This window comes from Paenibacillus oenotherae (assembly GCF_019443105.1).
Taxonomy (GTDB): Bacteria; Bacillota; Bacilli; order Paenibacillales; family Paenibacillaceae; genus Paenibacillus_Z; species Paenibacillus_Z oenotherae.
The window spans coordinates 57,672-115,342 of record NZ_JAHZIJ010000015.1; the positions used below are offsets into that span (position 1 = coordinate 57,672).

Annotated in this window: 39 protein-coding genes (1 of these 39 only partly in view); 23 read left to right on the plus strand and 16 right to left on the minus strand. The window is 43.5% G+C overall.

Going from position 1 to position 57,671, the window contains the following annotated elements:
* Together K0T92_RS18265 and K0T92_RS18270 are read left to right on the plus strand one after the other, a co-directional pair.
* Positions 1–2,415, plus strand: partial view of an ATP-binding protein gene (locus tag K0T92_RS18265; protein ID WP_219873912.1) — the 3' portion only. It extends 984 nt beyond the left edge of the window; only the last 2,415 of its 3,399 coding nucleotides appear in the window; its start codon lies beyond the left edge, outside the window; the stop codon is at positions 2,413–2,415.
* Positions 2,408–3,661 carry a Wadjet anti-phage system protein JetD domain-containing protein gene (locus tag K0T92_RS18270; RefSeq protein ID WP_219873913.1) on the plus strand — a complete coding sequence of 418 codons (1,254 nt, stop codon included), beginning with the start codon at positions 2,408–2,410 and terminating at the stop codon, positions 3,659–3,661. The genes K0T92_RS18265 and K0T92_RS18270 overlap by 8 nt, the downstream gene beginning before the upstream one ends.
* 261 nt (positions 3,662–3,922) lie before the next feature.
* Here the strand turns inward: K0T92_RS18270 and K0T92_RS18275 are convergent, their stop codons facing one another.
* Both K0T92_RS18275 and K0T92_RS18280 read right to left on the minus strand, forming a co-directional pair.
* Positions 3,923–5,038: a tyrosine-type recombinase/integrase gene (locus K0T92_RS18275; protein WP_219873914.1), complete on the minus strand. Its 1,116-nt coding sequence runs from the start codon at positions 5,036–5,038 to the stop codon at positions 3,923–3,925.
* Between the two features lie 145 nt (positions 5,039–5,183).
* Positions 5,184–5,402, minus strand: coding sequence for a hypothetical protein (locus K0T92_RS18280; protein ID WP_219873915.1), 219 nt, complete (start codon positions 5,400–5,402; stop codon positions 5,184–5,186).
* A gap of 499 nt (positions 5,403–5,901) precedes the next feature.
* Here K0T92_RS18280 and K0T92_RS18290 point away from each other — a divergent pair, with 499 nt between their 5' ends.
* Both K0T92_RS18290 and K0T92_RS18295 read left to right on the plus strand, forming a co-directional pair.
* The gene (locus K0T92_RS18290; protein ID WP_219873916.1) at positions 5,902–7,794 is read left to right on the plus strand and encodes a hypothetical protein; all 1,893 of its coding nucleotides are present in this window, start codon (positions 5,902–5,904) and stop codon (positions 7,792–7,794) included.
* A 154-nt stretch (positions 7,795–7,948) separates the two neighbouring features.
* Positions 7,949–9,010 carry a hypothetical protein gene (locus tag K0T92_RS18295; protein ID WP_219873917.1) on the plus strand — a complete coding sequence of 354 codons (1,062 nt, stop codon included), beginning with the start codon at positions 7,949–7,951 and terminating at the stop codon, positions 9,008–9,010.
* 54 nt (positions 9,011–9,064) lie between these two features.
* Here the strand turns inward: K0T92_RS18295 and K0T92_RS18300 are convergent, their stop codons facing one another.
* Positions 9,065–10,279 (minus strand): stalk domain-containing protein, encoded by a 1,215-nt coding sequence (locus K0T92_RS18300; RefSeq protein ID WP_219873918.1) that lies wholly within the window; start codon positions 10,277–10,279, stop codon positions 9,065–9,067.
* Between the two features lie 75 nt (positions 10,280–10,354).
* Between K0T92_RS18300 and istA the strand changes: the two genes are divergently transcribed.
* Both istA and istB read left to right on the plus strand, forming a co-directional pair.
* Complete coding sequence (istA, locus tag K0T92_RS18305; protein ID WP_219873919.1) at positions 10,355–11,902, plus strand: IS21 family transposase; 1,548 nt, start codon at positions 10,355–10,357, stop codon at positions 11,900–11,902.
* Positions 11,903–11,904: 2 nt separating this feature from the next.
* Positions 11,905–12,648, plus strand: coding sequence for an IS21-like element helper ATPase IstB (gene istB, locus K0T92_RS18310; protein WP_219873920.1), 744 nt, complete (start codon positions 11,905–11,907; stop codon positions 12,646–12,648).
* Positions 12,649–13,131: 483 nt separating this feature from the next.
* On the opposite strand, the gene K0T92_RS18315 is transcribed toward istB, so the two are convergent.
* Both K0T92_RS18315 and K0T92_RS18320 read right to left on the minus strand, forming a co-directional pair.
* On the minus strand, positions 13,132–14,109 hold the full coding sequence (locus K0T92_RS18315) for a M48 family metalloprotease (protein ID WP_219873921.1): 978 nt from the start codon (positions 14,107–14,109) through the stop codon (positions 13,132–13,134).
* 35 nt (positions 14,110–14,144) lie between these two features.
* The gene (locus K0T92_RS18320; protein WP_219873922.1) at positions 14,145–14,609 is read right to left on the minus strand and encodes a hypothetical protein; all 465 of its coding nucleotides are present in this window, start codon (positions 14,607–14,609) and stop codon (positions 14,145–14,147) included.
* Between the two features lie 255 nt (positions 14,610–14,864).
* Between K0T92_RS18320 and K0T92_RS18325 the strand changes: the two genes are divergently transcribed.
* Positions 14,865–15,203, plus strand: a complete 339-nt coding sequence (locus K0T92_RS18325; RefSeq protein ID WP_219873923.1) for a helix-turn-helix domain-containing protein — start codon at positions 14,865–14,867, stop codon at positions 15,201–15,203.
* A gap of 14 nt (positions 15,204–15,217) precedes the next feature.
* Here the strand turns inward: K0T92_RS18325 and radC are convergent, their stop codons facing one another.
* Positions 15,218–15,841, minus strand: a complete 624-nt coding sequence (gene radC, locus K0T92_RS18330) for a RadC family protein (protein ID WP_219873924.1) — start codon at positions 15,839–15,841, stop codon at positions 15,218–15,220.
* A 714-nt stretch (positions 15,842–16,555) separates the two neighbouring features.
* Between radC and K0T92_RS18335 the strand changes: the two genes are divergently transcribed.
* The 6 genes from K0T92_RS18335 (at position 16,556) to K0T92_RS18360 (ending at position 29,356) form a co-directional block, all read left to right on the plus strand.
* Positions 16,556–18,070 carry a hypothetical protein gene (locus K0T92_RS18335; RefSeq protein ID WP_219873925.1) on the plus strand — a complete coding sequence of 505 codons (1,515 nt, stop codon included), beginning with the start codon at positions 16,556–16,558 and terminating at the stop codon, positions 18,068–18,070.
* On the plus strand, positions 18,067–18,648 hold the full coding sequence (locus tag K0T92_RS18340) for an ABC-three component system middle component 1 (protein ID WP_219873926.1): 582 nt from the start codon (positions 18,067–18,069) through the stop codon (positions 18,646–18,648). The genes K0T92_RS18335 and K0T92_RS18340 overlap by 4 nt, the downstream gene beginning before the upstream one ends.
* Positions 18,649–18,665: 17 nt before the next feature.
* Positions 18,666–21,521, plus strand: coding sequence for an AAA family ATPase (locus K0T92_RS18345; RefSeq protein WP_219873927.1), 2,856 nt, complete (start codon positions 18,666–18,668; stop codon positions 21,519–21,521).
* Between the two features lie 695 nt (positions 21,522–22,216).
* Positions 22,217–25,081: a DEAD/DEAH box helicase gene (locus K0T92_RS18350; protein WP_219873928.1), complete on the plus strand. Its 2,865-nt coding sequence runs from the start codon at positions 22,217–22,219 to the stop codon at positions 25,079–25,081.
* Between the two features lie 2 nt (positions 25,082–25,083).
* Entirely contained in the window at positions 25,084–26,934 is a 1,851-nt protein-coding gene (locus K0T92_RS18355; protein ID WP_219873929.1) for a DNA methyltransferase, read from the plus strand.
* Between the two features lie 1,237 nt (positions 26,935–28,171).
* The gene (locus K0T92_RS18360; RefSeq protein WP_219873930.1) at positions 28,172–29,356 is read left to right on the plus strand and encodes a hypothetical protein; all 1,185 of its coding nucleotides are present in this window, start codon (positions 28,172–28,174) and stop codon (positions 29,354–29,356) included.
* Positions 29,357–29,595: 239 nt separating this feature from the next.
* Here K0T92_RS18360 and K0T92_RS18365 read toward each other — a convergent pair whose 3' ends face one another.
* Complete coding sequence (locus K0T92_RS18365; RefSeq protein ID WP_219873931.1) at positions 29,596–30,864, minus strand: hypothetical protein; 1,269 nt, start codon at positions 30,862–30,864, stop codon at positions 29,596–29,598.
* Entirely contained in the window at positions 30,861–32,258 is a 1,398-nt protein-coding gene (locus tag K0T92_RS18370; RefSeq protein WP_219873932.1) for a hypothetical protein, read from the minus strand. The genes K0T92_RS18365 and K0T92_RS18370 overlap by 4 nt, the downstream gene beginning before the upstream one ends.
* Positions 32,259–32,405: 147 nt before the next feature.
* On the opposite strand from K0T92_RS18370, the gene K0T92_RS25120 reads away from it, so the two are divergent.
* Positions 32,406–32,720 (plus strand): transposase, encoded by a 315-nt coding sequence (locus tag K0T92_RS25120; RefSeq protein WP_343223740.1) that lies wholly within the window; start codon positions 32,406–32,408, stop codon positions 32,718–32,720.
* Positions 32,721–32,795: 75 nt separating this feature from the next.
* Positions 32,796–35,093: a glycoside hydrolase family 113 protein gene (locus K0T92_RS18380; RefSeq protein WP_246628257.1), complete on the plus strand. Its 2,298-nt coding sequence runs from the start codon at positions 32,796–32,798 to the stop codon at positions 35,091–35,093.
* A 153-nt stretch (positions 35,094–35,246) separates the two neighbouring features.
* Here K0T92_RS18380 and K0T92_RS18385 read toward each other — a convergent pair whose 3' ends face one another.
* Genes K0T92_RS18385 through K0T92_RS18405 form a run of 5 tightly spaced genes read right to left on the minus strand, consistent with a single transcriptional unit; the run spans position 35,247 to position 42,755 of the window.
* Entirely contained in the window at positions 35,247–36,710 is a 1,464-nt protein-coding gene (locus K0T92_RS18385) for a glycosyltransferase family 2 protein (protein WP_219873933.1), read from the minus strand.
* Positions 36,691–37,794: a HEAT repeat domain-containing protein gene (locus K0T92_RS18390; RefSeq protein WP_219873934.1), complete on the minus strand. Its 1,104-nt coding sequence runs from the start codon at positions 37,792–37,794 to the stop codon at positions 36,691–36,693. The genes K0T92_RS18385 and K0T92_RS18390 overlap by 20 nt, the downstream gene beginning before the upstream one ends.
* The gene (locus tag K0T92_RS18395) at positions 37,794–39,362 is read right to left on the minus strand and encodes a response regulator (protein WP_219873935.1); all 1,569 of its coding nucleotides are present in this window, start codon (positions 39,360–39,362) and stop codon (positions 37,794–37,796) included. Before K0T92_RS18395 ends, K0T92_RS18390 begins: the two co-directional genes overlap by 1 nt.
* Before the next feature lie 17 nt (positions 39,363–39,379).
* Positions 39,380–42,370: an ATP-binding protein gene (locus K0T92_RS18400; RefSeq protein WP_219873936.1), complete on the minus strand. Its 2,991-nt coding sequence runs from the start codon at positions 42,368–42,370 to the stop codon at positions 39,380–39,382.
* Complete coding sequence (locus tag K0T92_RS18405; RefSeq protein WP_219873937.1) at positions 42,363–42,755, minus strand: response regulator; 393 nt, start codon at positions 42,753–42,755, stop codon at positions 42,363–42,365. Before K0T92_RS18405 ends, K0T92_RS18400 begins: the two co-directional genes overlap by 8 nt.
* Before the next feature lie 501 nt (positions 42,756–43,256).
* Between K0T92_RS18405 and K0T92_RS18410 the strand changes: the two genes are divergently transcribed.
* Together K0T92_RS18410 and K0T92_RS18415 are read left to right on the plus strand one after the other, a co-directional pair.
* On the plus strand, positions 43,257–43,679 hold the full coding sequence (locus K0T92_RS18410; protein WP_246628258.1) for a DoxX family protein: 423 nt from the start codon (positions 43,257–43,259) through the stop codon (positions 43,677–43,679).
* Positions 43,680–44,613: 934 nt separating this feature from the next.
* Positions 44,614–45,483 carry a YitT family protein gene (locus tag K0T92_RS18415; protein ID WP_425517667.1) on the plus strand — a complete coding sequence of 290 codons (870 nt, stop codon included), beginning with the start codon at positions 44,614–44,616 and terminating at the stop codon, positions 45,481–45,483.
* Between the two features lie 106 nt (positions 45,484–45,589).
* Here K0T92_RS18415 and K0T92_RS18420 read toward each other — a convergent pair whose 3' ends face one another.
* The 3 genes from K0T92_RS18420 to K0T92_RS18430 are packed head-to-tail and all read right to left on the minus strand — an operon-like array spanning position 45,590 to position 47,455.
* Positions 45,590–45,955 carry a GntR family transcriptional regulator gene (locus K0T92_RS18420; protein ID WP_219873939.1) on the minus strand — a complete coding sequence of 122 codons (366 nt, stop codon included), beginning with the start codon at positions 45,953–45,955 and terminating at the stop codon, positions 45,590–45,592.
* Positions 45,955–46,608 carry an ABC-2 transporter permease gene (locus tag K0T92_RS18425; RefSeq protein WP_219873940.1) on the minus strand — a complete coding sequence of 218 codons (654 nt, stop codon included), beginning with the start codon at positions 46,606–46,608 and terminating at the stop codon, positions 45,955–45,957. The genes K0T92_RS18420 and K0T92_RS18425 overlap by 1 nt, the downstream gene beginning before the upstream one ends.
* Positions 46,601–47,455 (minus strand): ABC transporter ATP-binding protein, encoded by an 855-nt coding sequence (locus K0T92_RS18430; RefSeq protein ID WP_219873941.1) that lies wholly within the window; start codon positions 47,453–47,455, stop codon positions 46,601–46,603. The genes K0T92_RS18425 and K0T92_RS18430 overlap by 8 nt, the downstream gene beginning before the upstream one ends.
* Positions 47,456–47,703: 248 nt before the next feature.
* Here K0T92_RS18430 and K0T92_RS18435 point away from each other — a divergent pair, with 248 nt between their 5' ends.
* From K0T92_RS18435 to K0T92_RS18460, 6 genes are all read left to right on the plus strand, one after another.
* On the plus strand, positions 47,704–48,483 hold the full coding sequence (locus tag K0T92_RS18435) for an alpha/beta fold hydrolase (protein WP_219873942.1): 780 nt from the start codon (positions 47,704–47,706) through the stop codon (positions 48,481–48,483).
* A gap of 192 nt (positions 48,484–48,675) precedes the next feature.
* Complete coding sequence (locus K0T92_RS18440; RefSeq protein WP_219873943.1) at positions 48,676–49,272, plus strand: TetR/AcrR family transcriptional regulator; 597 nt, start codon at positions 48,676–48,678, stop codon at positions 49,270–49,272.
* A gap of 73 nt (positions 49,273–49,345) precedes the next feature.
* Positions 49,346–53,365 (plus strand): cadherin-like beta sandwich domain-containing protein, encoded by a 4,020-nt coding sequence (locus tag K0T92_RS18445; RefSeq protein ID WP_219873944.1) that lies wholly within the window; start codon positions 49,346–49,348, stop codon positions 53,363–53,365.
* A 98-nt stretch (positions 53,366–53,463) separates the two neighbouring features.
* Positions 53,464–53,685, plus strand: coding sequence for a hypothetical protein (locus tag K0T92_RS18450; protein WP_219873945.1), 222 nt, complete (start codon positions 53,464–53,466; stop codon positions 53,683–53,685).
* Positions 53,686–54,150: 465 nt separating this feature from the next.
* A complete protein-coding gene (locus K0T92_RS18455; protein ID WP_219873946.1) occupies positions 54,151–56,391 on the plus strand; it encodes a protein kinase domain-containing protein in 2,241 nt (746 codons plus the stop codon).
* Positions 56,392–56,416: 25 nt separating this feature from the next.
* Entirely contained in the window at positions 56,417–57,616 is a 1,200-nt protein-coding gene (locus K0T92_RS18460; protein WP_219873947.1) for a macrolide family glycosyltransferase, read from the plus strand.
* The last annotated feature ends 55 nt before the right edge of the window (positions 57,617–57,671 follow it).

Sequence of the window (57,671 nt, forward strand, 5' to 3'; positions counted from 1 at the left end):
GAACAGACTCAAACCTTGAAACATCTTCAGGCGCAGATTGAAGAAAAAGAACTACGAAAAGACGAATTACAGAGGGAATATGACAGGACCTCGGGAATGCTTGCAAAAAGCGTAACGTCGTGGCGTATTAATTTGGGTGGAATGATCCGGAAGATAGATGATATCGATATTTCTTCTTTAAACCCTCTACTGACTACTCGTATTCATAATTTAGTTGCTGAGGGTCAAGAATTCTTCGTCAATTTTGACACAATCGGTAATAGTGATGCTGAAGCTATTTTGTCAGTTGGCGAGGAAGGGCTTGTCCGTATCGCAGAAACTGCGGATTCAATGCGAATAGAGTCCGGTGGACTAGCTTCCCGATTTTCCGAGGAACAGCAGAAGATTGCTGATGAACGTAAAATATTACAGACAGAACTACAATCCCTTGAGAGTGGTGTTTATCGCTTTCCACGGGATGTCTTGGATCTCAAAGAAGCGGTATCAGGTCGTTTACGTGCTAAAACGGGGACAACTGTCAAAGTCGTAATCGTGGCGGAAGCGGCGGAAATAAGGAATAATCGCTGGCGTAATGTCATCGAAGGTTATCTTCATACGCAAAAATTTTATCTTATTGTCCCTCCCGAACATTTCGATACTGCGCTACATGTGTATGACGAAATCAAACGAAAGCGTAGTATTTATGGTACTGGAATTGTAGATATTGAAAGTATTAAGAAAATAAAGCCTACTGCGGACCTCGGTAGCTTAGCAGAAGAACTCGACACTAATGATGTCAATGTGCGACTATTTTTGGATTATACTCTTGGTCGTGTGAAAAAGTGTGATCGCGTCGGTGACTTGCGTCGTCATCGAACATCAATTACTGACGAAGGCATGATTTATCAGAATTTCGTTGTAAGAGCTATGAATCCTGAAAGATGGGCGAAACCAGCTATAGGTCAAGGCGCGATTAGGCAACGATTGGAAGATGTGAGAATAGAGATAGCAGAACTAACCGATAAAATAGGCATCTGCTCTTCCATCAAGACTGCCTTTCAACTGGGTAGCAGCCTAATGTCCATAAGCATATCAGATGTAGGACAAATAGTATCGGCCGCGAAAAATGTCGGGTTGATTCCGGGGGTTGAGCGGGATATTACCCAATTGAAACACGATTTGAATTCCGTTGATAAGAGCGTTGTTGAAGCCCTACAGGAGCGTATTCGAGGCTTAGATCAAATGTTGAATAAATTGCGTGAAGAAATTGATGGATATAAAGACCATTGCAGCACCATCAAAGAACGCTTGCGAGTATGCAAAGATGAGACGATACCGAAATTGTCCGAAGAACTCTACGCCATGGAAAAGCAGTTATCCGAAAAATTCGAAATGGAATGGTTGGAAAATACAGGGGTAATGAGGTATGAACGTGAGCTGCTTAGTAGAGGCAACGCTATCGATATTGAAAGGGCTTTTCCGCGAGAGCTCAGCCGCTCAACAAACGCCAAAACTGCGACATGGGACGAGTTGCGAAACTTGCGCCGACAATATAACGATATGTATCTTATGGGTTACGATATTAATGCCTTGCATAACGAAGTTTACGATAACGCGTGGCTCGAGCTTAGTGATAATAAGCTTCCAGAGTATCTTTCACTGATCCAGGACACAAGGAACAAAGCCTTTGAGCAGTTTCAGGAAGATTTTTTAAGTCGCTTGCAAAACAACATTAATGATGCCAAAAGACAAATTGACGGACTCAATAATGCTTTAAGTGGAAGTTCCTTTGGTGAGGATACATATCGATTCCGGATTATCCCCAAGCCTGAATACAAGCGGTATTATGATATGATCGTTGATCCAATGCTACTGGAGGGTGGATACAATCTATTATCCGATCAGTTTAATACAAAATACAAGGAAGAGATAGCAGAACTATTCGCCATCATAACGAATGAAGGAACTGGATCCAAAACTCAGGAGCGCGAAGATTATGAAAAACGTGTTCAAGCCTTTACAGATTACCGTACATACTTGTCTTTCGATTTGGAGGTCATGAACAGTGAGGGCGAATCACAACGTCTTTCGAAAACGCTAGGTAAAAAGTCGGGCGGTGAAACGCAGACGCCATTTTATATAGCTGTATTGGCATCGTTCACTCAATTATATCGGGTTGGTAGGGATAAGATTGCAAACACATCTCGCATAATTCTGTTTGATGAGGCTTTTTCTAAAATGGACGGAGAGCGTATCGTGCGTAGCGTTGAACTATTGCGTCAATTCAATTTTCAAGTGGTGATTTCTGCACCACCTGATAAAATTGGAGATATTGCCACTCTCGTTGACAGTAATCTACTAGTGTTACGTGAAGGCAAACAAGCTTGTGTTCGCAAATTTGATCCTAGAAAGCTAGAGGACCTTGAGTATGAGTGAACGGTATAGGTACCAACTGATAGCAGCATTGCTAGACAAATACGAACGCAGCAGTTATTTTTCTGAGAGAAAACAGCCTTCACGCCGAATCATGTTGAATCTATACGATAGTGGGCAGACAGATTTCCCCCAATATGATATTGAACAATTTGAAAAACGTACGATGATTAATAATGCGGTACTGTCTTTGAATGAGGAGCAGCTCGTTTCCTATCAGTGGATGCGAGGAGAAGAACACCACATTATTGCAAAGGTGTGGTTAAATATTGAGAATATATCCTCAGCATATGCCCTGATCTGTAGAAAGCCTAAAGGTGATGAAATAGACGACGTGTGTCTGGAACTGTTGGCTGCCATGGAAATTGTCCAAAGTGATTGGGCCAAACAGTTCCTAGCTGATGCTTATGAGGCTATTTCTAGCAGACGCTCTATTGGAAAGAGATTGCCCGCCGACAAAAAGGAACGTACAGATCTTATTCATGCAATATGCTTTGTGGAACAATTGGGCACGGTGGAAATACTTGAACGTGTTTTTTCGATACAATGTTTCGGTGATTCAAAGAGATTTGAGAAGACGGTAAAAACTCGGCTGCTTGGCATATTGTCAAAATATTTGGATTCCGTAGATGAATCTGAAGATGGGCTTCTTAGACAGGTAGGGATTTCGAAATATCCTGAGCAAATGGAGTTTTGTGGGCACGTCAAAATCATATTTGATAATGAATCCGTAGATTTTTCACCGTTAACTTTCGGGGGGACTGTGAGTATAACTGATTTCCAAAGAGGACACCTAAACGTTTCTCCTGAAATAAAAAGTGTGATCTCTATCGAAAATCGGGCAAACTACATTGATTACATCTATAAGCAAAAAAGTGACCATGAATTGGTTGTATTTCATGGAGGACATTTCAGCCCAGCAAAGCGGAAGTTTTTACAAAGCATTGCCAATAACATACCAAACACTTGTACCTGGTATCATTGGAGCGATATCGATTACGGTGGATTTTCAATGTTAGCAAGATTGAGGCGGGAAATCAAGAATAATGTCATTTCTTACCGTATGAATAAATCGGAGTTGATAAAATATTCTTCATTGACAGCATCAGTCACGCCAAAATATCTTGAGAAACTTGGCACCTTGAGGTTACGTGAAGAGCTTGACGATTGTCAATCCTGCATCGACTACATGATTGAAAAACGTATTAAATTGGAGCAGGAGGCAATGTTGACTGACCAAAGTTCATAATAATTGCTTACGGCAGGCCGGTTATTTCCAACGTAGCATTTTGAGCCTCAAAGCTAACATGCTTCATCCAGACCAATTTTTTCTTATGAAAAGCAATCGCCCTGTCTTCTGTTGAAGGCAGGGCGATTCTATTTGTACCGCTCCGAGTGCTCTGCTGAAATGCGGTCAGTAGGTTGGGAGCGAATTATTGAAATATCGTTGACGATTCATAACAGGGATCGAACAGGCTGATTGGTGAAATGGTGAATGAGGTTTTATACCTCAACCAAAAAGCATACTGCCGAATTTTTTAGCGGTTTCTTTGTGAACGGAAGGTAAGACATGGCTGTACGTGTCCAGAGTTACACGAATGTCAGAATGTCCTAATATTTCCTTGACTACCTTAGGATTGATATTGCGACTTAACATTAACGTAGCAACGGTATGCCGTAAATCATGAAAGCGAATTTTTGGAACTTCAGCCTTCTTCATAAGTGAGTAGAAGGAACGGAGTAAATTTCGTGGATTAATAGGGGTGCCTCGTTTGGTGCAAATGACAAGATCATAATCTTGGAAGTCTGATCCGGCTGCAAGTTTTAGCTTTTTATATTTCTTGCGTTGATCTTTTAAAATATCCAACGTCCGATCAACTAAGCTTATGGTTCGTTTGCTGCTTTTTGTTTTTGTATCCTGATAAATTTTTTTGCCATCGTGACTCAAGGTTTGACGAACATGCAGGACACCTTCATCGAAGTCAATGTCTTTCCATCTTAGTCCTAATATTTCGGATTGACGCATTCCAGTCGTTAGAGCCAGTTCAAAAGCGATATATAGTTCATGCTTTTCGGATGCTTTAAGAAAACGTGTTGTTTCATTTAAGTCCCACACCATCATTTCTTTGCTGGGAACTTTTGGAGCCTGAGCCTCCTCCGCTGGACTAAAGGAAAGGTACTTTCTCTTTACTGCCGTTTTGAACGAGCTTTTTATTATTTTATGAATATCCTGAATTGAGCGCTCAGATAATCGACTGGTATTGGAGAGATGGGCATAAAACTTCTCAATCATTTGGGTAGTAATGTTCCCGATCTCATGCTTTTTAAAGTAAGGTGCAATGTGCTTTGTGATGTTATGTTTGTATGTTCCCAATGTGACGATACGTAATTTTAAAGCTTTGCTATCAAGCCATTCACCTTTAAGAAAATCAACATACTTGAGTTTGGTGTTCTTGATGTAGATATTATCGTCAACTTGTTGCAATAGCTTCCTCATTTCACGCATTGCCTCTTTTTCTGTTTTGAAACCCCTTCTTTTAATCTGCTGACGTTTCCCATTCGCATCTTTACCTGCGCTAGCGACAAACCAATAGGTTCCTTTTTTCTCATCTTTGTGAACTTTCATTTTAAGTACAACTCCTTCTCTTTGAATTAATGTGCATGACAAAAAGACAGGAAGCATGAGCGCCTGCCTTTTCATTGTTGTTAAATGAAAATTTTTTTCTATTAATAGATGGGGAATTGAGTCTAATATGATGTAGTGAACGGGATTAGAATTTATTGATTTCCCTGCTGCATATTACTCCATTGATCAATGCATCCCTATCTGCTCGCAATATCGCTATCTCACGAATAATGAATTGCTTACGTTCCATCGTGGTTCGTCGATTCGAGTGTTCGAGGGCAAGTTTGATGTGTCGTGCTGCAATAACTAAAAGCTGTTGCCTAAGATCATCGTCTTCTACCAGCATCCGCAGTTCTTTATTCATAGGAGACACTCCTTTCATTCAAAATAAATCAAGCTCCGACAAAAATCGTCGGAGCTTGTTCCTTTTATAATTACTAATCACAATCTTTCATATTCGCTTGTGAGCGCACGAAGTTTATCAAAGCAGCTTTCGGTATTCTGTACCCCTTCATCTTGAAGGATTTAATCGTTTTGTTTTTAAGTAGTCGTATACCTTGGATCGCCCAATATTCAAGGCTTCCATCACATCATCAACCGTCAATAGATCATCATACTGCTCAAACATAGGTTCACTCCTTTCGATTGAATGTGACCAATTCATAGCAATAATATATATCTCATGCTGCTCAAAATACCGTCAATTATATGTCGTTCAATGTAGTTAATTATAATTAGATGTAGTTCATTAACGTTGGTTTTCATTTAACTATTTATTAATTTGTGTTGAAAAAATCTGATTTTGTGATACATTTAAAATAGTTGATTCGGAAAATCAGATTTTTTAAAAGGAGATTAATTTTATGGGATATGTAACTGATACCTCGACAGAAGATTGGTTAAGTAGCGTCTCGCAAACGATCAGGGGAACAGGCTTTCATGTGAATGAAGAAGGAGAACTTTGCAAGTTAGAAAAAGGCGAATTGAAACCGCTGTGCAACTTTATATTCCGACCTGTAGAGAAAATAAAGAGGGTTGATAACCAAGGTATCGCCAAGGAGTATAAATATGTATTTGAAGGGGGATTGAAAAGAGAACAGAAACTGGATCGAGTGGAGATACTGATTTCTGATTTAGAGAATCATAAATGGATTAAAAAGAACTGGGATGTCTTCTGTAAAGTTTATTCTAATGAAAGACACAACTACTCTTCGATTCAAGACTATATATACCTGTCCGCAAGAAATATACCTGAAAAAATAGAGTATGACACGATAGGGTGGCATTACTTTGACAAGAACTGGTTCTTTCTACACAGCGAAGGAATTATCGGTAGCATCGAAAGAAATATTGGCACAACTAATACAGAGTTTGTGTTTAAACGTAATCTGAGTCTAACTCCGAAAGATGCTTTTCTGGAAAGTTTGAACATGCTAGATATATGCGATCACAAGCTTTCATACTCTTTATTAAGCTATCTTCTGACGTCAATCATTACGACTCCTTTGCTTGCTTCTAATGAACTAGCTCCAAACTACTTACTATGGATAGTCGGTCAAACTGGCTACGGCAAAACTACCTTTTCGACCTTTTTTACAAGCATATACGAAAAAACGAATTTAGCTCGGCCTGATGCACATAAAACCAAGACGATTATGCCAGGCATTAAAGAACACAAGGATTGCGTATTTGTTATTGACGATTTCGGGACATCTAAAACAAAGCAAAACGAGTACAGTGTTATCAACAAGATTGAGGACATAATCCGTAACATGACAGATAGACAACTTTCAAGCCTTAATATTTCAGACGGTATGGTTTTGATTACAGGGGAAAAGTTCCTTGATACGCATAATAGGAATGAATCTTCAAAGAAACGAATTATAAGAGCAAAGATGGATAATTTGTTCAATCGAGAGGATACGCAGACATATGACGCAGCAAAGTCGAAACTGTTTATGAAGTACAAAGATGAACGTCATCTTCCTACAAGCATCACTTATTACTTAGAGTGGCTTTGTGAACAGTTGAATTCGGCGTTTATCGATGAATATAAAAAGGATTTTGAAGCGCTGAGAACAGAGCTTGGTGAAAAATATGGCTCTCACGGTCGTTATACGGACAGCTTCACACATCAGATCATCGCCTTTAATTTTTATATGTCATATGGCAAAGAACGAGGATTCATTACTCCTGAAGATTTTGTCAACAAGTGCAAAAAAGCAAAACAAATATTCGGGGAACTGCTGGAAGATCAAAATAAAACCATCTTCGACCCTCAAGTTGAACTCTTCTTGCAATCACTAAGAGAATTGATAAGTACTGAAGAAATCAGAGTGGAATTAAACGGAAGAAGTTTGAATTTTGATAAGAAGGTTTTTGGCGTGGTTACTACTGAAAAAGGACAAGAAGTTCTCAAGCTTGACTGGGAGACTATATATAGGCAAGCAGTTGATAGCATTGAGAAATCTCAAGGTAGTCACAAGTTGATTGGCAATAAATTATTGGCTAAACTGCTTGATGAGTACAATTTAATCTGCTTTAACGAAAATGGCACGACAACTCAATTTTGGAATATAAGTACTAGAACCTTAATTAAAGAACGTTGCAGAGTGATCAATTTCCGAACCAATATGATCCCAGATATCATGGAGGTTATAAAGAAATTAAATAAGAAAAGCCAAACAGAGGGATTTTCGTTAACATTGTCAGGCGCGAGCAACAAATCAAAGCAAAGAAAAAAGCGAGATTGGTGAGAATTGCATATAAATATATATTATCTTTTATATTATATGATAATAATTCTAAATATACTAGGGCTTGCCATCCATCAATCATGTAAAGAATATTAAAAATAAAAATGCGTGTGAACAGAAACTAAAGTCATATTCATGATGGAGGTTTCTGTTTATGCTGCATACCATTCATTTGTTTAAAAAGATTAATACAAGTATGTATTACGCGCTACATCGTACATTTTTGAAAATGGCAAAAGCAAACAAAGTCAGGTTTTATGAAAAACATCGGCAGGCATATTGTGAGCTATTAAAAGATCGCGGCATCAATCTTATTTTAACGCGCGTTGAGTTTGAAGATGGACTAAGCTACAGTGCAATTGAAATCATTATGAATCCTATGCGGCTTTTGAATCATGATGACTTTGTTAACTTAGCTGAACTTCAACATTCGAGTGAGATCAAAAAGGAATTCACAAAAGTCTTCGAACCGATCAAAAAGATTTTTCATCAGGACAGGAAAAATAAAGATCTTAAATTTATATTTCACAAACTCGATTCGTACAAATTCAAAAGAGTTGATTTAGCAATTAATATCGAAACAGAGCATATAGAGTACTATATGAAGTTAATCAGGCGTGGCAACATTCCAGACGGGTTTATTCAGGCAAGCAATTATAATAAAACAAGTAAGCGAACCAAGCCGTTGGAAGATAGCTTCTACCTTAAGGGTATTAAGAAGAATGCCTCTGTAACGATAAATTGCTATAATAAAGGCAAGCAACTCAAAAACAAAAAGCTGCCAGGTGCTAAGGATGCAAAATGGACAATTCGATTTGAGGTACAATGCGAGTACAATAAATTATATCCGCTCACTCGAAATGAAGGAAACAATTTGTCATTTTTCTTAAGCGATGAGTTATCAGAAGATATATTGGGGTTTTATTTCAAAAAGACGGTTGGTTTTGGAGACTATTATACATTGTCAAATGCTAGAAACATAATTCAATCTCAAGAGGGATTGGGACAAAAAAAGAAAGATGCATTGTTGGATACACTAGATATGGTTAACCAAAAAAGAGGAATCTGGAAAGCAAGAAAACACGTTGATGATAAAAAATCCTTTGATACGAGGATAAAAGCTCTGCATGAACTTAACGTCAATCCTGTGACCATACCAGCTAACTGGAAAATAGATCATTTGCCCTGTCTTCTCAAACTCGGACATGAGGAATAATAAAGAGAAAGGCACTTATTTGATTAAGTGCCTTTCCCAGTGTTCAACTAAGGTCTAATTTGCCGCTGAACTGAAATAATCGAAATAGACCAGCCAATCGTTCAATATTTGCTTCTCTGTTTTGCCAAAATGTTGTTTGGCAGCGTCATCTCTTTGTGCGGTTGTAATAGTTGAAGTGTTTGAAAATTGCTGTCCGACATATGAAATATAGTCGTAAACTTTATCGTATCCAAATTGTTGCGACAAGTAACTAAATAGAGAGAGTGTAACTCCATAGTTACTATTGCTGACAAGCATTATATCGCCAAAATGATTCAATTGAATGTTTTTGATATTTGATTTTAGACCTTCTTGTTGCTTAATATATCGAAGCATTGATTCTTTATCATTCGTTATGTTGTAAGGTCTGAGCATATTCTTGGAATTGGCAGGGTAATTGTAGAAGGAGTATGCCGCATATTCTGCAGAGCCTTCCATGTACCAAAAATAGGCATCCTGTCCCCAATACTTTGTATATGTTTCCCCATTATTCAGAACCCACTGATGGTCAAAATAGTGATACAATTCATGGACTAAAATTTGTCTATGATCCCTGTGCATGTTGCTGCCATTCATCAGAATTTCCACTGGCACACCGTTTCCACGATTAAATTGTCCTGTCCCAACTTCAGCGGATGCCTGATTGTTTGCGGGTAATGGTGTATCTGACTCATTTGTGTAGAAGAAAACATCTAGCTTGGAACTTGATAACGCATAAGGCTTAAATCCTCGTTTCTTTTCAATGGAGAGTATCATCTCCTTTATTTCTTCATAAGCAAACCCATTTCCATACGTTCGTTCGTAATCGTCAGTCACATAGATGCTGATCGGTTTTCCCTCTCCCATATCCAACTCGTAATGGTTGATTTTTTTAACCAATTGTCCATTCGATCTGAGGCTTAGTACGTCGGTTTTTCCTTTATAGGTCAGTCCGACTGTAAGTTCTGTTTGTTGCTGGTTTGTCGTATCATTCGGAATTTCTACAGTAGGCGTATCTTCAACGGGCAGCTTTTTATCCCGTATGGTGGCCGTCATAGTGGCGGTATCCCAAATAACATCTTTGTCCAATATCTCGGCTGCGGCACGTATAGGGACGTATGTAGTTCCTTTATAGAGGATATTCTCAGTTTTCACTGGTGAATACTCCGGAGCAAATTGAGCCATCGTTCCGGTGAGCGAGAGCCACGTCTCCGGCGTATTTGAGCCACCCTTCCGGACGGGATGAGCCACCTGGAATGACCTCCTGTTAGAATGGATTTTATGCGTTATTGAAAGATAGCGTAAATCATTCGTGAGGAGGTCACTATGACCCCATATCGTGAAATCCTGCGGCTACACAGCCAAGGGATCAGCCAACGTAACATCGCCCTCAGTTGCACCTGCTCGCGCAACACCGTCTCCAAGATTATTCAAAGAGCAGAAGAACTAGGAATTGCTTGGCCGTTAGAGATTGAGCTCACTGACGGCGAGTTACGCCAACGTCTCTTTGCCGAGTCAACCCAAATCTCGAGCCGTAAGTATCCAGATTACGAGTACATCCACAAAGAGATGGCGAAAAGCGGCGTAACGCTTAGTTTGCTTTGGAACGAGTACTGTGAGCAATGTCGGTCGAGTCAGGAAATTCCGCTTATGTACTCGCAATTCTGCCATCACTACCAGCAGTACACTTTGAAATCGAATGCCACGATGCGAATTCAGCGCAAGCCTGGTGAACAGATTGAAGTGGACTGGGCGGGCCAAACGGCCTCCATCATCGACCGTGACACCGGCGAGATCGTTACCCTGTATGTATTTGTAGGCGTGCTTTCCTACAGCCAATACGCCTATGTGGAGGCCTTCCCCTCGCAAGATCAGGAAAGCTGGATTACCGCCCATATCCACATGTATCAAGCTTTCGGCGGCTCTACGCGGATCCTCATTCCGGATAACCTGAAGACTGGAGTAGTGAAAGCAACGCGGCATGAGCCTGTCATTAATAAGGTCTATCATGAGATGGCCGAGCATTACAACACGGCTGTCATTCCTGCGCGTGTGCGTAAGCCAAAGGACAAGCCGAATGTAGAAGGTTCCGTAGGCGTGGTCTCCACCTGGGTACTCGCCGCACTGCGTAATCTGCAATGCTTCAGCGCTGCTGAACTAAATCGGGCGATCCGGGAGAAACTCGAAATTTTGAATGTTAAACCGTTTCAGAAAAAAGAGGGGAGCAGGCGCAGCGTGTTTATGGCAGAAGAAAAGCCCTATCTGCTGGCCTTGCCGGCTACCCCTTATGAGATGGCGGTTTGGAAGACCGCCACGGTCCAATTCAATTATCATCTAAGCGTGGAGAAAATGCACTACTCTGTCCCTTATGAATATATTAAGCACCGCGTCAATGTTCGAATGACACGAGCCGTGGTTGAGGTGTTCTATCAAAATATCCGGATTTGCTCACATCCACGACTTCACGGGAAACCCGGACAGTACAGTACTGTGGAAGCTCATATGCCGGAGAATCACAAGCGCTTTATCCAGTGGAACGGGCAACGATTTATCTCTTGGGCAGAGCAAGTTGGTCCCTACACAAGCAGCACCGTACGGGCCATTCTTAGCTCTCATAAAGTTGAACAGCAAGGCTACAGAAGCTGCATGGCCCTCCTGAAGCTTGCCGACAAACACGGCGTTAGCCGCTTGGAGGCCGCTTGCGCCAGGGCGCTGTCCTACACGCCAAGACCAAACTTCCAAAGCATTAAAACGATCCTGACGACAGGACAAGATCGACTTCAAGATCCATCCATCGCAGACGAGACTTCAGCAACTTCTTCTTCCGAAAGCCACGGCTTTGTCCGCGGCGCGGATTACTACGGGAGGAGCTGATCATGGTAAATGAACCGACAGTACGCAAACTGCATGAGATGCGCCTTTCCGCGATGGCAGAATCGTTCCAAGCCCAATTGCTGGACCCCGGCTTTCAGGAACTGTCGTTTGAAGAGCGTTTCAGCATGCTAGTGGATCTGGAGTGGTCGAGACGAAAGAATAATCGGTTGGCCACGTTAATCCGCAAGGCAGACTTCCAACAAACGAAGGCCTGTATAGAAGATGTAGAATATCACGCCGATCCCAAACTGGATCGCACGCAGATCCTACGACTGGGGACGGGTGCCTACATTCATGACAAACTAAATATCATCATTATGGGTGCTTCGGGTGCAGGGAAAACCTATCTGGCCTGTGCGTTTGGAATCGCTGCTTGCCGCAACTTCCTACCCGTTAAATATATTCGCCTGCCTGAGCTGCTAAATGAACTGGCGGTTGCGCGAGGCGAAGGGATTTTCGGGCGCGTCATGAAGAGCTACAAGAAAGTGCCGTTGCTCATCCTAGATGAGTGGTTGCTTGTATCACTCAAGGAAAGTGAGGCTCGGGACTTGCTTGAGATCGTAGAGGCGCGCCATCAAAGCGGCTCCACAATCTTCTGCTCCCAGTTCGCTCCTGGTGGCTGGCATAGCAAAATCGGTGAAAGCACTCTTGCAGATGCCATTCTTGACCGCATTGTGCATTCCTCTTACACGATAACGATTGAAGGCACGGATTCCATGCGAAAACGCAAAGGACTAATCAATTAATCGCTTGGGAGCTACCTCCAAACAGGTGGCTCCCCTTACCAGAGAGGTGGCTCATTTTTGCCGGAGGCCTGGCTCACTCACGACCGGAATGGCGGCTCTATTTCATCGAAATATTCAACTGGGGCATCGTTAACAAACAAATTTATCTTGTTGAAGTAAACAGAGATCGTTTCCGAAACGTCTTTTGCAATGGCTTGGTTAGATGCAAACAACGTCACCATCACAATAATGCCTAGAATAAAGCCTCGTATTTCGTGCCTCATTTTTTTCCTCTTTTCTGTTTTTAAGTTTGTAAAAAATAACCGCATGATGACTCACGCCTTCTTCATTTTCCAGATGACTGCTGTCTTTTGGAGTGCGTGAAAAAAAGGGAAGAAAGGCACTCACGCGATTAAAGTGCCTTTCTAAATAATAATCATAAAGTTCGTCTGTCTTTTTTTTAAGAATTTTTCATTTTCGCCAATATCGACGATTGCACCATGTTCATTCCCCTTGCTTATTGGCTTTCATCTTCTTATTGACATAATTAAGGCGTCTTTTGATTGATGGATGTGTCGAGAAAATATCAAGAAACCTTTCAGGGCCGATGAAGTTCATTGTCGCTGTCTGTGGATGAATTGTCGGTTGAATATTTCCTCTCAGGAACTCTAAACAATGAATCATTGAATCTTTACCCACAAGTTTTGCGGATAATAAATCGGCTCTAAATTCCCGTCTTCTGGAATGTGCAAGAACAATAAGCTTTGTGGTACTGAAAATTATGAAATCCAAAATAACCGTCATAATAAATGAAAGAATGGCACCAATCCATGCATAGTCAACATTTCTAAGAAACCAATTTGCGAACCAGATAAGAACACGAAGAGGGATTGAAAGTACAAACAAAAGAGAAGATACGAATCCATGAATCAGAATGGATGCGGTCATATCGCCATTGGCTATATGGGCAAGTTCGTGTCCGATTGTTGCAACTATTGACTCATCACTTTCTTCTTCCATTGATCTCGATGTAAATGAAATCAAGCCTTTATTTCTGGATGGACCTGTAGCAAATGCATTCATACATTCATCATAATGTACGCCAAGCTGCGGAACCTTCTTGATCTTTAATTTCTTGCACAATAAAACGGTGATCGTATATATTTTTTCTTCTCTTTCGCTTTTCGATAGATTTACGCCATCAGCTACTCCGAACAAACGAATTCTCAATTGTTTCTTGATTCGAATCCTCGAAGTCCACAGGAATATGATGGAGCAAATAAGTTGAAATGCAATAATTGCTGGAAGAACTGCCACAGCAGCTCCTACAGTAATAGCAGAAATCGTTGCAAGCATGAAGATTGCTATCCACATCAAAGTATGAATAAACCGAATCCGGCCTTTTCCATGCTTCACAGTTATGCCATCAGCAACTTCCTGCTCTAGTTTGCTTATGAAATAGTCGAAATTTCTAATGATCATCTTCTCCCTTCATAAATTATGAATAACGATCTTTCTTACGTTTCGATCATCCGCTTGCACACGATATAACACTCATCAATGTGTGAATTGCCCAAGTATTTCATAGCCCCAAAACTTACTCCGGCAGAAAGGGCTTGTCCAATGAGTGGAATGTACTTAGCGACTTGCTTAACCGACACGCGAACCCCTATCTTTTTAAGCAATTTTATAATCAGTTCCTTTGTTATTACCTTGCCGATTAGTTCGCTTCCGATGGAGGTGATTATGACGAAAAATTTTGCTTTTGTGGCTGAATCCAGATGTTCAATCTGCTCTGGACTTAATCCGAATTTCCGATTAATTGCTGGGACAAGTTCCAGCATTATTGCAATGTCTGCTGCTGTATCGACTCCCGGTAGCGGAACAACTGCTGTTGCGGCAGATACACTTGCCCGCCGATTCACCATGGATTTACATTCCTCACGAATCTTATCTAATTCATCAATCGTTTTCGGAATCATTGGTTAACTCTCTTTCCTGGCATTAGCCGAACTGAACACATCGTACATTAATCCACGACTACAGAATGTAGTTCACTCCCTTCGCTCTTAGAGGCAACTGTTGGATTTAATCCATGATGCCTATCGTTCCTATGACATTTGAACTAAACGTAATAAGTATAGCTCAATTGAAACTATTGGTAAATATTTTGAAACTATTAGTTCGTTATATGTTCCCTTGAAATTATCTACTGTTAAGTAGTGGAGGGATGTGTAATGGATTATCGCTTACTCGGCGCTCGATTGCGCCAAGAAAGGCTAAAGCACGATTGGACACAGGAAGCTCTGGCGGAGAAAATTGAGGTTTCTCATGCATATATTGGACAGATTGAAAGAGGCGAGAGGTCACTCACTTTAGATACCCTTGTTCGACTTGCCAACCAACTGGGCGTTACAGTTGACGATCTGCTTCAAGAAGCCATTGAGAAAAGTAACGAGCATTACGTCAATAAAATCAAACGGATGGTATTGAATCGTCCCGAATCGGAGCAACAAATGGCTCTGGACATGTTGACCGTAATGTTTTCACATCTTGATAAGCGTTCCTCGAATTGAAGTCGGGTCGCAAGTTATACTTTTTCTATATCCATTAAACCTTTTTCTCTAATACTGACATAGCTATGCCCTGCAATGATGACGTGATCGAGTACTTCTATGCCAATAAGCTGTCCAACGCTGACAAGCTGTTTTGTGATTTGAATATCCTCGGGACTAGGTTCAGGATTGCCGCTCGGATGATTATGGCAGCAGATGACAGAGGCGCTGTTTCGCTTAATGGCGGCTCTGAATACTTCTCTTGGATGAACTAACGTAGCATTCAAGGTTCCAATTGATATTACTTCTTTCGCAATGATATGATTTTTGGTATTTAGAAACAGACAGACGAACAGCTCTTTTGATGCGTATCTCATGTCGAATTCCATTAGAGAAAACACATCACTTGGAGAACGAATAATAATTGGCTCAGGTGAAGGAGCAGTAAATTCTTGTACAAGCTGAACAGCGGCGACAATTTGCTTCGCTTTTGATACACCAATGCCCTTTATATTCAGAAGTTCTTGCTCGGTTACGTCAACTAAAGATACTGGATTGGGGTAACGATCAATCAGTTCGTTGATCAAATAGCTGTCGGCGTTTTCTCTTAATGTACTTGCAAGCAATTGTTTATAAGTTTGTTTTTTTGCAATGATCATATAATCATGCCTCCAAATCGATAAATTGAGAAAAATAAAAGGAGTAGAAGCTACTGGCTTCTACTCCTAGTTGTACTGTTCGATTTCAAAGAAGTCAAAATCCTCGATTTTTCTGCTAAAGTTCAATAAACAACCATCCCCTTAAGTAATTTTGTGTAAGCCACAAGATTTAACTCGCTGAATCCAAAACATGAATTCTATTGATTCAAGTTAATAATATATAATTCAATCTGGAAGGTTTTTCACTTTCCCTAATATTGTTCAAGTTAACGTAACATGTCTAATGGGACGTTTCAGCAAATTAATTTAATCGCATTCTCAGCTGGGCGACTATACTCATATGAGAATGGTTTTTTACACTATTTGATCTTTTTCGAGTTTCCATAAATACCAAAATTAAAGAGGGGTTCAAAGACCTATGTCGAATATACTGTTAGGATGGTTTTCACTCAAATAATTGATTCTTAAGTCATGTGAGTTCCTGATAGTGTTCAATCTTTACTTGGTGTCCATTTGCCTGTAGATTGAGATTCCATGTTCATAATAGACGACTTATTGTTCGAATGTGATCGCAGAAAATCCGTCGAGTTGATTACTATGTTATAAATTCGAGTCACTGGTAAATATCGCAAAGGATTTTAGAAAAGTGAAATTTAGGTATGTTGCTTTTTGCTAGCTTTAGTCATAGAAGTGTGCGTAGAGGGAGGAACCTGAATGACTCGAAATACTGATGTGCCGGCCAGTTTGGCAGGTTATTTTTATCAACTTCTTGTTGCTACAAGAGAATTATTACGGATAAATGCGGATCAAAACTCCAATCTAACCGATGGTGTTGGAGTAGAGCGAGGCTCTGACATTCGTGTTTTTAAACAAGAGGGGTTATGTATTGAAACAAAATTTTATAAGAACAAGCAATTTACCAAACAACATCAAACAATTCGGCACACAATATACAATTTCTATCATCACTATAAAAATACACTGGTAGGCAGCCGCAACAATCAATATTTATACCTGACAAATGTCCCCATATCGCAAGCCGATTCAGATTTTTTTAGGAATTGGCCATCGATAGGTCAGCAACTAGATGAGACTTATAGACGATTTATCCTTGACTGTGTAGTAGAGGAGTCAATCAACAGTGAAGAACCATATAAAACAAATTATGCGCTACATAAAGCGACTATAGGAGCAAATCTTAAGGAACCTTATTACAAACAGAAGCTATTTGAGGCAATTCGTCAAGATCAAATGCTTTACAATCAATACTGTGAAATTATTGATGATAACAGTTTAGATCATTTTATTCAATCCTTAAGGTTTCAGTTTGCGGATCAGCATGTAAGTAAATTGGAGACTATTCAAACCATAAAGACTGAAGCAGTGTCATTGTTACAATCGAGTACCAATGGAAATGCTCTAAGTGAGGGCGATTGTGAGAAGGTTATTCTTCATATTATTGATTGCTTATTTGACACAGTAATACGGGGGAATTCTTCTTATGTTAAAATCTCAGACTTGCATACGATTATTATTAATCATCAAACTCATCAAAGAAAGTATTTAATGTCTGTTAAGCTTCAAGAAGCAATTGATGCTGTCGAAGATGAGATCCGAATACTTACGGATTTTGTTAATAACGACTACACAGGTTCTAAAGCAGATGAGATTGTGTTTGCGTTTCATGAACTAACGGAAAAACTATTTTCGACTTTGGAAAACGAGCAGAGGGATTTGGAGGAGCTTTTACATACGTTTTCCATTCGTAATTATGGGCATTCTGTTACACAAGTAACTGCTCTTTTAAGATCCATGAGTATTCTGGCTGTGTTTTTGCAACGCGATCCTTCGACTATTCAAGTATCTGACAAGCCGGGAATTGTAAATTTTCGATTGAGTGAAGATGAACCTTATATTCTTAAAGATGCAAGCATATTTATGAATAATCGCCAAATAATCACGCAGTTTGTAAGACAGACGCTGGACCATGTTAAGGATTTGGATTTTGGTATGCAGGTTGTTTTTGGTACTCATATGCAGCCCTGCAAAGAAAGTAAAGAAATAATTAAAAACATGGTGATGAATATTGCAGAAGTTGCAAGGAACGATGAATATCACGAACTTTATGGAAACTTGCTGTATAAATGTACAAAGTGTCTTATTCCCCAAGAAGACGATAGTTGTATGTATGCAGATGTATGCAAATTTATTGATGGGGTGTGCACATGAAAGAAATAATAGAAAAGTTGGATTTGCCATTTGTAGAATCAAAGGTCAGCGAATGTGATTTTTCAATAATAAATATTCGGGATGATAAGCTTGTTTTTATTGTTGAAATTCTTGAAATAAATCAACTTCACGATTTTGTATCATTGTTACCTGAAGCAAAGGAAAAATTGTTGACTGTTGTAAGAAATCAGAGTCGAAATGCTTTTACGAATGTTAGTTTGCCCGCTTTTCTCTGGGATTTATATGTAGTAGCCTTACACGATATCAATAAGAGTGAGCCATTTGATGAAACAGAAATAACAATGATCGAAAGAGATAGGTTTGTCGCAAGAAAAATAATCGTAGAATTTTCTTCTCAAGAAGAAGCGATAAAACTGATTAACCAACAGTTGCGTCCAGAAAAGGATTTAGATATTTTATTGGCTGAATACGAGCAAGATAAGACATGGCAAGACTCTTTGATTACTCAGGTTTATGAAACTGTTGAGCCGGACCAAGAGTTTATAGTTCAAAGAAGTGTTAATCAAATCATTGGATATCTAGATAAAATCGAAAGTGTTAAAAATGCTAATGAATAATCAAAGGGGAGAGAACGGTGAATCTAAAAAAGGTGAAAATTAAGAATTTTCGGGGATACGGGCAGAATCACCGGCTAGATGATAACAGTTATACTTTTGAAGACTTAGATCAAGGACTTGTTGTTTTAAACGGTTTTAATGGTTTTGGTAAAACCAGTTTTTATGAGGCAATCGAATGGTGTTTAACTGACAAAATTTCTAGACTCCATGCACTGAAGGAGCGAGGGTTGTATGATGCGAATACGCTAAAGAGGAGTTCTTATTTAAAATTCATTTCACCAGTGGATTCAGCAAGGGAGAGAGAGCAACGAATTGCAGAGGTGGAACTTGAATTTGACAATGGGGTGCGCATTCGTAGGACAACTTCCAGTAATTTTTTGTCTGTAACCGACAGAGATCGATATGAATCTAGTTTACATATCCATGAAAATGGTGATTGGCAAAGCTTTGTTTGTAAATCGGAGGATAGGTTGCTACAAGCAGTACCGACTTGGGAGATGCAACTCGCACGGTTATTCCTAGGAAGTTACGACTCTGGGTGGAAGGAACAGTTATTTAAGGCTCACTTCCTAAGTCAAGAAGGAATGAATGATTTTCTGCGATCTTCAAATGCTGGAGACCGTCGTAGTATTCTGATACGGTTGTTAAATTTGATCCCACTTGAACAGATCTTCGATAAGAGCAAGGCAATTAAAGATTCGACTCGATTGAGCAATAAGATTAATCAATTAACAGTAAGTATAGAATCGGCAGATATCAAGCGTCGCCAGATAGACGATATTTTCCATGCACGAAACTGGGGGACTTTTGAAGAATACTTAAGTAATATTAAAAGCAGCTATTCAAGCCTTATTGAATTAATCAAACAATCTGCTTATTCAGAAGAGTTAAACCTGCAAGATTGGGAACTTCCTGAGACGATTATTCTAAACAATAGTTCGTCAGTTCTTCAGAAACTTTCGCTGAAGAAGGAGTTAGTTCTTGCTAAACAACAACGGGTCAATCAAGAATTTATTGAAGTGGGAAAAACAAGACAGGTGGTTGAACGGATAATTAGATTGGATAAAAGGATCAGTATACATAAGAGGTGGGAGCAATTAAATCTTTTAGCTAATTTAAATTTAAGCGCTGACTTATTCAGAAAGAAGGAACTGGAGGAAAGTGTATCTGCCATTGAAACACAGAGAGTTTTATTGCAGGCAAAAAGTAATCATTTAAGCGAATGGTCGTCCGTAAATTCTCTAATTTGGCGTCACACTATCGATGAACAATCTGTGAAGATTAGTAATGATTTTTGGACTATATACTCGGATCTTGAGAGCGATTATAAGGAGTTCCTTGCAACATTTAGTAATGAGTTAGCAGGTATTGACTTCGACAGGGCATTGCCCTCAGACATTACGGAAATACGAAGAAAATATAACGAACATATAGAATTAAGGGGTTCGCTCCAATTTCAAATACAAGAAAAAGCTGGTGCCTTAAGTGTATTATCTGGTCTTAATACAGAGTATAGCCGCATATTAGATGAGGTCAAGTCTTATATTTTAGGGAATCAGGACTCTGTTGACAAATGTCCTGTTTGTTTGTCAAAATCTTTTCAAGAGGTAATCGTTAGTGGTATTGCAAACGCTGATTCTCCGATTCCCGATCAACTAATTGCTATTATCGGACATACTTTATCGTTAGGTGATCAGAAACTAAAAGAAGCCACAGATGAAGTTACAAGGTTGCAAATGGAAGAAGCGACATTGTCAAAAATGATTCGGGAACAGATTGTAATCCCTGCAATAGATGCAATGCATGGATTTCTAAGTAGTTTCCGCGGTCTTCATCAAAAGGTCAGCGCATTCATAGCTGAAAGAGCGGAGGTGGTTAATCAAGAACAGCAGGCAATACAAACACAACTGAAAGCATTAACTGAACGCTTAGATAAAGATAAATTACAATATGAGAAATTGATTGGAAAAGATGATTTTGGTTCAGGAAATGAGAAAAGCCAAGTGCTTTCGGTACTAGAACATGTGAACAAAGACATTTTGTCTTGGGAAGAGGAAACGATAGCATCTAGGCTATTTGACTTTGAACTCACAATTGAAAAAGTATTTGAGGAAATGGAATCCTTGAAAGCACATATTGAAAACATAGGGAGTTATCAGGATCAATTAATAAAGTTAGAACAGGATTCCTCTGCCAAGCTAGAAGAAATTCAGAAGATTGTCCCTGTTTTAGACCTTGTTGAAAGTTTGTTGAGTTATTTGCCAGGTGAACACGAACAGAAACTTATAGAGGATTACGTTGCAGTAACGGGATCTATGGAAAATAATCAGGAACTTTTGAGGAAATTAACCAAGTACAAAAACGACACCAATTCAATAAACAGAATTGCATTGGATACCCTACAGAGAGTTATTACGGAGCAGTTGGAGAATAATAAACTGGTAAATTGGATATATAAACTTGTGTACCCTCACCCGCATTATAAAGAAATTCGAATGAATGGAGACAGAAGCGGTATCAATGTAAAGGATGTTACCGGAGATGTAATTCTTGATCATCTTTTTAGTTCAGCACAATTAAATATTCTTGCTTTGAGCATATTTCTCGGCCTAGGACTAACACAGAACTTTTCAAGTTGGGATCAGTTATTTCTTGATGACCCAATTCAAAGTATGGACGACATAAAAATTCTATCCTTCATTGATGTCCTTCGTGCAATAAGTGACTCAAATTTCAGGAAGCGAAGCTTAATTATTTCAACACATGATGATAATTTTGCGAAACTATTGGCAATAAAGTACCGTAATAAGTCGCTCACGCAGTATAATTTTATCGGCTATGGATTACAAGGACCGTTAATAGAGAGAGTGTGAGTCAATAACTAGACATCAACTGACCATTGAAGTATTGTTGGCATGATGTAACTTCATTTATACAATTGGTCAAAAATTCGCCGGGAATTTTGAACTAATATACAATGCCCCAACACTCTCAGTATAATGAAAACCCTTGGAGAACCAAGGGTTTTCACATTTTCGAGAATTTGTATACGTGTGAATGACTACTAAAATAGCCTTTGAGGTCAAGATAAGGCCAAGAAGTTTTTAAGCTCAAAAAAGCCTACTTGTTATTTGGGGATGAAAGGAATTTGTGTAGGATAAGAATATCATACCTCCAGAAGTCAGAGCAATTAAAAAGGCAATGTAATATCTGTTGCTGTTGTCCGCTTGGTAAAGAAACTTTTAAACTATATCAACCTTTCAAACAGTAGCTTCTTTTTTGGTAGCTTTAGGACGTCTACAAGTGCAGCAGAGTTTCGGTAATAAGTTCCTGTCTTTTTGCTTTCTTCAAAGAGTCATGGATGTTGGGATTCTAAGTTTAGTTATGTATAATAGGTATCTTTTCTCAAGCTTCATATGGCTAAAATGTGTGTGTTTAATTGAGTAAAATGTTATAATTTTTACTATACGTTTTTCCTTTGCTCAGTGCTTCCTTTATGATATCAATAACGTTCTAGAGTTAATCCATGATAAATAAATTGCAAAAATAGACGTTCGGAGGAAATTCAATGTTTCATAGAATGGTGAGTGCAGCAAGAAATAAATGGTATAATTCAGAAAATTGTACTGTCAACAATCTCGTCGAATATATAATCCAGACTGGGCAAATGCGGGATGCACAAATTGAAGCCATTAAGACCTATCTATTTCTAAAAATAGGATGTGAAAATAAGTCACTCGAATATCTTTTCAAAAATGGTGTATTCAATAATTTGAACCTGAATGACATCGAGCTCTCAGGGACTACAAGAACCTTTTTAGAAAATGCACCTGCCGCTGCTGCGTTGTTTGAATATGCTGTTCTTACAGATAATGAGGGTAATCAAGTTTCCGAATCATTGGAAAAACAGATTAGGAAAGACCCTGAAAACATTAACTACAATGAATTCTTTAGAAATGCTTTTTATGGTGTTACATATACGGACTATTTATTTAGCCTGCCTATGGGATCTGGGAAAACTTATCTTATGGCAGCATTTATCTACTTAGATTTATATTTTGCCATGATGGAGCCCCTAAACCCTGCTTTTGCCCATAACTTCATCATATTTGCTCCATCCGGTTTAAAATCATCTGTTGTACCTAGTTTGAAAACTATTAAGAAATTCAACCCAGGTTGGATTATTCCTGAACCTTCCGCATCGGATATTAAACGCAAAATAATTTTTGAGGTCCTCGATCAGAGTAAGACTGCAAATAAATCTAATAAAACAAAGAATCCTAATGTCCAAAAAATAGCTAATCACCAGCCATTTTCAGATTTGTTTGGTCTCGTGATGGTGACTAATGCCGAAAAGGTAATTCTAGATCGCATTAAAGAGAAAAATGGCCAAATAATTATGTTTGAAGAAAGCGACGATGATAAAGATCGTCAGGCAAACGAACTGCGAAGCCTCATTGGCAAACTTCCTTCTCTATCTGTTTTTATTGACGAGGTTCATCATGCGGTAAGCGATGAAATCAAGCTGCGCGCAGTGGTTAATAAGTGGGCGACTAACAACAACATTAATTCTGTAGTAGGTTTTTCCGGTACACCATATCTCGAAAAGGCAGAGAAAATTACTGTAACAGACAAGCTAGTTGTTGCTACAGCAGAAATATCTAATATCGTTTACTACTATCCCTTATTACAAGGTATCGGTAACTTCTTGAAAAGGCCTATAGTAAAAATAGCCGATATTGCCGACAGCTCTCAAATTATTGAGAAAGGTGTTCATGAATTCTTAAATTACTATAAAGATACCGTTTATGATGGCGAGTTGGTTTCAAAACTCGGTATTTACTGTGGATCCATACACAAGCTTGAAGAAGTGGTGTATCCTCTTGTTTCACGTATTGTTGCACAATACGGTTTGTCCGCTGATACTATCCTAAGATTCCATAAGGGGAACAAGCAATATCCGCAACCTGCTGACAGCCAGATGAAGTTTGATACACTTGATAAATCCTTTTCAAAAATCAGAATCGTGCTACTTGTCCAAATAGGAAAAGAAGGTTGGGATTGCCGAAGCCTTACGGGGATAATTCTTTCACAGGAGGGTGACTGCCCAAAAAACATGGTGCTACAGACTTCCTGTCGCTGTCTTCGCCAAGTTGAAAAAGATAAGCATGAAACAGCCCTGATTTATTTGAATGAGAGTAATGCCAAAAAACTAAACGATCAGTTGCAGCAGCAACACCATATTTCGCTAATAGAATTTACATCAGCCGATAATTCGAAAACGACTCTAAAACGTTTCGACCGTACTGCATATTTAAAGTTACCAAAGGTTCAATTTTATCAGCTGAAAATCAAATATGAGACTCTGGTAATTGACACTGAAAACGATACGGAACATGAATTAAAAAACGCAACTAATAACGCCGAACGTTCAAATATCATCATCACGACAGACTTTGAAATGAAGAATCTTAGTACCGAAGTTCTTGTTGAAGAACGAGGAAACATTTTTGCTAACTTTACTTCCTGGTTATACGGGATTTCAAAAACTAGTTTTGGTTTTATTACTATGATGCATTTAAATGAGTATTCAGAGATACTCAAAGATGTGTTTGACACAATTACGTTTGAAAAAGACGGATCAAGATTTTATAGCTCTAAATATAATCGCACTTCAATTGAAGCCAATATCCGTAAAGCATTCTACGAAAAACGTTCAGTAATCACAACTGAGGAATTAATTCCTTGTGAAGCAAACCTTTTAAACATCGGAAATTTTAACCCGGAGATTAATACAAATTCTCCACAAGATTATTATCCTGAACAGAAAACGGTCGAAAATATAATTCTTGATGACAAAAATAAGTTAAAGATTAAACCCGAAGTATTACAAGCTATTAAAACGCTAGAGGATACGGGAAATACAGCCATTGCAGACACATTACGCAGGCAACATTCATCACATCCTGCAAAGAATCGATCATTCCATTATCTTCCCTATAAGACCGACAGTGGCTTCGAGAAGACGTTCTTACAGGAAATATTGAGCATGCCTGAAATTGAAAAACTTAACTTGGAAGTTTATTATAACGGTGATCGCTCATTAACTGAGTTCAAAATCCGTTGTTACAAAACTAATACAGGCAGATGGAAATACATCGGAATGTATACTCCAGATTTTCTGATTATTCAACGTAAGAATACTATAATACATAAAGCAATTATAGTAGAAACAAAAGGCGAGATTTACGCTAGCAATCCAACATTTGCTGATAAGCGCATCTATATGGATACAGAATTCAAAAAACAAAATAATAATGCGTTCGGATACAAACGATTTGAGTATTTATATTTGGAAGATAGCTTGCCGGAAAAGGAACGTATTTTGAAAACTCATCAGACAATAGGTGCATTCTTCAAGGAGGATAACTAATCATGGCTATAAAGTATATACCTTTCAAGCCTGAAGCAGTAGAAGGCCAGGCTGTACTCGCTAATTTCAACCGGATATTGAAGTACAAGGGTGCCGATGATGCAACCATGATCTTGCAACGTGGTATGCCGCTTTACGAGATTGAAAGGCAGGAAACAGTTGGTGAAAACAAAAAAGGCAATATGGTAATACGTGGTGAGTGTGTATCAGCTTGTGCTTATCTGAAAGAACAGGGGACCACAATTGACCTAGTTTATATTGATCCTCCATTTGCAAGTGGTGCTGATTATGCCAAAAAGGTATTCATCCGTCGCAACCCTAAAGTAAGTGAAGTCATTACACAAGCTGAGCAGGAACTGGACATCGAAGATCTGAAAGTTTTTGAGGAAAAGATGTATGGTGACGTATGGGACAAGGAAAAATACTTGAACTGGATGTATGAAAACCTAATGGCAATAAAAAGTGTAATGAGCGTTACTGCGTCCATTTATGTGCATTTAGATTGGCACATCGGACACTATGTAAAAGTACTCATGGATGAAATATTTGGAGAGGGGAATTTCAAGAACGAAATCGTGTGGCATTATTATAATAAAATGCAAGGAAATATAAATCGATTTGCTTCGAATCATGATGTGATCTTCTTGTACAGTATGAGTGAAGATTTTACCTACTCTAAAGTTCAAGAATCACGCGGTGAAAAAGTAAGACAAATCAAAAGAGTGTGGAGTAAAGAAACAAAAAAGTTAGTGAATGCGAAAGATGAGAACGGTCGAGTTATATATATTGAGACGGATGAAAAGACCGTCGATGATGTCTGGCGAATTCCAATGCTTCAACCAGCTGATACTCAGGAACCCGTAGGTTATGCAACTCAAAAGCCAGAAGCCTTGCTTGAACGAATAATAAGCGCAAGTTCTAATGAGGAGATGCTTATTGCTGATTTTTTTGGTGGTAGTGGTGTCACAGCTGACGTGGCTCACAAACTAAACCGTCGTTTTATTCATTGTGATATTGGCATAAACAGTATTCAAACTGTACGTGATAGACTTGTCGCAGACAATGCAGAGTTTGATGTGTTGGAGATTAAGGATGGGGTTTCTCTTTACCGTAACCCAGTGCAGACGATGGAGAAAATTAAATCACTTATACCTGGATTAAAGAATGAAGATTCTCTAAGTTCATTTTGGGAAGGTGCGATATCAGATAGTAAGCTTGGTATAGTGCCGGTATATGTGCCGAATTTAATGGATAGTAGCACAAAGCTTCTGGATGAGGTCTTAATGAACCGAATTATCCATCAGGCAATTCCGGATCTTGAACCCAACATAAAAAAGGTTATTGTTTACTATATTGATATTTCAAGTGAAGTTGAAATCCGCAAATTTATTGCTGAAGACGACAGCACCACAATTGATATCGAACTTTGTGATTTAAAAACAATCCTAGATGACGTTATTGTATCAGATTACGCAGAGTTTCATATAGAAAAATCACACGATGATTTATTAGGTGGATATTCCATAGTAATTGATAAATTCGCTAGTGACCGTGTGATGCAAAAGATTGACGAATTCAACCAAAAGTCCTTTTTGAATAGCGAAAAGAAATATAAGCCAATTGAAATTAGCGAATATGGTTTGGAGCTAATTGAGTTTATTAGTGTGAATTGTAGCACTAAAAGTGGTGAATGGCACTCAGATAGTGAATTGAAAATCGACAAGCTAGGTTATGTTATCCGGAATGGTGTAAAGACAAAAGAATTCTGGGATGGAAGCATCCGTTGTGATAAAGAACCCTTACGCATCAAAATTCGAAATATCTGTGGTGACGAAACGGTTTATGATGCATAATAACCGTACTTGATAAGCGGTCAAATCTAACCTATTATTACCTTGAAATTATTATACGTGATAGGGTAACCATTTTGGCTCAGTATCGTTCCCAGTCCATTAGTACTGGGAGGTGGTGAAGAATTTGGTCAAGATTTTTCTATTTTTATTAGCACCTGTGGTTGGACTAATAAAATACTTAACCCCTTTGATACTACTGGATTTATGTGCGATTTGTAGCGAGTTAATTTGCTTGTTTCTTATCTTGACAGGATAGGAGTCAGCGATGTGCTACATATTTTAGCTTAACTACATTGGTCACATTTTTGGTCACACTTTTTTTAATTCTGGAATGCACGCGTAAGTATCGTCGAGAACCCAATCAGGATAAGTCTTATAAAATAGTGGGTTTTCGTTCGGTTTACAGGCGTTCTAGAAGTCCATCTCTCCACTGGCAGCGATGAGGTCAGGGGTTCGATCCCCCTAGGCTCCACCAAACAATAAATTCAAACCACTTCATTCGAAGTGGTTTTTTTATTGTTTGGTGGAGCCCAGCAAGGGGGCGAACCCCGGGGTTCAGCCCGCGCGGACGGAACGATTGAATTAGCATCGAAGCAAGCACTTCAAGAGTAGGAGCACGGCGTCTGAAACTACCGCTGGGATCTGCTTCGTCGAATAGGCATCTGCGAATATATAATCAGGGTTTCATACATCCCATGATGGATAGACGAGCTTGAGCGAGTCGTACCCCCCTAGGCTCCACCAACCATAAATAATAAATTGTTTTTTGATTTTTTTGACAGAATCGAATGGCTTTGGCAACTCCAATTGCAGATCAAACCAATCCAGTAGAAATCCGGATCAATCGATAGCTGCTAATGCGGAAGGAAGTATCATGTAGCCGTTATTTTCCGAATACATGGTCGTAATAGCCGTATGGCAAGGATTAAAGGAAGCCAGGTTCATTATAATAGAGGCAAATAGTAGTACTTGCTTCCGTCACGATGTGATCCTTCAGAGGCTAACAGCTCCAGCAAATACGGGGAGTTCCAGCAATTCGTTCAGAAAGGAAACGCCACTATGCGCAAGCGTCACTTTGATCGTACCTCCTACAATTAATCCATCAATTTCCGCTGTTACGTTTAGGGTAGCGGTCTAGTGAGCGACATCGAATTTATTTGGCATAGAGGAATAGCAGCGGTTTCTGTCGAATATGGTCTTTATTTGATATAAAGTTATTTTGAAAGAGGTTGGTTCCTTGTTGGATTCCTTATGGAACAAAATTTCTGCATCTGGTTTTAATCCTGCTGTTATAACTTCTATAGCGACATTAATCGGCGCGTTCATTGGTGCAAGTGTCGCTCAGTATGTCTCACACAAGCTGAGCTTGAGTAGAGAGCGTGAGAAGTACAACAAGGAAGTATTTCAAAAGTTGTTTTCTCCTATCATTTTTGAAGTTTTCGGTTATTTTGATGTCGCAAATGCCTTCAGGAAAGGTCATGATATTAAACTTCATATTGATGAAAAAGAAATTCTAAACAAAATCTATGTCCATATTGCCGAAAATATGAGGTATGCTACCCCTATATTAATTGGTGAATATTACAACATAAAGAGGCATGAGTATGAGGATGATCAATCGGGGTATTACTCTGATGTTAGAGGAATGCAATTTATTTCATTGTTCCTACAAGAAGCAAGAAGCGTCATAAAGAAGGCAAAGCTATCTAAGATAAGTGTTATACGTCAAATTAATAGATACATGTTTAATTATTACTTGTGGTCAGGTTTGATCAGACATTATGAAGATGCCAATTCTGCGTCATTAATAATGAGTTACCATTGGTATCACAACCAGAACTATTCGTACTTCAGATATTTGAGATTACAGTGGATTATTGATAACGACTGGATATGGATAAAAAGACTTATTCATAGACTTACAGGAAAAACATATAATGTGGAAAGTGTCAACCTATTTAAGGTTATAAAGCTCATGACAAAACCTTTGACAGACAACAGAAAAGAAATGCTTAAATTAGTCAATGAGTTTGAAAATATAGAGGTTTTTAGGTACCAACAACAACTTTATAACAGAGTAACAAAAGAGGTTGTGATCACCGATTTGCTATATTCTTATTCACACGATACATGTACGGTAGGTTTAGTTTTTCAAAATGTCAGCGATCAGATAATAAAGGTAAGTCGATCGGACTTCGTGCTAAGAGAGAATGCAGATACCGTTTACCAATGTAAAGAAATGAATATATTCGAAAATTCAGCTAATGCCGATGAAAGGATAATAGATTATGAAAAACGAAGTATAACGCTGGAGTTTGAAATCGGTGAGCAAAAAGATATATCTCACTTCAGTTTAGTATACATAAGCGGAACTAAGAGCTATCATGTGTTTAACTTTTTATTCGGAAATGACAATATTTAGTTTGTGAATCACGGGCACGGGATCCCGCAAAGTAATCGGTACCAGCTTAACTATACTTTGCGGGGCATGAGGAGTAGAGCGTCTAAATTTAAACCCGTAATCTACTTCTTGCAGTTATCATTAGCGATAATTCAACTTCCCCATCAATTTGCATTTATGAATATTTGTCTTGCTCCTGGTGAGGTATATATATTGATGAAGGATCATGTACATAGAGTGGATGAGATTACATTCCCACCTTATAATTGTGCCAGCATCCCTTCGATTATTGTTTGGGTCACTTTGTCTTTCAAATACATATCGAACCGGACAAGCTCGTCGATTCTACTTGTCCATAATCCTTTCTTTATCAAACTTAGTTGTCGTTTTAGTTTAGCCTTGCTAATCGCAGGAAGTCTGTGGCATATTTGTTCGAATGTCCATTCTTCATCTTCAGTCCATTGATAGACCCCTTGTCTTTCCCTGATGAAATTGGTTATCACGTCTACCAACGTAAGATAGAGATTCTCTTTTCTATGTAACTGTTCAGAAGTAGTTACCCGAGTTTGAATGATTTGCAAACAGACCATCACATTTTTCAATGTTCGTACTTTTTTGTTTTGAATCTCTTGCATGAACCATTTGCGGAGTTTTGGATTTAATAACCACTTTGCAAAATCACGTGGCCAATGCGTTTCAGATAGCATATAGTTAAATAGCAGAGATGCTTGTGTTTGTTCGTCTAATTGTTTCATCGAGTCCTCGACGATTAGAATTTCTTTTTTGATTTGACCTAGCAATTCAACTTTCTTGGTTTTTTTTTCGCCACTCTGAAGGGGTTTCCATATTATCAGCTGTTGAATAATGCTTCTTAGTTTTTTCGTCAACAAATAATAACCAATATTTTGTCGTAGACTGTCCTGTTTGTCCTTCATCAAAGGAATGATCCAATGGGTCGGAATATGGATAGGTAAGTCAAAAGAACATAAATTGAGCAGCAAAAGTTTTGATTGGTCTGACATTAATATTTCCTGGAATTTTTCTGATTCTTCTTTATATATGATTTCTGCGACCAGAAAAAATTCGATGTAATCCCAATAATAAAATTCTCCGACGAATCTTCTTAAAAATTCATATTTATTTTCAAACGAACCATCAGACCATGAAATATTAAACCTAAATTTGGAATCGTTCCCTTTCACGAGTATAGTCAAACCGCCATACAAGAAGGAAATCAGTCGATGTTTCTTCAAATGCAATCGTACTATATCAATCTCATCAAGGTTTCGTTTCAAGAGTACCATTGCAAAAACTGCGGTATATAATGGTTTCCTTCTTCTTTCCTCCTCTGGTAAATGATCAAGAAAGTTGGAAAATTCTTTGATCCAGATTGCCGATGGTTTTCTTCCGAAAACTTTTTTTATACGTTTGTTTATCGTATTGTAATTTTGTATTTTGTTCCATTTATCATGTAAAATTGATTTAAACTCATTCATCGTATCCCTATTCATTGCCAGTTGTCCTTTCATACACTACTTATATCTTCAATATTCGGCAAGTTCGAAAATTGTTTTAGCTCATCAAAAATATGACGCGCGCTACCTTTATATAATTTATGTATACAATAATAATTGCTGTCCAGTGAATTCAAGGAGGTTCCTATGGATATTCCCGTTACAAATTCTTCTTTATCTAGGATAAATAAAAACCTATCATGGATGTATTGTTTTGTCTGATAGAACCGTATTCCTAAGGATTTGTCTTTCTGTTTCTTCATTCGAATCGTAGGATCTTCTTTGGTTAGATATGAAAATTCTTTAGCAGTTACAGGGTTACGTTCTGGTTTAGAAGGATTGTTAAAAAATACGATGTTTTTTTCATCAGCGTGTAGGAAAGCAAAGATCCTAATCCAATCAAGTGAGTAATGGAGACCATTTCGATCCGAGAAATAAGAATCAAAAAGCCATATTTGCTTACTTGTTTTTTTTAATTCCTTTTGGATAAAATCCATTGCTTTTTGTATTTCATTGGGCTTGACAAACAATGTGTCCTGATTCATTTCCTCTTCGTTCAGTTTTCGGCGAATGCTTACTTCGGAACGTTCAAGCTTTTCTTGTATAATTGGTCGCTTTTCACCAATGGTCGTTTTCGTACTGCTCCCTTGATCTTCCACCCTGAAGGCTTTCCCCAATTTTTTTAACGGGATGTCGTGTCCTCTCTGTAAGACGGTCATATTCATTACTATATTTCTCAAATAAGTAATGCCTTTGTAAAAATAAACCAAGTTTTCGTCATCATAGATTTCGATGTCATGGTTATTCCAAGACACATTTGACAAGACTTCAATTTCCCATCCTGGGGGGAAACCGGTAGCTTCGATCATCCTTGTACATACAACCATGTCATTTTGTTTAAAGTGGACGATAATCAGATCGCAAGCATGATTCCCTTTTACAATAATTCCTTCTTCCTTTAGTGCGTGTAAATTCGTTTCAAAGCTAGAATAAAACAAGACATTACCGAAACTCATAGGGGTTTTGGAAAAATCGATTCCAGTGTATTTCTTAGAGAAAGAACAAATTTTTTGAAAAGTAGGAACATCTACTTTCAGCTTGTATTCTTTGTCCTCAGTAAATAGACAGTTTGGTTTATGAATTGAAACGATTTGTTCTAGAAATGCACAGGCACTTTCACCATATGGATTCAAAGCGTTCGCGTTTCCCAATAATCCTTTAATAGACCAACCATTAAGCATATATTTAGCCGGCTCTTCGTCGGGGACGACCTTTTCCTCGAAAACGAGTTGAAAACGCCCGAGTTTTTCCGACACTTTTTTATGTCGATTTCCTACATCTTTATCGAAACCTTTATGGTATATAGTGATGATTCTTTCACTGCCATAAGATATCACTTGTTCAAGCATCTACTTACTTCCTCCTGTTAGTCTATTTAATTAACAATTATAAATCATTTTGTAAGTTTGGGCTCCGGGAAAAACTTTAGCATTTTTCAGTTGGAACAAATATTTTTCAAGAAAGGACTAGTTCGTGCTGAACGATTGTAGCGAAAGGTGTACGAGAGCTCAAACCCGGATACAATCTACAAATCGGAATGGAAAACCAATGGAAGCGGCTATGAAATGAAACTGCGTCACTACAAAAGCTCCGACTGTACCGACTGGTCTGCTCAAAAGCGACTACACGAAGGCACAGGGAAGTCGGGAGATTTGGTGAGCCTGGTCTACTTTCGTCAGAAGCAACGGGTGCGAGATATCTTAAAGAGCGAGGGAGGCTACGCGCTCTTGGTTTGTCGGATGATTGAGTCGGAGAGTGTGTTTGGTCAACTGAAGAACAACCGGGGATTCCGGCGCTTCCTGCTGTTTTAACGGTTCACCAAAGGAAATGACCGAATCATGTCGAAATCATTGATTAGTTCAATGAGTAGGGGGAAAAAGACAGAGATGAAATGGATTGGAAAGCTCATTCTGATAGCCGCCATCTTGATTGTCGGCGGTATATTCGTCTATCGGACATTCGAATCTCCCGTCAATACCTATACGGTGACGATGGACGGCATGACGATGCCAGCGGTGACAGGCAAACAGTATTTGCAGCTGTTCGATGAAAACAAGATGCCGCACGATATCTTGTTGAAAGGCGTCAATATGGGGATTGCCAAGCCGGGACATTTTCCCGGAGAGACCGCGATCTCGAAGGATGAATATCGGAGATGGTTCGAGCAAATCGGAGCCATGAACGCCAACGTCATTCGTGTGTACACGCTGCATCCGCCGGGATTCTACGAAGCGTTAGCGGAATACAATGCCAAGGCGAAGCATCCGCTGTACCTTCTGCATGGGACATGGATCAATGAAGATAAGCTTGGCGCTTCACAGGACGCCTATGATCCCGATCTGAATAAAGAGTTCATACAGGAGATCCATCGCATCATCGATGTCATCCATGGGGAAGCGAATATTGCCGCACAGCCGGGGCACGCTTCGGGCCAGTACCGGGCGGACATCTCGAAATACGTGCTCGGCTGGGTGCTCGGCGTCGAATGGAACCCGGCCATCGTGAAAGCAACGAACGACAAGCATAGCTCGGCGCGCGATTTTGAAGGACGGTATTTCAAAACTGCACAAGCTTCTCCGTTCGAAAATTGGCTCGCGGGCATTATGGAAGAGACCGTCTCTTACGAGGCTTCGCGATATTCGTGGCAACGACCGATCAGCTTTACGAATTGGGTGACGACCGATTTGCTGGATCATCCGTCGGAGCCGCTGCCTGAAGAGGATATGGTGTCCGTGAATCCGAACGTTATTGAACCGACAACGGCCTTTCACGCGGGCTATTTCGCCTCCTATCACGTGTACCCGTACTATCCGGACTTTCTGAACTATGAGACGAAGTATACCGAGTATAAGAATCAACAGGGAGCGAAGGACAGCTATGCCGGGTATTTGAACGACTTGAGGAAAGCGCATCGCATGCCCGTCGTCATCGCCGAATTCGGAGTGCCGTCTTCGCGTGGCATGACGCATCGCAATATCTATGGATGGAATCAAGGAGCGCACTCGGAACAGGAACAAGGAGAGATCGACGCGCGGCTGTTCGAAAATATCCGAAACGAAGGCATGGCTGGCGGACTTGTATTCTCTTGGCAGGACGAATGGTTCAAACGAACCTGGAACACGATGGAATTGGACGACCCGGATCGCCGGCCATTCTGGTCGAATGCGCAAACCAGTGAACAGCAGTTCGGATTGCTGAGCTTTGATCCCGGCAATAAGCCAACCATTCAGGTGGATGGTGAAACTGGGGATTGGGACAAAGCCGGCATCGCGTCCGTGCCGATGCAGAGTGCCGGGCCGGTAAAGGCTGCGGGCGAGGACTACGAGGCGCAAAAGCTCGAACAATGGTACGTGGCCAGCGATGAGCGATACGTCTACTTCCGGTTGGATTTCGGCAAGGACAATCAACCGTTTGATTGGTCCAAGACGGGCACGATGCTGCTGCTCGACACGATTCAGGACCAAGGACAGCACCAATTGCCGGGCGGCAGCGGACTGAAGACGGAAGCGGGCATCGATTTCGTCATCGACCTCAAAGGTCCGAACAAATCCAGGCTTGTTGTCGACAGCTATTATGACCCGTTCTACTATGAGTATGGAGAGCTGCTGAACTTGCTGCCGAAGCAGGATCATGCAAACCAGAAAAACAACGGCGTGTTCCACAAGTCGATACTGGCCTTGAATCGGCCGTTGGATGTGCCTAATGTTCATGGACAAACGCTGCATTTGCCCTTGGATAGCTATGAAACGGGACTCTTAATATTCGGGGACGGGAATCCTGATCACCCGGCGTTTCACTCGCTTACGGACGTCTCCTACAACGAGAAGGCGCATACGGTTGAGCTTCGCATTCCCTGGCAATTGCTGAATATGAAGGATCCGAGCACGCGGGAAGCGATGGGGGACATTTGGAAGGAGGGGCTCGAAGGCAAGACGATCATCCCGGGCATCAAAATTGCGGCGGTCACTTACCGCCCGGACAGCACCAATAGCCCTGATGAAGTCGGCGGATCCGATCTCATCTTCTCCACCGCCGGAATATCCGAAGGCCAGCTGCTGCAGAAGGATATGGCGGAATACAGTTGGAACACCTGGGAAGTCCCGACCTACCATGAACGGTTGAAGCAATCGTATTATATTTTGCAGAACCTCTTCCGGACGGCCCAGCCCATCCCAGCACAATAGAATCGCAGAGGACGGGGGCTGTCCAATAAGTCCAGCATCCAATGAGTCAGTCCAATTGATGTGAAAAGATGCCTCCAAAACCACTCTAAAAGATAAAAGTGGGGCTGGAAGCATCTTTTCATCTTATAGGGGTCTTAATGGGACAGCCCCGTGTTATGACGCTGCATCTCGCTGTTTGGAATTGATGGCGCTGCCCTTACGGGTCATTTCGCCCCATTGATGCCTCTTGCCCCTGATCGCCTCGATCAAGCCGATTAAGCGCCAGTATGCGGCGATCGGACGGTACCAAAGCGATTCGGTGAAGGCGTAGAAGAAGAGCCGAACCAGATCGGAGACTTTGCGATAGCGATTCCAGCTCCATTCCTCAAGCAGAACTGCGCCCATCGACAAGATCATACCATACGACAGCATCGCCAGCGCTAGCAGCAGCGCGATCTTAATCGACAGTGTTCCCATAAACAAACCGGCGGCAACCAAGACATATCCAAAAAACTCGATGATCGGCCCCAGCAGTTCTACGACGGTAAAGTAAGGCATGGCGACGAGGCCGATTCTTCCGTATTTCGGATTGAAAATCATTCGTTTATGCCGCCAGAGGCTTTCGAACAGTCCGCGATGCCACCTGGTCCGCTGGCGCTTCAGAATTTTGAAGTTTTCCGGCGCCTCCGTCCAGCATACGGGATCGGGGACGTACACGATTCGGGCTTTGCTTTTTTCCTCCCGGATCATGGCGTGCAGCCGCACGACGAGCTCCATATCCTCGCCGATTGTACCCACCTCGTAGCCGCCCGCCTTCACGACCCAATCTTTCTTGAAGACGCCGAACGCCCCGGAGACGATGAGCAGCAAGTTATATCGGCTGAGCCCGATCCGCCCCATCAAGAAAGCCCGCAAATACTCGATTACTTGCATCACGACGATCGGATTGCGGGACAACGCGACATTTTGCTCGCCAAGAAAACCGCTGTCGACGTAACTTCCGTTTGCGATGCCGACGCTTCCGCCGGTCGCGATAATTTCTTCGCCGGGCTTAGCGTCGATGATCGGCTTCATGACTTTAATGAAGGCATTGGGATCGAGCACGGTATCGCCGTCGAGCGATACGAAATACGGGTGCTTCGAGATATTGATCCCCGCGTTCAACGCGTCGGCCTTGCCCCCGTTCTCTTTGTCCACCAGAACCAGATTCGAATAACGGGCGGAGCGATAGACGGATCGGATCGGCTTCGTGTCTTTTAAAGACAAGAGGACTTTATGCTCGATCTCGACCATTTGAAATTCTGAAATCATGCGTTGAACGGTCTCGTCCCTGGAACCGTCGTTCACGACGACGATCTCGTACACTTTATAGTTGATCCCGAGCAAAGAACGTACGCTCCATACGATGTTCGCCTCCTCATTATAGGCAGGCACGATGATGGACAGCGGCGGAGTGATGCTTTCGTTCAAGACGTTGTCGTATTGGATGTTTTTTAATCCTTTTTCTTTATAAAGCTTCTTGAACGAAATCAGGAGCAAGGCGAGATAAAGCAGCGTTACGCCGACCACGTAAATCGTGATCAGAAGCGTGATCCCATGAAACAGAGCGATGAGCAGATCAAGTGTTTTCCCGTTCATAGCTTCTCCTTTCCAAGGTTTCGCTCGCCATGCTTGCGGCAAACCGATCTGAACTGGTGATGGAGATGCGCCGAAGCACGTCAAAACCGGATTTATAGCGGGAGATGGATTCCCCCGCCTGTTGACGAACAGAATAGTCCGAATCGCTCATAAGCCGCTCTAAATGGGCCAAATATCGCTCTTCCCGGACCATTCCCATCAGCTTTGCTTGCATCAGTCTTTCAGAGGACGAATCCGCGGATTCGTCCTCGATTCTCGCCATGAATCGTTCGACAGCCCCAGGACTCATATAACCGAAATTGGCTATCGCATGGAGGCACCGCCCCCGCAGCTCGGCGTCATCCGCGAACAGATGATCTTCCAGAAGGCCGAGCACCACGTTCGATCTTGCGTTCCGCAGCCTTAACACATCGACCATGCAGCGCTGAATCGGAAGGGGGAGCAGGTGGAATTCCAAGCAAAGCTGCTCCAGCGCGTCGTCGCTGAACGGAAGAAGCAGCTGCAGCAGCTGCTCGCCGGAATAGGACGCTTCGCTTTGCATGAGATGAGGAATAACCTCGTCTTTCAGCCCGAACACGGCGAAAGCGCGATAAATGAGAAATCGTTCGTGTTCGGTGCATTTGGGCGCTTGCAGCAGCTCTTTCAGGTCGGGAACCAAATCTTTCAATCGAAACCGCTCGATGCCAAACAATGCATTCATTCGCTTGCTCCACCTGCGGCTCTGCAGGGCAGCGCGATAAACGGATGCATACTGAAGTGCCGCGAACGCAAGAATGCGCTGCTCTTCGGTTTTCGATTTCGTCGCGAGCAGCCGCTGCAGCAGCAAATCTTGAATCGCTTCCTGACGGAGCGCCGATCCGGCTTTCAATTGCCTCGAGACGAATCCTGTCTGCAGAAACTGCAAAATACCCGAAGCTTCGCTTTGAGACTGGGACACGCCTATAAATTCGGCCAGGCGGCGCTTTTTGCGATTGCCGGCTATTTTGGCGAAGAGCAAATACAGGAATAGCAGCATAAGCACTGCGATAAGAGCTAGATTGATGACAGCCAGAACGTTGATCGCCCGAACGATTCCGCTAATCATCAGGCCATCCCCCGGACAAGTCTTCGGACCCGGGCTTCCAATTCGACGAGACTGAACGGCTTCGTCAAATAATCGTCGGCGCCAGCTCTCATCGCTTCGGCGACTTCGCGCTCGTCGTCCACGCCGGTTAACATCATGATCAGATAGTCGCGTTTCGGATAATCGGCCCTGATTCGGCCCAGCACTTCAGCACCGTTCATTCTCGGCATCATCCGATCCAGAATGAGCAAATATTTGCCTCTCCCTGCGTGCCATGGATCCTGGAAAAAGTGCTCCCCGTCCTCAAAGCAGCGAATATCGATTTGATTGAGTTCTTCCAAATCCGAAATTTGCTTGGACAGCACGTTGCGCAGAAGAGCATCATCGTCCACGATGGCGATGTTCAGCCGTTTCGGCCGCTTGGAATCCTGCATGGCCGACACGACCGCATGAACGTTGTCATCCAACGAGACATCCGGAGCGATTGCCGACACCCCGGCGGATACCGTGACGGAGAAGCTGCCCGCAGGATGCTCGTGGACGGAGTCCGCGATCAGCCCTTGCAGCTCTTGAACGAATGGAGTCGCTTCGTTCTCGCTTCGGCCGGGAAGCCACAGCAGGAATTGATCAGCGAATCCTCTTGCCAATAACTCGTCTTTCCTCAACCGGCTTTGGATCGTAGCAGCCAACCATTGAAGAAGACGATCGCCGGCCTGGTGCCCGTAACGCTCGTTGATCGCCCCGAACCCGTCGATATCGAGCACCGCGAGCGAACAGCAGGCGAATGGTTCCCCGGCGAGCGAGAGGCGCTGCAGCTCGTATTGCTGGTGAAGGAAGCTCGTGTTGTATGCGCCCGTCAATTCGTCGAGCAGCAGCAGCTTTACGACCTGCTTTCTTTTGCGCAGCAGCCTGCCGACACGTGCGATGAATTCATCCAGATCGATCGGTTTCGGAATAAAATCGTCGACGCCCGCTTCATAAGCGCGCAATCGTGTTTCTTTATCGATATTGCCGCTCATGAGAACCTTCGGAACGAGACTGACGTCCATATGAGGGGCGATTTGCTGCAAGAAGTCGAAGCCGCTTTGTTTCATCACAATATCGGAGATGACGCAATCCGGCCTCATCTCGTAAAACCAGGCGAATCCTTTGTCCGGATCGTCGGTCGCGAGCACTAGCCACCCTTGTCCCTCCAAGACTTCTTTCAGAATCATCAGCAAGTCCAAGTCGTCGTCCACGAGCAGGATGAGCGGTTTGTCCGTCTCGGATTCTTCCTTTCGTTCGACAGGCAGCGGGGGGTGTTCCGTTTTCGGTTGCGGGGCCTCCTGCGTCGGTATTAGCTGGACGAATATGGACAGCAAGCGCGCCGCTTCCTCCGAAGTCCAAGTCTTCGTATCCTCTTCCCGGATGTCTGCCAGCAGGTTTTCCGCAATCGTGCTCCATTCCGGCAGTCCGATCGTCCCCGCCGTTCCTTTGATCGAGTGGACGAACTGGTAGATGTCCCGCTGCGTAATCGGCTCGTTCGAAGAAGTAAATCTGTCATAGGAATCTCGCATCTTGGTATAGAACAGGCGTTGAAATTTATCCATAGAATCCCTTTCCGTTATCATTCGTCGTCTTGCGGATCGATTGAACAAGCGATGAAATCTTCGCTTACTTTCCATTCCTTGACTTGCAAGCCTTGATCCTCGAGGATGCTCTTGACCTTGTTCTCGTCTTGATAGGGGAGAACCCAATTTGCCCCCGGGACTTTCTCGCCGAGCATATTGTTGATGAGCCGCAGCAGCTTTTCTACGTTGAACGGCTTCTGGAGATACTTCTCATTCGGTTTCTCGATAAAATCGGCCGGCTGCTCCAGCACCGATGCGATGATCACGGGCGTCGTCCGATAGGTTTCATGATTGAGGAGCGAGTGAACGAAATCCCAGCCGGTCTTCGCGCCTCTGAGCTGGAGATCGACGATACAGAGCAGCGGAGCTTCCCCTTTCGTATGGGCAAGACTGATGATCGCTTCCTCCGCCGTCTCGATGTGCAAGGACGGGTGCTGGTCGTTTTCCAAAGAGGCCGCGATCATGTTGTGCAAGTTCTCGTCGTCCTCCAGGATAAGAATCCGATTGCTTAACGACTGGATCGGGTAAGCTTCGAACGTAACGGCAAACGTGCTACCCTCTCCTAGTCGAGATGTAAACTCGATGCGGCCGCCATGCGCCTCCACGATCTCCTTGACGATGGCAAGTCCCAGTCCCGTGCCTCCGATTTCCCGGCGATCGGTATTATCGACTCGGTAGAACTTGTCGAACAAGCGGTCTTTTGCTCCTTCGGGGATTCCAAGACCGTAATCCTGGACTTCGATCCGAACGATGTCCCCGGAAGTGACGACTCTTACGTCGATGCCGGTCGCTTGCGGCGAATATTTGATCGCATTGCTGATTAAGTTATGAAGGACCTGCGTCAATTGGCCTTGATCCGCTTTGACGAAACTCGCGCGTTCCGAAAGCTCCAGCCTGATTTCATGGCTTTGTTTGCTCTGCCATGTCGCCGCAACCTCTTCGATGAATCTGTCAACGTCGATCGGCACAAGCTGGAGCTTCAAGTTGCCCGATTCGATCCGCTGAAGATCCAGGAAATCATTGATCAGATTCGACAGCCGGTTCGCCTCTTTGTACACCGTCTCCATGTAAACCTTCTGTTTCTCGGGCGTTACTTTCCGATGCAGCAAAATCTCGATGAAGCCGATGACGCTCGCCAGCGGCGTCCGAAGCTCATGTGAAACGATGCTGACAAATTCGCTCTTGAGCAAATCCGCCTTCTCCTCCTCGGTCCGATCGCGGAAACAAAGCAGATAGCGACTGCCGTGAATTTGATCGTTCAAGGCGCAGCCATAGAGCTCGTAATAGCGGACGGCGCCGCTGTTTGAAGCAAACGAGAATTGTTCTCTGAATTCCGACGCTTGACCGCGAATCGCATGCTGGATTTTGTCCGCGATCGCATGGTCCTGATCGAGCGCGGTGCCCATTTGCACCGGGCCGAACAATTCGACGAATCTGCGGTTCGCGAACAGGACTTCCCCTTGTCCGTTGCACATGATCATGCCTTCCTGGGTGGACGAGAGGATGCCATCGACCAGTTCGCCTTGCTCTTGCAGCGCAAGCTTTTCTTTCTGTAATTCGTCATTCAGGACCGCGAGCAGTTTCGCGTTTTGCAGCCGATCCTCTTGCGCCAATTGCGCGAAGAAAGCAAGCGAGAATTGTTTGACGAGCGCTTCGGCGACGGACTGGTTATGCGGCGTACCGGTATGCGAGCCATAGCTGGTCAGCAGCAGAAAACCGGTGACATCGTCTTCTTTGCTATAAAGCGGATAATAATCGTCGTATGCGAACTCGTAACCGGCGTGCACACCGCGTTCCATGCCGGAAAGCGGCCGCGCACGTCGCAGGTGGTTTTTCTCCGTGATCGCTTTGGCAGCCGGTCCGTAGAGTTCCGAGATCCGCTCGCCAGGAAGAGATTGCGAATAGCCATAGGTATAAAGGATGTCATACGTACCCGGTTCCCGTTGGTTCTTCAGGACGACCATGGAGCTGTCGTGCTTCAACACTTCGACTAAAGCAGGGACGGTATGTTGCAGGAACAACGCCATATCCCCGTATCCCGTCAACAACTGCTGATACCAGTTGATGAGCGAAAGCTGCCGTTCTTTTTCCGTCAGCTTGAGCAGAATTTCTTCCTGCTCTTGCTGCTGTGCGAGGATCTCTTCATTCTGGGCTTCCAGTTCGTCATGCTGTTCCGATACCAGCCGCAGCTGCGCGTTCAGGTCATTGTCCCGGCGCTCCAATTCGACGGCCATGCGGACGATGCCGTTCGTCAACTGGCCGATTTCGTCCTCCCTATTCGAGGACGCCAGCACGTTATAGCTGCCGGAACCAATCTCTTCGATCGCCTTTTTGATGAGCAGAACAGGGGAGATGACGTAACGATGAATATATCGCAACAGCAGGAAAGCGATGGCGAGAAAACCGATCAAGATGCCGACCTGGATCACGATCAGCATCGTGCTTAACGCTCTCTCTTCCTTCAGCAAAGCGTGGATGGCCTGCTGCTGCTGCGTGCGGATCGCATCGAATTCGTCTCCGATCTGATTCAAGAGAGGCGTCGTGATCGTCTGGGACAGCGTATTGATTTCGTCCATTTGCTCTTCTTTTTTGAGCGCAATCCCCTTGTCGATGTTCGAAAAATAGTTCTCCGCCAAGTCGGCGATCCGAGCAATTTGCAGCGAGGTTGCCGTATCGCCTTCATATCCTGTTTGCCATGCAGGGAGTGCAGAACGGAACGACTTGCGCGCGTTCTCTTCTTCCGTATGGAACTCTTCGCGTCCATACGCGATATACCCCCGATAGTTCGATGCGACCTTTTGAAAATTCCATTCGACCTCGACGGCTTGTTCCTGCTTGTCGATCTGAGTCTCGATTCGGTCTCTTAAGCCCGAAAGCCGATTGTAGACCGTGAAATCGATAAGTATGACGACAAGGGAAAACGAAATGAACACGATCCACGACCATCTGGCGATGTTGCTGGCTATGCCTCTTTTATCCTTATTCATTGTGATTATTTCCTTTGGGAATCAGCTGTTCGACGATATCGAGCAGGTTCAGCGGGCTGAACGGTTTGACTACATAAGTCGTAACGCCGGCTTGTTTGGCGCGTTCCCGGTCCTTGTCCTGCGCTTTGGCCGTTAACAAAATGACGGGCTTTTCCCGGTTCGGATTGTCGGATCCTCGCAGCCACTCGCATACCTCGACCCCGGTCATCTCCGGCATCATGAAATCGAGAATGATAAGGTCGAACTCCGCTTGCTCCAATTGCGCTTTCGCTTCGCGGCCGTCGGCCGCTTCCGCGACCGCGTACCCTTCGTCCGTTAAAGTTTCCGTCAATAAAAAGCGCAAAACCGCTTCGTCTTCCGCGATTAACAGATTGATCATAGTCATTCGGGTTTCCTCCGTGGACACGTAGTAATGTCGATCATATCTAAGCTTCGACTTTTTTCGCGCGGTTTCCTGCAAATTTAGACAAAATGAACGAAAACGTACAAACTCCCAAGCTACGGATTTTTCATGTTTTATTGAAAGCGGGGATGAAAAAAAGGGGGAGGCGATAAGATACCTGCAAATGTGCATGAATTTTGGTTACAAGACGCCATAATGGTAACATTCCTGCGATAAGGCATGAATTTGGGGAAGAATCGGCCGTTAAGGAGAAACTGAGGTGAAATACCTGCCCTCTGGCAGGCATTTCACCTTCATGGGACCAGAAGTGAGCAAAAACTTGCGGTTTCGCATGTTTCGCCTAGCTCGCTCCTCGCATGCCTCGGCGTTTAGGATTGCGGATTGTACGCTGGCGAGGAGCAGGTCAACAGTCTGATGATCACAGGCACTCCTAGCCTCACCAACAAAATAAATGCTTTACAGGACACCTAATGGTGTTATATTATGAAACAGGACACTGATTGGTGTCGGATTAAAATAAAAGAAAAGAGGGTTCAAATGTATATACTGACCATCGTTCTTCAAAGCTGGCTGCTTTTCTCCATGGCATTCTTCGGCGGAAGCAAGATTGCAGGAGCTGGGCATCAGGTTGAATTGTTTGATTCGATTAAACTTCCCCAATGGTTCCGCGTCATTACTGGCTATGTTCAACTTGTTGGATGTGCGGGACTCATTATCGGCTACTGGTACCCGGGGATTGCAGCATGGACCGGAATATTGATTGCTATTATGATGCTATTGGCGTGTCTCTCGCATTTCAGAGTCAAACATCCGATCGGAAAAGTGATACCGGCCTTATTGAATCTCGCAATAGCTGTGGCAGTAGTCATCTTATTGGCAGACGAACTGCCTCATCCTTTTGGATAAGTTAAGTTCACACATCCCAGGCAGGGAAGACGAGCTTGTGCGAGATTTATCGCTTCGCTAAGAGCTTAAACACAAACGGCAGAAATGCCGTTTTTTGTTTTACAAGGCATAGGCAGTCAGTCCACGCATGTGAACTGCTTCCAAGAAGATAATGTGCTGAAAAAGCAAGGTTTAGGCGGGAAGCGACACATGAAAGATGTAGTAAGAGGAGAGGTATTCAAGACCATATTCCTATCGAAGAAGTTGGTTTGTACTCACAATAACGTATTGTATAGCCATATGTGCGCATTTGCTCACCATCTTAATAGATGATCCCCTTAGTGGCATCCGCTCTGAACGCTACTTGAACGCGAAGTTCAAACCAATCTGGCCTACAGCTGCCCGGGCAATGTCTCCACAATCTGAATGCCTGCCAAAGCGCAGGCATTATTGAATTCTGATCTACTGAGGAGCGAATACCTGCCAAGGAGCAGGAATTTCGCCGTGTTTTCCCTCTATCGATCAATCCCGCCTACTATTCCTGCGTCCTCGCAGGCTTTCTGCCACCTAACGCTTATTCAGCCCGCAATACCTGCACTTTCTCAGGCTTCTTGCTCTACCTGCTGAATTGAAGTTAGTTAGCTGAAGTCAATCCTCATCGAATAAGCACCGCACCATCAGCATTTAACTGAAATTTGGATACCCCATAGTAGACAGCGAGTAAATTCGAGCGGATCAGAGCTGTTAGCTCCTGGCTCCATAGAGTGTAAAGCCCTTAGCGCACACGCTCCCCGCCGTTAATTGAATTGACTTTAGACCAATAGATGTCTAAAATTTTAATGTGAATAATATCCAAAATGTAGTGGCCGTTAAAGAATGGCAATTGCATCGAGCATTTATTTGCTAGCCTGTATCATGAATCGGTAACATTCAAATTGATGAAATGAGGTCTAGAATGAAGACAGAGCACAAACAAACTGCAGTATTAAATTTAGCATTACGAGGACTCGTCGTCATTATCGGCGCATTTATTACTGCCTATGGCCTTGAAGCGGTATTAATACCGAACAATGTATCGGACGGTGGCGTGACGGGTCTAAGCATCGTAGGGTCAAAGGCTTTCGGGCTGCCACTCGGCGTTCTGATTGCGGTTCTTAATATCCCATTCGTATATTTAGGTTATAAGCAAATCGGAAAAAGCTTTGCCGTGTATTCCGTGCTCGGCATTGCTTCACTGGCTGTCGGCACCATCGTTATGCATCATATTGAGCCGATCATCGAAGGGGATACGCTGCTCGTCACTGTAGTCGGCGGCATCATTATTGGATTGGGAATGGGTCTTGCTCTGCGGAACGGCGGCGCGCTGGACGGGATTGATATGCTGGCGGTATTGCTTTCCCGGAAGCTGCCTTTCGGAACAAGTGATCTGATCCTGTTCCTGAACGTATTCGTATTCATCGTCGTTTCGGCCGTATTCGGCTTGCAAGGAGCCATCTTATCGGGTATTGCCTACTTTATTGCTTCGAAAGTGATACATATCGTCGAGGAAGGCTTGAGCGGAGCCAAAACGTTCAAAATCATTACCAAGCATCCTGAAGACATGATCGAGGCCATTCGTGATCGCTTGGGTCGCGGTGCTACATATAGTACGGTGCAAGGCGGATATACGAATGAGCATTTCAAGGAAATCACATGCGTCATTAACCGTCTGGAAGAACGAAAGATGAAGGAAATTATTAATGAAATTGACGAGGATGCTTTTATAATGGTGTACGAAGTGGCAGAGGTAAAAGGCGGGAGCTTTAAGAAGAAGGATATCCATTAAGTCAAATCAACCACGTCCTATGGTGAACAGCCCCCCAATTGTTAGATCGTGTCTAACGGTTGGGGGGCTGCTCACCTATAATGGATGTGGTTTTTTTGATCCGATCTCAATAAACTTCCTTTAAGAGTTCAAAAACTTCTTCTATCGTGAGACCGAAGGATTTGTAATAGGAGGTGTCAATGGCCATCTGCTTCAAGATCATTTCATTGCGCTTTTGAAGCATCTCGCGAGGCGAGAGCTCGGCTACAAAACATCCTTTGCCGGTTACGGTGTAAATCAAACCGAGCCGTTCGAGCTCTTCCCACGCTTTTTTTACGGTAATGATACTGACACGAAGCTCCGTGGCTGCTTGTCGTATCGGTGGCAAGCTGTACCCATTGCCTAGTTCACCCTTAAGAATTTGTGCGCTGATTTGTTCAAAAAGCTGCTGGTAGATCGGTTTATCAGAGGTGTTCGAAATTGCAATGTTCATTATATTTCCACTTTCTCAAACCGTTTGATGGCAATATGATAAGCGATAATCGTAAATATCGCAAATATCCCGATGCCCATGATCAGAATCGATAAGTGGGTTGCCAAACGATCAGTACCCGTTCCTTTGAACAGTTCATATACGTACGAATTCTGTATGCCGAGCCATTCTGCGCCTCCGGCAAACAGCATCGCAGCTGTAATGGATGCAACCGCTGCTGCGCCGTATTTAAACGCTGTTTTATAATACATGGATATAAGGATAATATTGAAGATCGCAAGCATGATGAAACATAGTCCCCAGAAACCTAAGGTTGGTTTGAAGAAATAGTAGGTCAGATCCGGATACAAGCGAATCGTAATCATGCCATATAGCATTGCGACAACAATATGCATGAGTTCCAGGATTACAATAACGGATACCTTCGCTTTTACAATGTCCCTCTTGGTTACTGGCAGCATGCTTGTGAATATCAGGTCATTCTGAGATTTATACCCTGCAAACATATTCGGTACCGTGAGAAAACAGAAGTAAAGGACGACAAGGAAATATAACCATGCGGGAATCAGCATTAAAGCGCCTGTCAAAAACGGCAGGATATAAAAGAAAGGACTTACGCCGAGCTTTAGTTCTTTCATTAGTAAGTTATACATGCGCATCCTCCTTCCTCGCGAAATAGATCATAATTTCCTCAAGACTAGGCAGAGTTGACTTGATATCCAAAGCTGGATCAAAGTCTTTCGTATGGATTAGGCCTGTAAAGCCGAATGAATTCTTCTTGTAGGCGATTAACTGGTCTTTGATCCCATCCAATTGCTCCACCTTCCCATTGACCAGGCGATACGTATCAATAAATTCTTCTTTCTCCGAGCTGTTAATAATTTGTCCGTTATTGATAAACGTTATATAATCCGCGCATTTCTCCAGGTCGGTTGTAATATGAGTCGAGAACAGAATGCTGATTTCTCCATCTTCCACCAGCTCCTGAAAAATATCCAACAGATTGTCTCTTGCAACCGGATCAAGTCCGCTTGTAGGCTCATCAAGAATAAGAAGCTTTGCGCCGTGCGATAAAGCAAGAGCCAGGCTGTATTTTACTTTCATTCCCGTTGATAACTCAGCTATTTTTTTGTCTTCATTCAAATTAAATCGCCGCAAATAATTGTAATAGGCTTTATCATCCCAGTTGTGATAAAAACTTTTGATTACGTTCGTTAACGTTTTGATTTTATTGCGAGTATAGAAATGGATGTCTCCGAATGCAAAGCCAATTTCTTGCTTCAATTGGAGCTCGTGTTCCTTGATCTCCTTGCCCATAATGTGAATCTCGCCGCTGTCTATTCGAGTCAAATTCAAAATGGATTTGATCGTGGTTGTTTTTCCAGCACCGTTGGCCCCGATAAATCCCATAATATAACCCTTTTCCAGTTGGAAAGATACGTTCTTCAATTGAAAATGCTCGTATTTCTTATTTAAATTTCGAATATCCAATGCCAGCATAGCATGCCCTCCAGTCCAAAATTGTGTATATCGTGCATGCACAATGTATCATTAAGACAGTTCTTGTGTCAATTGTTTTTATCAGATTTATGGAGTTGGAGAAATACGCGTGCCGCACGCTGCGAATGGGCCGTTATATAGCAATCGAAAAGAAATCCATACCTATAGCTTTGATATAATTGGAATTATGGAAGATTCATCCCCCTTATGCAACGATCATGCATGGTTCGAGAGGAAAGGAGATATCGATGAAAACAACCCGGTCAAAAGACGGCACAACCTTAGCCTACGATGTCTACGGTAATGGTCCGGCGCTCATTTACATAACGGGAGCGAGCTGCTACCGATCATTTAAGCCGATCGTACAGGATGCCCGAGTTTTTGCAGCTGAATTCACGGTGTATAATTACGACCGTCGTGGACGCGGCGATAGTGGCAACACGCTGCCTTATTCTATAGAACGTGAAATTGAAGATATCGAAGCTATGATTGATGCAGCAGGCGGCAAGGCGTATTTGTACGGCCATTCTTCGGGTGCCGTGCTGGCGCTGGAAGCTGCGCTGCGGCTTGGCAGCAAAGTGCAAAAAGTAGTGATGTATGATGCGTCTTATGTCCATGACGAGAAGGAGAAGGCCGAATACAAACAATTAAGCCAAACCATATATAAGCTTCTTGATCACGGCAAAAGGGCGGAAGCAATGCGCACTTTTTTGAAGGGCATCGGAATGCCCAAAATATTTGTTTGGCTGCTGCCGCTATTTCCCGGTTGGCGAACGATGAAAGCACTGGCCCCAACCCTTGCCTATGATATTGCTCTAACGCAGGACTTGCCGCCCGTTGAACGGGCTGCCCGAATTGCCGTACCAACACAGATCATCGTTGGCGAGAAAAGCCCCGCCTCCATACATGATGTCGGCTACCAGCTAACGAAGGCCATTCCAAACGTGAAATTTGTAAAGCTTGCAGGCCAAGACCACATGGTCAACGCAAAAAAACTGCTTCCGCTGCTTTCAGGCTTTCTTAATTAATCCTCAATTCGACATGCAAGCGTCAAGCAGCCTCCTCTTATCTATTAGGCGGGGCTGTTTGGCGTATAGGTCAATTCAAGCCGAAAATTCGCAATTGACGGCTGGTGAATTCTACTAATAAAATAAATACATTCATGAATGTATTTATTCGGACTAGCGACGGTTCTCGAAAGATAGCAAGGAGAGATGCAGTTGATCAAAAACAAGTTTCAACTAAAAAGAGAAGCGACCTATCGACAGCTCTTGGAAGCCGGGATGAAGTGCTTCTCGGCCAAGGGGTTCTCTTCAACAACGATTGGAGATATCGTAGCGCAGACCGGACATACGAACGGTGCATTCTATGTTCATTTCAAGACGAAAGAACAGATTTTCCTGCAGGTGCTGGATTATCAGATGCAAATTACGAGCGGCTGGACAGATGTGCCTAAGGCATATAGCCCGGCGGATACGACGCTGGAGGAAGTCGTTGCGATTACGCTTGCGCGGCTCGACGAAATGCTGCAGGGTGTCGATAACTGGATAGTCGTACTGGCCGATTTCTACCAGCATACGAGAGAAAATCCAGAAATCCAGAGCCTGCTCAGGGAGAAATACCGGGATTGGGTCTCGGGAATCGAGCAGTTCATCCGTGTCTTGCAGTTGCAAGGATGGATTCCGAAGGAGAAGGATACGCTTCTGACGGCTAAGCAAGTGATTGCGTTCAACGAAGGGTTTACCGTGTTCTCGAAGCTGTTCGGAGAAACGGATATGAAGGCGCATATTCAAGGCCTGGTTAGGCTGATGTCTTGAACAGCGCGGCTAAATTAATTTTTCGATTTGGAGCAGTACCCATTTTATTATGAAGGGATAGAAGATTGAGCCCATGAACCCCAAAGCAGCTTCCCTAAACACCGCCACGCGCCATTCGACGATTTGGCGAAAGGCATGGATGACCGCGACGATTGCCGCCGCATTGCTTATTGCCTTGATCATGTGCGTTAACCCTGCGAAAGCGGCCGGAAATTGGATCACGGGTGGAGGAACGGCTGGCGATCCTCCCGCTCTGATAGGAACGGACATTGCATTGTTCGGAGTCGATTTCGAACCGGTCAATGGAAGTTTATTCATAACAGATTCTGGGAATCGCAGTATCCTTGTGATGAATACGGACGGCCAAGTGACGCAAGTACTAGAGGCGCCTTTACCTGCCTATTTCTCGGAGCCGATGGCTATACGCTTCGATGGCAACGGACACGTATATGTAACAGATAAAAATTCTCTCTTTCGGTTTGATGTTAGTTATTCGGGTTCCGCCTATTCACTTAGCAATATGCTCGAATGGAATGGCAGTGGCGTTATGCCCTCGGTCGGAACGCTTAGTTACCCGCAAGGCATCGCGGTGAGCGGTAACGATCTGTACGTCGCAGATACGAATAACGGCCGTATTCTGAAGTTCGATGCTTCCTCCTTCGCTCCTGCGAGCAGTCCGGATGTTTGGTCCGGGGATCTTGATCCCGGCCCGTTAGACGCGACTATCAATAGTCCTGTCGGACTAGCGGTCGATGGCTCGACGCTCTACATCAGTGTTCAAAGGGCTGGTTCCGATAACGGCAAAATTATCAAATTATCGGTTAGCGGAGGCACGCCGACGGTATTGGCGAACCAGCCTTTTAATAATCCTAAGGGGATAGAAGTCGGCTATGGCGGGAGCCTCTATGTGGGGGAAAGGAGCGGATCATCCGTCGTCTCCAAGCTTGATGCGAACTTGAACATCGTTTCTACCTTGGTCGGAAGCACTCCGTCTGGTCAAATCGCGACCGATATGGCGTTCGACGATACGGGTTCGATGTATGTCACTCTGCTCTCGCAAATGAATGCTCCGCATAACGCAGTCCGGAAGCTTGCGGTCGATAACGAGCTATCTGATCTAACGATCAGCGCAGGTGGTTTGACACCATCGCCATTCTCGCCGGGCATTCTGAATTATACGCTTAGTGTGGCTAGCAATGTAACTTCGACGACGGTTACGCCGGTACTCGGCAGCAGCAATGCCAGCGTTACCGTCGATGGCGCGGGCGTAACTGGCGGCAGCGCTTCATCGCCGATTCAGCTGCACAAAGGTGACAATATTATTCCGGTCGTTGTCTCGGCTTTTAACGACATGACAAGAACTTATTCGATCAAGATCACACGCGATCCCTTCACGGATGCGGCACTTAGCGGGCTAACGCTAAGCTCTGGTTCGCTTAATGAACCGTTCGCAGCGGGAACAACCGCTTACACGGCGAATGTGGGCAATAGCGTTACGGCAATTTCCTTGAGGCCGTTCAATGACAACCGGGCAACGATCAGCGTAGACGGCATGGCGACGCTTAGCGGCAATCTATCCGCTCCGATCTCGCTTCCGGTCGGCACGAAGGCGATCATGGTAACCGTTACGGCTGAGGACGGCGTCACAAGTAAAGACTACACGGTCGCTGTCACGCGGGCGCCGTCGGCGAACGCGAACCTGAGCGGCTTGACGCTGTCGAGCGGTACGCTGAGCCCGGTGTTCGGGCCAGGTACGACGGGCTACACGGCGAGCGTGGCCAATAGCGTGAATAGCATCACGGTCACGCCGACACTCGCGGACAGCACCGCAGCTGTGACGGTGAACGGCCAATCGCTGACAGCCGGAACGGCGTCTGTCGATCTGAACGTGGGGAGCAACACGATTACGATCATCGTGACTGCCCAGAGCGGCACGACGAAGACAACTACGGTGACGGTGACACGGGAGGCGAGCGGGAATGCGAACCTGAGCGGTTTGGCGTTGTCGAGCGGCACGCTGAGCCCGGTGTTCGCGCCGGGCACGATCGATTACACGGCGAGCGTGGCCAATAGCGTGAACAGCATCGCGATCACACCGACACTCGCGGATAGCACCGCGACCGTGACAGTAAACGGCGAATCGTTGACAGCCGGAGCGGTATCAGTCGAGTTAAACGTGGGGAACAACACGATTACGATCATCGTGACCGCCGAGAATGGTACGACGAAGACAACCACCTTAACGGTGACACGAGAGACGAGCGGCAATGCGAACCTGAGCGGCTTGATGCTGTCGAGCGGCGGTATGCTGAGCCCGGAGTTCGGGCCAGGCACGATCGATTACACGGCGAATGTGGCCAATAGCGTGAACAGCATCACGGTCACGCCGACATTAGCGGACAGCACAGCGACCGTGACGGTAAACGGCAAGTCGCTGACGGCTGGAACTGTGTCTGTCGATCTGAGCGTGGGAAGCAACACGATTGCGATCGTCGTCACCGCCGAGAATGGGACAACGAAGACAACCACCATAACGGTGACACGAGAGGCGAGCGGGAATGTGAACCTGAGCGGCTTGACGTTGTCGAGCGGCGGTATGCTGAGCCCGGAGTTCGGGCCAGGCACGATTGATTACACGGCGAGCGTGGCCAATAGCGTGAACAGCATCGCGGTCACGCCGACATTAGCGGACAGCGCCGCGACCGTGACAGTAAACGGCAAGTCGTTGACTGCTGGAACAGTGTCGGTTGACCTGAGTGTGGGGAGCAATACGATTGCGATCATCGTCACCGCTGAGAATGGAACAACGAAGACGTACAACGTGACGGTAACGCGCTCGCCGTTGCCTTCGACGAGCGGAGGCGGCAGTTCGACGCCAACGGTGGAAGCCCCGTTCATTGACTTGAACGGCACCAAGTTGAATCTGGACACGATTGACACCTCGAAGCCGTCAGTCACGCTTGAAGTGACGCCTAAGAACGGGACGGCTCACGTCAGCTTTCCAGCGGAAGTCTTAACCGGCTTTGCGGGCGAGAACGAGACTTTTATGATCGAAATCAAGACACCCTACGGCAGCTACCGGGTGCCGGTCAATCTGGCGTCGCTGATCCCGGGACTGGAATATCTGCTTGCCAAGAACGGCCTTAAAGCCGAGGATATCAGCTTCAAAATTTCCCTGACCGACAAGTCAGGGGATACAGAGATTCGTTCAGCGTTCGCTGCCGGGCTGCCGAACGGAGTCGTGATGGGGGCTATCGTAGATTTTCATATGGACATCATGAATACGAGGACAGGCCAGGCAATCGGATCGGCGGATCAATTCAGCCAAGCGATTGCAAGGCTGATCCCGATGCCCAAGAGCGTAACCGGCATGCCGGAGCAATGGGGGGCGTTCCGCTATAACGCGGCGGCGAAGCAGTTCGAGTTCGTTCCCGCCAAGACGGTGACGATCGACGGCGTTCTGTACGTGACGATCAGCTCGACCTCCAACAGCGTGTACGTCGTGGCGAATAATGAGATTAGCTTTAACGATACGGTCAAGCACTGGGGGCGGCCGTTCGTGGAGCTCGCTGCGGCGAAAGGACTCGTCGAAGGTGTCGGCGGCGGGAAATACGCGCCGAACCAATCCGTGACGAGAGCGGAATTCACAGCGATGCTAGTCCGGTCGCTAGGTCGAGGCATAGCAACTGGCAGTTCAAGTTCAGCGCCGTATGACGATGTGAAGCCTGGCGCGTGGTACTTCGGCGCAGTAGCCACGGCGAAAGAGCTTGGCTTGCTGGGCTTCGCGAGCGGAGATCGCTTCTTGCCCGAGCAATCGCTGACCCGGGAGGAAATGGCGACCATGCTCGCTGCAGTGATTGCGCTTGAGCAGCCGAAGCTGGCACAAGGCGTCATGAGCCTGGACGGGTTCAAGGATATCGGAAGCGCGAACGTGGCATATTTAGAGGATATAGGTCTGATGGTTCAGCTTCGGATCATGACTGGAACATCCGCAACTATGTTCAGCCCGCTGGGGGAAACGACGCGCGCGCAGGCGGCAGCTGTGTTCATCAGAACGCTGCAAGCGATTGGTTCCATTGATTCATCCCGTTAGAGAATGCGGTGTCTTGGGGCAGTGAAACTGACCTGCGCTGGAGAGCGGATCGCTGGCAAGGATGAGATCAGGGGTTCGCCCGCGCGGACGAAGCGAATATGGAGCTCCACCATAAACGTAACGCAAAACACCGGGCTTTCCCGGTGTTTTTTCATTTGGATTATTATCGTACCGAAGAAATCAAACGTTTGCTATCGGAATCCCTTCGTGAAGAGCAGGACAGCTATGCCATCCAAGAACTGTTTGAACACTTTCCGACAACAACAGAACTGCTGGAGGCCAGCGAGCAGCAACTCATTAGAATCAAAGGGATCGGGTAAGGAAAGGCTCGCCCAATAACTGCGACGTACTCAATCATGTGATCGTTGGCGGAAATCAGAGTGACAGAGTAAGAAGCCTGCGAAAGTGCATGAATTTCTGTTTACAAGACGCCATAATGGCAAAACTCCTGCGATCATGCATGAATTTGAGAAAAAATGGGCCGTTAAGGGGAAACTGAGGTGAAATACCTGCACTTTGGCAGGCATTTGCTCTACAGTAGGCCAGAACTCGAAAATACCTGCACTCTGGCAGCATTACACATCGAGGTTTGACCGCCGACGTGTGACCGAGCTAGCCGTTTTCTTTATCTTTCGACGTCCTTCAATAAAAGATTGATTTCCATGGCATGCACCTTACTTTCAAAGTCATAACAGATTGGATTGATGTTATAATTTGTAGAAATTGGAGCAATAGTGATTAGTAAGTTATACATATGCTGAAAAAATCCTTTAGGAGGAAGACAATTGATCGGTAATAAGATTGGAAAATACAAGATTATCGAGCTTTTAGGTTCGGGAGGCAATGCCAATGTCTATAAGGCGAAGGATATTGAGGGGAATTTATTCGCTGTAAAAGTACTGAAGGTTGGAAAGTATCCCGCCTTTAATAAGAAATATAAGAGATTTAAAGATGAGGTTCAGGTAGTTAAATCTAATCAGACAGCTATTTCTGGAATTGTGCCCATCATTGAATGCTTCCTGCCTCCTGATCCATTCAAAAACACCCCCTGGTATTCGATGCCCATTGCTACACCACTTGCACATATAATAAACGACGACTCTAGTATGTATGACATTATGGAGTGTATGGAGCAATTATCTTCTACACTTATGCAGCTGCACGAAAATGGTATCGTCCACAGAGATATTAAACCAAACAATTTGTATTATTATAATGATAAATGGGCATTCGGTGATTTTGGATTGGTAGAATACCCTCAAAAAACTGATTTAACTGCAAAAGGTGAGTCAGTTGGCCCCAAATATACGATTGCTCCAGAAATGAAGAGGGATGCGAAAAATTCAGATGGCAAGGCAGCTGATATCTACTCATTAGCCAAGACGCTATGGATTTTGTTAACTGGTGAAAAGGCCGGGTTTGAAGGGCAATATTCAGATGGTATCGAAAAGTTTAACATTTCCAATTATAGAGGGAAGGGATTTTTTGTATCTTTGCATGAATTAATTGAAAAATGCACTTCTAATATACCCAGTGAAAGACTCGATATCATTGAATTCAATAAAGTTATTAAAGAGTGGTTTGAAATATCACAAGATTTTAAACGGAAAAATTTACTTGAATGGAATTATATATTTAGGAAAATCCTGCCTCATACATCCCCTGAAGTTATCGTATGGACTTCTCCTGATGATATTGTGCACCTATTGGATCTGATTAGTAAGATCGACTCATTAAATCATGTTTTTGTGCCTGGAGGAGGAGGTTTAGATCTTACAAAGTGCACTTTATCAAATGAATTAAGCTATATCGAACTGCATTTCGATTATTCAATAAAAAAGTTGATGCCTGAGAAGCTTCATCTTATTACGTTTGCTGATGCCCCTGAGTGGAATTATTTCTATTTAGAAACGAAAGAGCTTCATCCAACTGGACTATATGGTAATCAAGAAAGGTATTATGAACCCGTGCTCGAACTAAGTCCGGGTGTTTATGTCGAACCGTACCATAAATATTATGGAGAAGTCGATGGTCAGCCTATTCCCAAAGATGCTAGAGAAATATTGTTATCGTTAAAGGGTTCTTTTGCTTTTTTTGCAAAAGGTTCAACTTATAATACGATATCTGCAACATATGATGGAAGACATAATAATATGACATCGAACGCGTTTCATGACCATATAAAGGAAATGATACGACACCAGCAATGGACTAATGAAAACCCGGATAAGGCTAGACGAATAAGGCAAGAAAAAAAGGAGAGGGAACGAGCGCAACGAGAAATTGAAAGAAAGGAATATGAACGGCTAAAAAAAGATTTGAAAAGTAAATGGGAAGAAATTGTTTCAAGCGTAAAGATGCCAACTCCCCCCCAGCAGACAATACCGGGAGAAGTATATTTCACAATTGAAATGAACGACCAGTATTTTGAAAATGTTTACTATGTATCTCATGATAATAAGTTAATCATTGATTCGACGGGCAACCTTGAGCGAGTACTTCATGGAAGAATAGACGCAAAAGAGCTTTTAAAGATCTATGATTTTAATGAATGTGAAGATTATATAAATATGTTGAATGACTTGTTGTTCAATTTTGATGGCAGTGACAAAATTGCTAATCGGCTGTATTTTGATGTGGATATGCATCGAGTAAAGAAACCTGCTGTTCATTTTACTAAAGATGAATTAACTGAGTTGTTAATAAACGCTAACGACAAAATTTATAATCGAGTCGTTATACAGACTGATGGGAATTTAAGATTAATAACGGAAGAGATGGATCATGTACAACCACACGGATTCGTATACAAAGGATGGGAGTTTAGCGCCTTTGAAAATTCGTTAGGGAAAAAATCAAATTTACATCATATTGATGACATTTATTTTGACTTACTTTCTGGATGGTGCTTCCATTTGGAGTGTAACAGACGGGCATCTCGATTATCAAACGAATACTATATGGGTCTATCTGAAGAACAATTACTTGAGAAAATCAGAATTGCATCTGAACAATATTCCAAATAGATAATTGACTGCAGGAGTGATGAGAATGGCTCGTGTTTTGCTGATCAATGGAGGTTCTGAAGGGCATATCAATCCGACCCTCGGTGTGGTAGAAGAGCTTATCCGTCGTGGTGAAGAGGTCGTTTACTTTGTAGCTGAACAATTTCGTGATCGTGTCGAGCCAACGGGTGCAGAGGTGATCACGTTCGATAGCGGCAAATTTTTGGAGGCGTTCCTTGCTGGAGGCCGAAATCCCTGGGCTCGAGCAGGCGGGCTATTGCGCACTGCCGACATCGTCATTCCCAGTGTTCTGGAGCAGACAAAAGGAGAAAGTTTTGATTACATCATTCACGACTCGATGTTCGGCTGCGGGCGTTTGCTTGCACAAATATTCGGCCTGCCTGCAATCAACTCGTGCACGAGCTTTGCCATTCAAGAAAACAGCTTTGATAGTCTGCAAGACCATCTCTCGCGTCATTTTCCAGCAGAGGTGAATGAACGTGAACAACAGGAGTTTCAACAACTGGCGAGTAACGTGCAAGCGAAATATAATGTGCAAGTTGGCTCTGCCTACGAGGTTTTTTGCAATCCCGCGCCAATGACCATCGTCTACACGTCGAAAAGTTTCCAGCCTGATGGAGAAGGCTTCGACGACACGTTTAAGTTTGTGGGGCCGTCTTTCGTGCCGCGCTCACACGGTCAATTTGATTTCACTCCTGTGGACACGGATCATCTGATTTACATTTCACTCGGCACAATATTCAATCAAGCGATGGATTTTTACAGGCTTTGTTTTGACGCGTTCGCCGAAACGAAGTACACCGTGATTCTATCTGTCGGCAGACAAACCGAGATTGCGGAATTGGGAGACATTCCTGCGAATGTTATCGTTCGCAACTATGTACCGCAAATCGAAGTTCTGCAGCACGCCAAATTGTTTATCACACATGGCGGCATGAACAGTACCAGCGAAGGGCTGTATTATGGTGTGCCGCTAATTGTACTTCCCCAAAGCGCCGACCAGCCTGCTGTGGCGCGACGTGTGGCGGATATCGGTGCAGGCATTCACTTGAAGCAAGAAGGCTTAACCGCAAGGGATCTCAGAGAGGCAGCGGAAGGGGTACTAAAGGATGCGTCAATTCGTAAGCTATCCGTTGAAATTGGCGATTCGTTCCGGGCCTCAGGCGGGTATCCACGGGCTGTGGAGGAGATCTTCTCGTATAAGCGAAGTCTAGGCATTAAATAACTCTTCACTTACTTAAACTGTGCATTCCGGGTTCGAATCCAGTCATGGCGCGCAT

What these genes read in the sequence shown, in the direction of transcription:
- K0T92_RS18275 (WP_219873914.1), bottom strand. Translation starts at nt 5,038, where the DNA reads ATGAAAGTTCACAAAGATGAGAAAAAAGGAACCTATTGGTTTGTCGCT.
- K0T92_RS18355 (WP_219873929.1), top strand. Translation starts at nt 25,084, where the DNA reads ATGGCTATAAAGTATATACCTTTCAAGCCTGAAGCAGTAGAAGGCCAG.
- K0T92_RS18415 (WP_425517667.1), top strand. Translation starts at nt 44,614, where the DNA reads ATGAAGACAGAGCACAAACAAACTGCAGTATTAAATTTAGCATTACGA.
- K0T92_RS18395 (WP_219873935.1), bottom strand. Translation starts at nt 39,362, where the DNA reads ATGGATAAATTTCAACGCCTGTTCTATACCAAGATGCGAGATTCCTAT.
- K0T92_RS18335 (WP_219873925.1), top strand. Translation starts at nt 16,556, where the DNA reads ATGACTCGAAATACTGATGTGCCGGCCAGTTTGGCAGGTTATTTTTAT.
- K0T92_RS18365 (WP_219873931.1), bottom strand. Translation starts at nt 30,864, where the DNA reads ATGAAAGGACAACTGGCAATGAATAGGGATACGATGAATGAGTTTAAA.
- K0T92_RS18290 (WP_219873916.1), top strand. Translation starts at nt 5,902, where the DNA reads ATGGGATATGTAACTGATACCTCGACAGAAGATTGGTTAAGTAGCGTC.
- K0T92_RS18435 (WP_219873942.1), top strand. Translation starts at nt 47,704, where the DNA reads ATGAAAACAACCCGGTCAAAAGACGGCACAACCTTAGCCTACGATGTC.
- K0T92_RS18400 (WP_219873936.1), bottom strand. Translation starts at nt 42,370, where the DNA reads ATGAATAAGGATAAAAGAGGCATAGCCAGCAACATCGCCAGATGGTCG.
- K0T92_RS18410 (WP_246628258.1), top strand. Translation starts at nt 43,257, where the DNA reads ATGAAACAGGACACTGATTGGTGTCGGATTAAAATAAAAGAAAAGAGG.
- K0T92_RS18280 (WP_219873915.1), bottom strand. Translation starts at nt 5,402, where the DNA reads ATGAATAAAGAACTGCGGATGCTGGTAGAAGACGATGATCTTAGGCAA.
- K0T92_RS18405 (WP_219873937.1), bottom strand. Translation starts at nt 42,755, where the DNA reads ATGACTATGATCAATCTGTTAATCGCGGAAGACGAAGCGGTTTTGCGC.
- K0T92_RS18460 (WP_219873947.1), top strand. Translation starts at nt 56,417, where the DNA reads ATGGCTCGTGTTTTGCTGATCAATGGAGGTTCTGAAGGGCATATCAAT.
- istA (WP_219873919.1), top strand. Translation starts at nt 10,355, where the DNA reads ATGACCCCATATCGTGAAATCCTGCGGCTACACAGCCAAGGGATCAGC.
- K0T92_RS18295 (WP_219873917.1), top strand. Translation starts at nt 7,949, where the DNA reads ATGCTGCATACCATTCATTTGTTTAAAAAGATTAATACAAGTATGTAT.
- K0T92_RS18390 (WP_219873934.1), bottom strand. Translation starts at nt 37,794, where the DNA reads ATGATTAGCGGAATCGTTCGGGCGATCAACGTTCTGGCTGTCATCAAT.
- K0T92_RS18420 (WP_219873939.1), bottom strand. Translation starts at nt 45,955, where the DNA reads ATGAACATTGCAATTTCGAACACCTCTGATAAACCGATCTACCAGCAG.
- K0T92_RS18450 (WP_219873945.1), top strand. Translation starts at nt 53,464, where the DNA reads ATGGAGCTCCACCATAAACGTAACGCAAAACACCGGGCTTTCCCGGTG.
- K0T92_RS18370 (WP_219873932.1), bottom strand. Translation starts at nt 32,258, where the DNA reads ATGCTTGAACAAGTGATATCTTATGGCAGTGAAAGAATCATCACTATA.
- K0T92_RS18425 (WP_219873940.1), bottom strand. Translation starts at nt 46,608, where the DNA reads ATGTATAACTTACTAATGAAAGAACTAAAGCTCGGCGTAAGTCCTTTC.
- K0T92_RS18340 (WP_219873926.1), top strand. Translation starts at nt 18,067, where the DNA reads ATGAAAGAAATAATAGAAAAGTTGGATTTGCCATTTGTAGAATCAAAG.
- istB (WP_219873920.1), top strand. Translation starts at nt 11,905, where the DNA reads ATGGTAAATGAACCGACAGTACGCAAACTGCATGAGATGCGCCTTTCC.
- K0T92_RS18350 (WP_219873928.1), top strand. Translation starts at nt 22,217, where the DNA reads ATGTTTCATAGAATGGTGAGTGCAGCAAGAAATAAATGGTATAATTCA.
- K0T92_RS18430 (WP_219873941.1), bottom strand. Translation starts at nt 47,455, where the DNA reads ATGCTGGCATTGGATATTCGAAATTTAAATAAGAAATACGAGCATTTT.
- K0T92_RS18315 (WP_219873921.1), bottom strand. Translation starts at nt 14,109, where the DNA reads ATGATCATTAGAAATTTCGACTATTTCATAAGCAAACTAGAGCAGGAA.
- K0T92_RS18385 (WP_219873933.1), bottom strand. Translation starts at nt 36,710, where the DNA reads ATGAACGGGAAAACACTTGATCTGCTCATCGCTCTGTTTCATGGGATC.
- K0T92_RS18445 (WP_219873944.1), top strand. Translation starts at nt 49,346, where the DNA reads ATGAACCCCAAAGCAGCTTCCCTAAACACCGCCACGCGCCATTCGACG.
- K0T92_RS18270 (WP_219873913.1), top strand. Translation starts at nt 2,408, where the DNA reads ATGAGTGAACGGTATAGGTACCAACTGATAGCAGCATTGCTAGACAAA.
- K0T92_RS18320 (WP_219873922.1), bottom strand. Translation starts at nt 14,609, where the DNA reads ATGATTCCGAAAACGATTGATGAATTAGATAAGATTCGTGAGGAATGT.
- radC (WP_219873924.1), bottom strand. Translation starts at nt 15,841, where the DNA reads ATGATCATTGCAAAAAAACAAACTTATAAACAATTGCTTGCAAGTACA.
- K0T92_RS18325 (WP_219873923.1), top strand. Translation starts at nt 14,865, where the DNA reads ATGGATTATCGCTTACTCGGCGCTCGATTGCGCCAAGAAAGGCTAAAG.
- K0T92_RS18380 (WP_246628257.1), top strand. Translation starts at nt 32,796, where the DNA reads ATGAAATGGATTGGAAAGCTCATTCTGATAGCCGCCATCTTGATTGTC.